The sequence below is a fragment of the Bradyrhizobium sp. CCBAU 53421 genome (assembly GCF_015291625.1).
Classification (GTDB): domain Bacteria; phylum Pseudomonadota; class Alphaproteobacteria; order Rhizobiales; family Xanthobacteraceae; genus Bradyrhizobium.
Genome location: NZ_CP030047.1, coordinates 3,517,947 through 3,574,609 on the forward strand (window position 1 = coordinate 3,517,947; position 56,663 = coordinate 3,574,609).

At 65.5% G+C, this 56,663-nt stretch carries 51 protein-coding genes (2 of these 51 cut by a window edge); 31 read left to right on the forward strand and 20 right to left on the reverse strand.

Annotated elements, in window-relative coordinates:
* The 3 genes from XH92_RS16630 to ahcY form a co-directional block, all read left to right on the forward strand.
* Positions 1-89, forward strand: partial view of a hypothetical protein gene (locus XH92_RS16630; protein WP_194460156.1) — the end only. The gene continues 1,267 nt to the left of window position 1, outside the view; 89 of the gene's 1,356 nt are visible here — the last part of the coding sequence; its start codon lies off the left edge, out of view; its stop codon occupies positions 87-89.
* Positions 90-149: 60 nt separating this feature from the next.
* Positions 150-1,346 (forward strand): methionine adenosyltransferase, encoded by a 1,197-nt coding sequence (metK, locus tag XH92_RS16635; RefSeq protein WP_194460157.1) that lies wholly within the window; start codon positions 150-152, stop codon positions 1,344-1,346.
* Between the two features lie 126 nt (positions 1,347-1,472).
* Complete coding sequence (ahcY, locus tag XH92_RS16640; protein ID WP_194460158.1) at positions 1,473-2,900, forward strand: adenosylhomocysteinase; 1,428 nt, start codon at positions 1,473-1,475, stop codon at positions 2,898-2,900.
* A 342-nt stretch (positions 2,901-3,242) separates the two neighbouring features.
* Here ahcY and XH92_RS16645 read toward each other — a convergent pair whose 3' ends face one another.
* The 4 genes from XH92_RS16645 to XH92_RS16660 are packed head-to-tail and all read right to left on the reverse strand — an operon-like array spanning position 3,243 to position 7,757.
* Positions 3,243-4,037, reverse strand: a complete 795-nt coding sequence (locus XH92_RS16645; protein WP_194460159.1) for an IclR family transcriptional regulator — start codon at positions 4,035-4,037, stop codon at positions 3,243-3,245.
* A 27-nt stretch (positions 4,038-4,064) separates the two neighbouring features.
* Positions 4,065-4,829 (reverse strand): SDR family NAD(P)-dependent oxidoreductase, encoded by a 765-nt coding sequence (locus XH92_RS16650; protein WP_194460160.1) that lies wholly within the window; start codon positions 4,827-4,829, stop codon positions 4,065-4,067.
* Positions 4,826-6,544 carry an FAD-dependent oxidoreductase gene (locus XH92_RS16655; RefSeq protein WP_194460161.1) on the reverse strand — a complete coding sequence of 573 codons (1,719 nt, stop codon included), beginning with the start codon at positions 6,542-6,544 and terminating at the stop codon, positions 4,826-4,828. Before XH92_RS16655 ends, XH92_RS16650 begins: the two co-directional genes overlap by 4 nt.
* Positions 6,545-6,554: 10 nt before the next feature.
* A complete protein-coding gene (locus XH92_RS16660; RefSeq protein WP_371818043.1) occupies positions 6,555-7,757 on the reverse strand; it encodes an ABC transporter substrate-binding protein in 1,203 nt (400 codons plus the stop codon).
* Positions 7,758-8,113: 356 nt separating this feature from the next.
* On the opposite strand from XH92_RS16660, the gene XH92_RS16665 reads away from it, so the two are divergent.
* The gene (locus XH92_RS16665; RefSeq protein ID WP_194460163.1) at positions 8,114-9,043 is read left to right on the forward strand and encodes an aspartyl/asparaginyl beta-hydroxylase domain-containing protein; all 930 of its coding nucleotides are present in this window, start codon (positions 8,114-8,116) and stop codon (positions 9,041-9,043) included.
* A gap of 88 nt (positions 9,044-9,131) precedes the next feature.
* On the opposite strand, the gene XH92_RS16670 is transcribed toward XH92_RS16665, so the two are convergent.
* On the reverse strand, positions 9,132-9,287 hold the full coding sequence (locus XH92_RS16670; RefSeq protein ID WP_167350189.1) for a hypothetical protein: 156 nt from the start codon (positions 9,285-9,287) through the stop codon (positions 9,132-9,134).
* Positions 9,288-9,555: 268 nt separating this feature from the next.
* Complete coding sequence (locus tag XH92_RS16675) at positions 9,556-10,863, reverse strand: MFS transporter (RefSeq protein WP_246788457.1); 1,308 nt, start codon at positions 10,861-10,863, stop codon at positions 9,556-9,558.
* Between the two features lie 459 nt (positions 10,864-11,322).
* On the opposite strand from XH92_RS16675, the gene XH92_RS16680 reads away from it, so the two are divergent.
* The 4 genes from XH92_RS16680 to XH92_RS16695 all read left to right on the forward strand — a co-directional run bounded on the left by XH92_RS16680 (position 11,323) and on the right by XH92_RS16695 (position 16,950).
* Positions 11,323-13,020: an NAD-dependent malic enzyme gene (locus XH92_RS16680; protein ID WP_194460165.1), complete on the forward strand. Its 1,698-nt coding sequence runs from the start codon at positions 11,323-11,325 to the stop codon at positions 13,018-13,020.
* A 318-nt stretch (positions 13,021-13,338) separates the two neighbouring features.
* Positions 13,339-15,021 carry a gamma-glutamyltransferase gene (gene ggt / locus XH92_RS16685; protein ID WP_194460166.1) on the forward strand — a complete coding sequence of 561 codons (1,683 nt, stop codon included), beginning with the start codon at positions 13,339-13,341 and terminating at the stop codon, positions 15,019-15,021.
* 185 nt (positions 15,022-15,206) lie between these two features.
* On the forward strand, positions 15,207-16,553 hold the full coding sequence (locus tag XH92_RS16690; RefSeq protein ID WP_194460167.1) for an MFS transporter: 1,347 nt from the start codon (positions 15,207-15,209) through the stop codon (positions 16,551-16,553).
* A 19-nt stretch (positions 16,554-16,572) separates the two neighbouring features.
* The gene (locus XH92_RS16695; RefSeq protein WP_246788458.1) at positions 16,573-16,950 is read left to right on the forward strand and encodes an SPW repeat protein; all 378 of its coding nucleotides are present in this window, start codon (positions 16,573-16,575) and stop codon (positions 16,948-16,950) included.
* 87 nt (positions 16,951-17,037) lie between these two features.
* Here the strand turns inward: XH92_RS16695 and XH92_RS16700 are convergent, their stop codons facing one another.
* Entirely contained in the window at positions 17,038-17,298 is a 261-nt protein-coding gene (locus tag XH92_RS16700) for a hypothetical protein (RefSeq protein ID WP_246788459.1), read from the reverse strand.
* 211 nt (positions 17,299-17,509) lie between these two features.
* Here XH92_RS16700 and XH92_RS16705 point away from each other — a divergent pair, with 211 nt between their 5' ends.
* Both XH92_RS16705 and XH92_RS16710 read left to right on the forward strand, forming a co-directional pair.
* Positions 17,510-17,743, forward strand: a complete 234-nt coding sequence (locus XH92_RS16705; protein ID WP_194460169.1) for a hypothetical protein — start codon at positions 17,510-17,512, stop codon at positions 17,741-17,743.
* Positions 17,744-17,920: 177 nt separating this feature from the next.
* Positions 17,921-18,187, forward strand: a complete 267-nt coding sequence (locus XH92_RS16710) for a hypothetical protein (protein WP_194460170.1) — start codon at positions 17,921-17,923, stop codon at positions 18,185-18,187.
* A 62-nt stretch (positions 18,188-18,249) separates the two neighbouring features.
* Here XH92_RS16710 and XH92_RS16715 read toward each other — a convergent pair whose 3' ends face one another.
* Positions 18,250-18,951, reverse strand: a complete 702-nt coding sequence (locus XH92_RS16715; RefSeq protein ID WP_194460171.1) for a fumarylacetoacetate hydrolase family protein — start codon at positions 18,949-18,951, stop codon at positions 18,250-18,252.
* Positions 18,952-19,104: 153 nt separating this feature from the next.
* On the opposite strand from XH92_RS16715, the gene XH92_RS16720 reads away from it, so the two are divergent.
* The gene (locus tag XH92_RS16720; RefSeq protein WP_194460172.1) at positions 19,105-20,292 is read left to right on the forward strand and encodes a dipeptidase; all 1,188 of its coding nucleotides are present in this window, start codon (positions 19,105-19,107) and stop codon (positions 20,290-20,292) included.
* Positions 20,293-20,394: 102 nt separating this feature from the next.
* On the opposite strand, the gene XH92_RS16725 is transcribed toward XH92_RS16720, so the two are convergent.
* Both XH92_RS16725 and galE read right to left on the reverse strand, forming a co-directional pair.
* On the reverse strand, positions 20,395-22,206 hold the full coding sequence (locus XH92_RS16725) for an ABC transporter ATP-binding protein (RefSeq protein WP_194460173.1): 1,812 nt from the start codon (positions 22,204-22,206) through the stop codon (positions 20,395-20,397).
* A gap of 108 nt (positions 22,207-22,314) precedes the next feature.
* Entirely contained in the window at positions 22,315-23,328 is a 1,014-nt protein-coding gene (galE, locus tag XH92_RS16730; RefSeq protein WP_194460174.1) for a UDP-glucose 4-epimerase GalE, read from the reverse strand.
* Positions 23,329-23,459: 131 nt separating this feature from the next.
* On the opposite strand from galE, the gene XH92_RS16735 reads away from it, so the two are divergent.
* Positions 23,460-24,506, forward strand: a complete 1,047-nt coding sequence (locus tag XH92_RS16735; RefSeq protein WP_194460175.1) for a glycosyltransferase family 4 protein — start codon at positions 23,460-23,462, stop codon at positions 24,504-24,506.
* Here the strand turns inward: XH92_RS16735 and waaF are convergent.
* Positions 24,488-25,552, reverse strand: a complete 1,065-nt coding sequence (gene waaF, locus XH92_RS16740; RefSeq protein WP_194460176.1) for a lipopolysaccharide heptosyltransferase II — start codon at positions 25,550-25,552, stop codon at positions 24,488-24,490. The genes XH92_RS16735 and waaF overlap by 19 nt on opposite strands.
* Positions 25,553-25,688: 136 nt before the next feature.
* On the opposite strand from waaF, the gene rfaD reads away from it, so the two are divergent.
* From rfaD to XH92_RS16770, 6 genes are all read left to right on the forward strand, one after another.
* Entirely contained in the window at positions 25,689-26,669 is a 981-nt protein-coding gene (gene rfaD, locus XH92_RS16745) for an ADP-glyceromanno-heptose 6-epimerase (protein ID WP_194460177.1), read from the forward strand.
* Between the two features lie 18 nt (positions 26,670-26,687).
* Positions 26,688-28,160 (forward strand): D-glycero-beta-D-manno-heptose-7-phosphate kinase, encoded by a 1,473-nt coding sequence (gene rfaE1 / locus XH92_RS16750; RefSeq protein ID WP_194460178.1) that lies wholly within the window; start codon positions 26,688-26,690, stop codon positions 28,158-28,160.
* An 8-nt stretch (positions 28,161-28,168) separates the two neighbouring features.
* Positions 28,169-29,449, forward strand: coding sequence for an O-antigen ligase (locus XH92_RS16755; protein WP_194460179.1), 1,281 nt, complete (start codon positions 28,169-28,171; stop codon positions 29,447-29,449).
* An 83-nt stretch (positions 29,450-29,532) separates the two neighbouring features.
* Positions 29,533-31,446, forward strand: a complete 1,914-nt coding sequence (locus XH92_RS16760; protein WP_194460180.1) for a nucleoside-diphosphate sugar epimerase/dehydratase — start codon at positions 29,533-29,535, stop codon at positions 31,444-31,446.
* 48 nt (positions 31,447-31,494) lie between these two features.
* Entirely contained in the window at positions 31,495-32,709 is a 1,215-nt protein-coding gene (locus tag XH92_RS16765; RefSeq protein ID WP_194460181.1) for a glycosyltransferase family 4 protein, read from the forward strand.
* Positions 32,706-33,647: an NAD-dependent epimerase/dehydratase family protein gene (locus XH92_RS16770; RefSeq protein WP_194460182.1), complete on the forward strand. Its 942-nt coding sequence runs from the start codon at positions 32,706-32,708 to the stop codon at positions 33,645-33,647. Before XH92_RS16765 ends, XH92_RS16770 begins: the two co-directional genes overlap by 4 nt.
* A gap of 64 nt (positions 33,648-33,711) precedes the next feature.
* Here the strand turns inward: XH92_RS16770 and XH92_RS16775 are convergent, their stop codons facing one another.
* Both XH92_RS16775 and XH92_RS16780 read right to left on the reverse strand, forming a co-directional pair.
* Positions 33,712-34,722, reverse strand: a complete 1,011-nt coding sequence (locus XH92_RS16775; RefSeq protein WP_194460183.1) for a glycosyl transferase — start codon at positions 34,720-34,722, stop codon at positions 33,712-33,714.
* Between the two features lie 10 nt (positions 34,723-34,732).
* Positions 34,733-35,698 carry a lysylphosphatidylglycerol synthase transmembrane domain-containing protein gene (locus XH92_RS16780; protein ID WP_194460184.1) on the reverse strand — a complete coding sequence of 322 codons (966 nt, stop codon included), beginning with the start codon at positions 35,696-35,698 and terminating at the stop codon, positions 34,733-34,735.
* A gap of 335 nt (positions 35,699-36,033) precedes the next feature.
* Here XH92_RS16780 and XH92_RS16785 point away from each other — a divergent pair, with 335 nt between their 5' ends.
* The 6 genes from XH92_RS16785 (at position 36,034) to XH92_RS16810 (ending at position 44,534) form a co-directional block, all read left to right on the forward strand.
* Positions 36,034-37,446, forward strand: coding sequence for a mannose-1-phosphate guanylyltransferase/mannose-6-phosphate isomerase (locus XH92_RS16785; protein WP_194460185.1), 1,413 nt, complete (start codon positions 36,034-36,036; stop codon positions 37,444-37,446).
* 249 nt (positions 37,447-37,695) lie between these two features.
* Positions 37,696-38,712, forward strand: coding sequence for a Gfo/Idh/MocA family protein (locus tag XH92_RS16790; RefSeq protein ID WP_194460186.1), 1,017 nt, complete (start codon positions 37,696-37,698; stop codon positions 38,710-38,712).
* A 50-nt stretch (positions 38,713-38,762) separates the two neighbouring features.
* Positions 38,763-39,914 carry a DegT/DnrJ/EryC1/StrS aminotransferase family protein gene (locus XH92_RS16795; protein ID WP_194460187.1) on the forward strand — a complete coding sequence of 384 codons (1,152 nt, stop codon included), beginning with the start codon at positions 38,763-38,765 and terminating at the stop codon, positions 39,912-39,914.
* Positions 39,915-40,017: 103 nt separating this feature from the next.
* On the forward strand, positions 40,018-41,547 hold the full coding sequence (murJ, locus tag XH92_RS16800; protein WP_194460188.1) for a murein biosynthesis integral membrane protein MurJ: 1,530 nt from the start codon (positions 40,018-40,020) through the stop codon (positions 41,545-41,547).
* 128 nt (positions 41,548-41,675) lie between these two features.
* The gene (locus XH92_RS16805; protein WP_194460189.1) at positions 41,676-43,985 is read left to right on the forward strand and encodes a xanthine dehydrogenase family protein molybdopterin-binding subunit; all 2,310 of its coding nucleotides are present in this window, start codon (positions 41,676-41,678) and stop codon (positions 43,983-43,985) included.
* Between the two features lie 102 nt (positions 43,986-44,087).
* Positions 44,088-44,534, forward strand: a complete 447-nt coding sequence (locus XH92_RS16810) for a cytochrome c (protein WP_194460190.1) — start codon at positions 44,088-44,090, stop codon at positions 44,532-44,534.
* Positions 44,535-44,625: 91 nt separating this feature from the next.
* On the opposite strand, the gene XH92_RS16815 is transcribed toward XH92_RS16810, so the two are convergent.
* Positions 44,626-45,048 (reverse strand): CHRD domain-containing protein, encoded by a 423-nt coding sequence (locus XH92_RS16815; RefSeq protein WP_194460191.1) that lies wholly within the window; start codon positions 45,046-45,048, stop codon positions 44,626-44,628.
* 165 nt (positions 45,049-45,213) lie between these two features.
* Between XH92_RS16815 and XH92_RS16820 the strand changes: the two genes are divergently transcribed.
* On the forward strand, positions 45,214-46,152 hold the full coding sequence (locus XH92_RS16820; protein ID WP_194460192.1) for a cytochrome c: 939 nt from the start codon (positions 45,214-45,216) through the stop codon (positions 46,150-46,152).
* 24 nt (positions 46,153-46,176) lie between these two features.
* Here XH92_RS16820 and XH92_RS16825 read toward each other — a convergent pair whose 3' ends face one another.
* A complete protein-coding gene (locus XH92_RS16825) occupies positions 46,177-46,530 on the reverse strand; it encodes a DoxX family protein (RefSeq protein WP_194460193.1) in 354 nt (117 codons plus the stop codon).
* A 20-nt stretch (positions 46,531-46,550) separates the two neighbouring features.
* Positions 46,551-46,940, reverse strand: coding sequence for a hypothetical protein (locus XH92_RS16830; protein ID WP_194460194.1), 390 nt, complete (start codon positions 46,938-46,940; stop codon positions 46,551-46,553).
* 226 nt (positions 46,941-47,166) lie between these two features.
* Between XH92_RS16830 and XH92_RS16835 the strand changes: the two genes are divergently transcribed.
* A complete protein-coding gene (locus XH92_RS16835) occupies positions 47,167-47,670 on the forward strand; it encodes a TetR/AcrR family transcriptional regulator (protein ID WP_246788460.1) in 504 nt (167 codons plus the stop codon).
* Positions 47,671-47,814: 144 nt separating this feature from the next.
* Here XH92_RS16835 and XH92_RS16840 read toward each other — a convergent pair whose 3' ends face one another.
* Positions 47,815-48,060: an Lrp/AsnC ligand binding domain-containing protein gene (locus XH92_RS16840; RefSeq protein ID WP_016845986.1), complete on the reverse strand. Its 246-nt coding sequence runs from the start codon at positions 48,058-48,060 to the stop codon at positions 47,815-47,817.
* Between the two features lie 181 nt (positions 48,061-48,241).
* Between XH92_RS16840 and thiD the strand changes: the two genes are divergently transcribed.
* From thiD to XH92_RS16860, 4 genes are all read left to right on the forward strand, one after another.
* Entirely contained in the window at positions 48,242-49,039 is a 798-nt protein-coding gene (gene thiD, locus XH92_RS16845; protein WP_194460196.1) for a bifunctional hydroxymethylpyrimidine kinase/phosphomethylpyrimidine kinase, read from the forward strand.
* Positions 49,040-49,352: 313 nt separating this feature from the next.
* Positions 49,353-50,165 carry a UDP-2,3-diacylglucosamine diphosphatase gene (locus tag XH92_RS16850; protein WP_021078021.1) on the forward strand — a complete coding sequence of 271 codons (813 nt, stop codon included), beginning with the start codon at positions 49,353-49,355 and terminating at the stop codon, positions 50,163-50,165.
* The gene (locus tag XH92_RS16855; RefSeq protein ID WP_194460197.1) at positions 50,162-51,253 is read left to right on the forward strand and encodes a glycosyltransferase family 1 protein; all 1,092 of its coding nucleotides are present in this window, start codon (positions 50,162-50,164) and stop codon (positions 51,251-51,253) included. Before XH92_RS16850 ends, XH92_RS16855 begins: the two co-directional genes overlap by 4 nt.
* Before the next feature lie 42 nt (positions 51,254-51,295).
* Positions 51,296-52,285 (forward strand): threonine/serine dehydratase, encoded by a 990-nt coding sequence (locus tag XH92_RS16860; protein ID WP_194460198.1) that lies wholly within the window; start codon positions 51,296-51,298, stop codon positions 52,283-52,285.
* A gap of 74 nt (positions 52,286-52,359) precedes the next feature.
* Here XH92_RS16860 and XH92_RS16865 read toward each other — a convergent pair whose 3' ends face one another.
* From XH92_RS16865 to XH92_RS16875, 3 genes are all read right to left on the reverse strand, one after another.
* The gene (locus XH92_RS16865) at positions 52,360-53,919 is read right to left on the reverse strand and encodes a caspase family protein (protein WP_246788461.1); all 1,560 of its coding nucleotides are present in this window, start codon (positions 53,917-53,919) and stop codon (positions 52,360-52,362) included.
* 119 nt (positions 53,920-54,038) lie between these two features.
* Entirely contained in the window at positions 54,039-54,392 is a 354-nt protein-coding gene (locus XH92_RS16870; protein ID WP_194460199.1) for an ADP-ribosylation/crystallin J1, read from the reverse strand.
* 12 nt (positions 54,393-54,404) lie between these two features.
* Positions 54,405-55,691: a hypothetical protein gene (locus XH92_RS16875; protein WP_194460200.1), complete on the reverse strand. Its 1,287-nt coding sequence runs from the start codon at positions 55,689-55,691 to the stop codon at positions 54,405-54,407.
* Between the two features lie 75 nt (positions 55,692-55,766).
* Here XH92_RS16875 and XH92_RS16880 point away from each other — a divergent pair, with 75 nt between their 5' ends.
* A protein-coding gene (locus tag XH92_RS16880; RefSeq protein ID WP_194460201.1) for an MFS transporter crosses the window boundary here: on the forward strand, positions 55,767-56,663 show its 5' portion. 303 nt of this gene lie beyond the right edge of the window; the window shows 897 of its 1,200 coding nt (coding positions 1-897); it begins with the start codon at positions 55,767-55,769; the stop codon falls past the right edge of the window.

Here is a 56,663-nt window from a genome sequence, read left to right on the forward strand (position 1 = left end):
CTCTCGAGGCCACACGCGAGGTTCTCCGCAAACACAACGGGCTGTGGTTCTACGACGAATCCTACGTCATCTCGCGGCGACGAGACTGACATTCCGGGGACATATTCACCAACCAACGTCGGACTTCGACGAAACAAGGGGTTTGCTTGATGCGCGCGTCTTATCTCTTCACCAGCGAGTCGGTCTCGGAAGGCCATCCGGACAAGGTCTGTGATCGCATCTCGGACGAGATCGTCGATCTGTTCTATCGCGAGGGGCCGAAGGCGGGCATCGACCCGTGGCAGATCCGCGCGGCGTGCGAAACGCTCGCGACCACCAACAAGGTGGTGATCGCCGGCGAAACCCGCGGACCGGCTTCGGTCACCAACGACCAGATCGAGAGCGTTGTCCGTGGCGCGATCAAGGACATCGGCTACGAGCAGGACGGCTTCCACTGGAACACCTGCGACATCGAGATCCTGCTGCATCCGCAGTCGGCCGATATCGCGCAGGGCGTCGACGCGCTGCAGCCGGGCGAGGTCAAGGAAGAGGGGGCCGGCGACCAGGGCATCATGTTCGGTTACGCCACCAATGAGACGCCGGACCTGATGCCGGCGCCGATCTTCTACGCCCACAAGATCCTGCGGCTGATCTCCGAAGCGCGGCACTCCGGCAAGGAGAAGGTGCTAGGTCCGGACTCCAAGAGCCAGGTCACCGTGCAATACGAGAACGGCAAGCCGGTCGGCGTCCGCGAGATCGTGGTGTCGCACCAGCACCTGGTCGAGGACCTCACGTCGAGCCAGATCCGCGACATCGTCGAGCCCTATGTGCGCGAGGCGCTGCCGAAGGAGTGGATCAACGGCAAGACGATCTGGCACATCAATCCGACCGGCAAGTTCTTCATCGGCGGTCCCGATGGCGACTCCGGCCTGACTGGCCGCAAGATCATCGTCGACACCTATGGCGGCGCGGCTCCGCATGGCGGCGGCGCATTCTCCGGCAAGGATCCGACCAAGGTCGACCGCTCGGCCGCCTACGCCGCGCGCTACGTCGCCAAGAACATCGTCGCGGCCGGTCTCGCCGACCGCTGCACGCTGCAGCTCGCCTACGCGATCGGCGTGGCGCGTCCGCTCTCGATCTACATCGATACCCACGGCACCGGTAAGGTGTCGGAGGACGAGCTCGAGAAGGCGGCAGCCAAGGCGATGGATCTGACGCCGCGAGGCATCCGCAGCCATCTCGATCTCAACCGTCCGATCTACGCGCGCACCTCGGCCTACGGCCATTTCGGCCGCACGCCGGACAACGAGGGCGGTTTCTCCTGGGAGAAGACCGATCTCGTCGAGCCGCTGAAGCGCGCGCTCTAACGCTTGCGTCATTCCGGGGCGCTCGCGCGAGCGAGCGAACCCGGAATCCCTTTCCATCAATTCGAGATTCCGGGTTCGCCTCTTCGAGGCGCCCCGGAATGACCAGTTCAACAACAGGACGCTCACATGAACGCCCCCACGAAGCCCGGCTTCACCGACTACATCGTCAAGGACATTGCGCTCGCCGATTTCGGCCGCAAGGAAATCTCGCTGGCCGAGACCGAGATGCCCGGCCTGATGGCCACCCGCGAGGAGTTTGGGCCCAAGCAGCCGCTGAAGGGCGCGCGCATTGCGGGCTCGCTGCACATGACGATCCAGACCGCCGTGCTGATCGAGACGCTGGCCGCGCTCGGCGCCGACATCCGCTGGGTCTCCTGCAACATCTACTCGACCCAGGATCACGCCGCCGCCGCGATCGCCGCCGCCGGCATTCCGGTGTTCGCCGTGAAGGGCGAAACGCTGACCGAATACTGGGACTACACCGCAAAGCTGTTCGACTGGCATGGCGGCGGCACGCCGAACATGATCCTCGATGACGGCGGCGACGCCACCATGCTGGTGCATGCCGGCTATCGCGCCGAGCAGGGCGACACTGCGTTCCTCGACAAGCCGGGCTCGGAGGAAGAGGAGATCTTCTACGCGCTGGTCAAGCGCCTGTTGAAGGAAAAGCCGAAGGGCTGGTTCGGCGAGATCGCCAAGAACATCAAGGGCGTCTCGGAAGAGACCACCACGGGCGTGCATCGTCTGTACGAGATGGCCAACAAGGGCACGCTGCTGTTCCCGGCGATCAACGTCAACGACAGCGTCACCAAGTCGAAGTTCGACAACCTCTATGGCTGCCGCGAGTCGCTGGTCGACGGCATCCGCCGCGGCACCGACGTGATGCTGTCGGGCAAGGTCGCGATGGTCGCGGGGTTCGGCGACGTCGGCAAGGGCTCGGCGGCTTCGCTGCGCCAGGCCGGCTGCCGCGTCATGGTCTCCGAGGTCGATCCGATCTGCGCGCTGCAGGCGGCGATGGAAGGTTACGAGGTCGTGACCATGGAAGACGCGGCGCCCCGCGCCGACATCTTCGTCACCGCCACCGGCAACAAGGACATCATTACCATCGAGCACATGCGCGCGATGAAGGATCGCGCCATCGTCTGCAACATCGGTCACTTCGACAACGAGATTCAGATCGCTTCGCTGCGCAATCTGAAGTGGACCAACATCAAGCCGCAGGTCGACGAGATCGAATTCCCCGACAAGCACCGCATCATCATGCTGTCGGAAGGCCGCCTCGTGAACCTCGGCAATGCGATGGGCCACCCGTCCTTCGTGATGTCGGCGTCCTTCACCAACCAGACGCTGGCGCAGATCGAGCTGTTCGCCAACAACAAGGACGGCAAGTACGCCAAGAAGGTCTACGTGCTGCCGAAGACGCTCGACGAGAAGGTCGCGCGCCTGCACCTCGCCAAGATCGGCGTCAAGCTCACCGAGCTGCGCAAGGACCAGGCCGACTACATCGGCGTCAAGCAGGAAGGTCCGTACAAGTCGGACCACTATCGCTACTGATCCGCGCTGATCGCGATCGATGAAGTGAAGAGCCCCGGCATCGTCCGGGGCTTTTGCTGGGCTGACTTGCAGGCGGGCCTCTCCAAATCGTCGTTCCTGCGAAAGCAGGGACCCATAACCACAGGGGCGTGTTGTTAGAGAGGACTGTGGCCCCAGCGTCGCGCAACAATCACTTTCGGTGGTTATGGGTCCCGGCCTTCGCCGGGACGACGATGAGGATCGTTCTCGCGCGATACGTACTTCATCTCGAAGTCATCACCGGCGCATCGAGGCGATGACAGATGTGGGCTGGGACGCAGCTTCGCATTCGCATCGGGGAATGACGGCGGAAAAGCTGGAGCATCACCCCGGCGCTCGCACCGTGCCGTGCCCCAACTGCCGCGAGATCTCGCTCGCGCAGCTGCGCAGCGCGGCTGCGATCGCACTGTCCCAGCTGGCGTCGAAGGTGCCTTCCGGGCCCATCGCGGTGATGACCAGCGCGACGTGGCCGGCGTGATCGAACACCGGCGCGGCGAAGGCGTTGACGCCGGGCAGGGGATCGCCGATCGCGCGCGCGAGGCCGCGGCTCTGCACCTCGGTCAGCATCTCCGTGGTCTTTGCGTTGATGGTTTCGCGTTTCGGATTGTAGCCGACGCCGAGGCGGTCGAGGCCGCTCTCGAGTGCGGTCTTGACGGCGTTCGGCGGCATGAAGGCGGCGAAAGCGCGCCCGGTCGCGGTCTCGAGCAGCGCCACCACCGACCCGACGCGCATCGCGATATGCACGGGATGGCTCGGCTCCTCGAGCCGCACTACGGTCGCGCCGTGGGTGCCCCAGACCGACAGCGACACCGCGTGATTGATGCTGTCGGCGAGCGCGGCGATCCGCGGCGTCGCGATCCGCACCGCTGACTGCCGGCGCAGGCTGATCAGCCCGAGTTCGAGCGCGAGCGCCCCGATCTCGTAACGGCCGGTGGTCTCGTCCTGCTCGATCAGGCCGATGCGGGAAAAACTCACCAGATAGGGATGCGCCTTGGCCGGCGGCATCCCGGCCTCGCGGGCGAGATCGCGCAGCATCATCGGTTCGCCGCTGCGGGCGAGCGCGCGGAGCAATTCTCCGCCGACCTCGATCGACTGTATGCCGCGGCTCTCTCTCGTCATGTGGCTCTGCCAGCTCCCGCAATGTGCTTATACGGCGAGAAACCCTCCGTCGACCGGCATGGTCACGCCGTTCACATAAGATGCCAGCTCGGAGGCGAGGAACACCACCGGGCCGACCAGCTCCTCCGGCTGGCCGACGCGGCCGAGCGGCGTGCGCCCGAGAAATCCGGCGAGCCGAGCAGGGTCGTTGAGGGTCGTTTCGGTCATCGCGGTTTCGATCACGCCGGGCGCGATCGCGTTGACCCTGATGCCGTCGGCGGCGAGTTCGCGGGCGAGCGCCTGGGTGAGCAGCTTCACGCCGCCCTTGGACGGCGCGTAGCCGAGCGTATCGGCCACGCCGAGGAAGGAGGCGATCGAGCCGAGATTGATGATCGTGCCGCGCTTCTCGCGCAGCGCCGGCAGGAATGCGTGGGTGACGTTGAAGGTGCCGGTCAGGTTGACGTCGAGCACCCGTCGCCAGTTCTCCTGCGCGCGCGGCGAGTCAATGCCCTCACGGATGATGATGCCGGCATTGTTGACCAGGATCGCGATCGGCCCGGCCTCGCGCGCCACGCGCAGTGCCAGCGCGGCGCAGGCCTCGGCATCGGTTACGTCGAGATCGAACGGCCAGGCCACGCGACCGCGCTGGCGGATGTCGGCCGCGGTTTGCTCGGCGCCGGCGCGATCGATGTCGGTCACAACGACGTCGGCGCCATGTGCCGCGAGGCCGAGCGCGATGGCGCGTCCGTTGCCGTGCGCGGCGCCGGTCACCAGCGCGCGCTTGCCTGCGAGCAGGGTCGCCATCATGCTCATGCCGCGCTTCTCTCTGCCGCCGCGCCGGCGATGTGCTTGCCCGCGATGTAGCCGAAGGTCAGCGCGGGCCCCAGCGTGATGCCGGCTCCGGGATAGTTGCCGCCCATGATGCTCGCCATGTCGTTGCCGGCGGCATAGAGGCCGGCGATCGGCTGGCCGTCGGCGTCGAGCGCGCGGGCATTGGCGTCGGTCCGGATCCCGGCATAGGTGCCGAGATCGCCGATCACCATCTTGATGGCGTAGAACGGCCCATGCTGGATCGGCGCGATGCACGGATTGGGGCCGTGCAGCGCATCGCCCTGGTAGCGGTTATAGGCGCGCGAGCCCTTGCCGAAGGCGGGATCGCGGCCGTCGGCGGCGGCTGCGTTGAACGCCGCGACGGTCGCCTCGAGCGCATTCGCGTCGATGCCGGTTTGCGCGGCGAGCTCGGACAGGGTCGCGCCGCGCTTGAGATAGCCGGTCTTCAGATGATGGCCGAGCGGCATCGGGCGCGGCGGCACGCAGCCGAGACCGTATTTGCGCAGCGTCTCGTGATCGCAAAGCAGGAAGGCCGCGATCTCCTCGCCGGGCTTCGCGGCCTTGATCATCTCCTGCACGAAGTCGTGGTAGGAATTGCCTTCATTGGCAAAGCGCTTGCCGTCGCGCATGACAGCGATCACGCCGGGCTTGGCGCGATCGATGAAATGCGGCATCACGCCCTTCGAGCCGTCCTTGCGTGTGGTGACCGAGACCGGGACCCAGGCCGCCGCATTCGGCAGCGAGTCCTCGACACGGCCGCCGGCCGATTCCGCAAGCCGCAAGCCGTCGCCGGTGTTACCCGTCGGGCCTGGCGAGTAATGCTCTTTTCCGGTCGGCGCGTGCGGAAACATCTTCTGCCGCCGCGCGACGTCATGCGGGAAGCCGCCGCAGGCGAGCACGACGCCACGCTTTGCGTTGACGCGGATGGTGCGGCCCTCGCGCACGACCACCGCGCCGCGCACCACGCCGTTCTCGACGATCAATTCGCGCACCGGCGAATTCAGCCAGAGCGGGATCTTCAGGTCGAAGGCGGATTTCGCCAGCCGGCCGGCCAGCGCATTGCCGTTGGTCAGCGTCATGCCGCGGCCGTTGCGCATCACGTCGATCGCATGCTTCGACAGCCGCCTGGCGACGTAGGCCGCCGAGGTCAGCGACCGCGTCGCGCGCATGAAATGCACGATCTCCTTGCCGGAGCCGAGCATCATGCCGAACACGGTGAGCTCGGGCAGGGGACTGCCGAGATCCTTGATGGCATCGCCGAGTTCGTGGCCGTCGAACGGCCGCGTCACCATCGAGCGGCCGCCCTGTGCACCGCCGGGCGCCTCCGCGTGATAATCCGGGAAGGTCAGCGGCATGTCGAAGCGCACGGCGGTCTTGGTCGTGAAGAAGTCGACCGCCTTTGGCCCTTCGGTCAGGAACGCATCGACCCGCGCGGCGTCAAAACTGTTCCCGGCCTCATGGCGCAGATAGGTTTTCGCCTGGTCGGGGCTTTCCTCGATGCCCCAGGCCTTCGCCAGCGAGGTGCCGGGAATCCACAGCCAGCCGCCGGAGCGCGCGGTGGTGCCGCCGAAGCGCGGCTCCTTCTCGACGACGAGGACCTTGAGGCCGTGATGGCCGGCGGTGACCGCCGCCGACAGCCCGGCGCAGCCGGAGCCGACGACGAGCGCGTCGCATTGATAGGTTTCTTCGTTGGCCACGCGATCGATCCTATTTCTTGAGCAGCGGGCACTTGGACTCGGAGGCCGGACGGAAAGCGTCCTCACCCTTCACGGTCTTGATGATGTCGAGATAGTCCCATGGCTCCTTGGATTCCGAGGGCTTCTTCACCTTCGCCAGATACATGTCGCGGATGACGCGGCCGTCCTCGCGCAGTCTGCCGCCATGCACGAAGGTGTCCTCGATCGGCAGCTCGCGCATCTTGGCCATCACCGCTTTCGGATCATCGGTGCCGGCTGCCTGGATCGCCTTGAGATAATGCAGTACCGAGCCGTAGACGCCGGTCTGGATCATGGTCGGCATCACGTTGGCGCGGGCGAAGAACTTCTTCGACCAGGCGCGCGTCTTCTCATCCATGTTCCAGTAGGATGCCGTCGTCATGTAGGTGCCCTGCGCGGCATTGAGCCCGATCGCATGCACGTCGGTGTCGAACATCAAAAGGCCGACGAGCTTCTGGCCACCCTGCACGAGGCCGAACTCGCCGGACTGCTTGATCGAATTGTCGGTGTCCTGGCCGGCATTGGCGAATGCCACGACGTCCGCCTTCGAGTTCTGTGCCTGCAGCGCAAAGGAGGAGAAATCGGCGGTGTTGGTCGGGTGCCGCACGCCGCCGAGCACCTTGCCGCCCATCTCGTTGATGAAGCGGGTCGCGTCCTTCTCGAGCTGCTGGCCGAACGCATAGTCCGCGGTGATGAAGTACCAGGACTTGCCGCCCTCAGCGATCACCGCCGAGGCCGTGACCTTCGACAGCGCGTAGGTGTCGTAGGTGAAGTGCACGGTGTTGGGGCTGCACAGCTCGTCGGTCAGCGAGCTCGCGCCGGGACCGGACAACAGCGCGATCTTGTTGCGCTCGCGCACCATGTTGTGCACGGCGATCGCGATGCCGGAATTCGGGATGTCGACGACCGCGTCGACCTTGCCGTTGTCGAACCAGCCGCGCACGATTTGCACGCCGACATCGGTCTTCATCTGGTGGTCGGCGGAGACGATCTCGATCGGCTTGCCGAGCACGGTGGGGCCGAACTCCTCAACCGCCATCTTGGCCGCCTCGACCGAGCCCGGGCCGGAATTGTCGCGCCCCCAGCTCGACAGGTCGGTCAGCACGCCAATGCGTACGACATCATCGGACACCTGGGCGTGAGCTGCCGTCGTCATCGCCGCGAGAATGGCTGCCGCCAAAAATTGTCTCATCATTCCTCCCTTTTGGATGGCCGCGTTCTTTGGCGGACCTTCCAACGATTAGTAATTATCTAATCAGTTTGTCAATGGCGAATGATGGGTGTGTGATTGCGGCCACACAGCGGCCGCCTCGAATGAGGCGGCGCTTCACATTTGGTGAGCAGACGCTTACATGGCTCAACCGGGATGGCACGGCAGCACGGCTTCGGCCCACGCCAGAGCTTGCGGCAGTGCCAAGTCACGTTGAAACAGGGGAATTTTCGCGGACGGCGTTGCGCTTCGCCGCCCGGGGCTAAGCCGCCCATCGAGGGTTCAGGCTGCTACGGGGCGGTGCATGGAGAGCATCGGCGGGCCGCGATCATAGACGGATCATGTTGAGACAGCTCTTCGCGCCGCAGCTCGTTATTCTCTACGTGCTGGTGGCCTCTACGCTCTACGTACACTTCCGCGGCAAGCAGCGGTTGCGCTTCGCCCGCCAGCTCGGCGATCACTCGACCTACCTCGCGCCCTACAACGTGCTGATGTATGCGGGCTCCGCGGTGCCCAACACGCCGGTGATCCCGGTCGAGCAGTTTCCCGAGCTCAAGAAGCTCTCCGATAATTGGGAGACGATCCGCGACGAGGCCACGCGCCTGTTCGACGAGGGCTTCATCCGCGCCGCGGCCAAGAACAACGACTGGGGCTTCTATTCGTTCTTCAAGAGCGGCTGGAAGCGGTTCTATCTGAAATGGTACGACGACTTCCTGCCGTCGGCGCGCACGCTGTGCCCGAAGACGGTGGAGCTGTTGAATTCGATCCCGAACGTGCACGGCGCGATGTTCGCGATGCTGCCGCCCGGCGGCAAGCTGGGCGCGCATCGCGATCCTTTCGCCGGCTCGCTGCGCTATCACCTGGGCCTCGTCACGCCGAACTCGAATGAGTGCCGCATCCTGGTCGACGGCGTCGAATGCGTCTGGCGCGACGGCGAGGCCTTCATGTTCGACGAGACCTTCATCCACAGCGCCGAGAACAAGACCGACGTCAACCGCATCATCCTGTTCTGCGACGTCGAGCGCCCGATGAAGTACGGCTTCATGACCAGGATGAATCGCTGGGTCAGCCACAACATCGTCAAGGCATCGGCCACCCAGAACGTCGACGGCGAGCATGTCGGCGCGCTGAACAAGGTGTTCGGCAAGCTCTACGAGATCCATCTCGCCAGCCGCAAGGTCAAGGAGTGGAATCGGAACGTGTACTACACGCTGAAGTATTCCGTGACCGCGCTGATCCTCGGCCTGATCGTGGTGTCGGCGCTGCGCTGAAGGCAGCGGCATTGCCGCGTAGAAAGCAAAAGCCCCGGAGCGATCCGGGGCTTTTTGTCTGGGGCGTGAGCTGCGTGGTGCAACCGTATCAGTCGCGTTCGAAAACCTTGGCGCCGGGGTAGACTCGCCTGGCGTAGGCCACGACCCACTCCCGGTCCTGGGTCTCCAGGAACGGAGTTCGGATCTTGCACGATCCGACGATGAGGTGCCACAGGCCATCCAGCTTCTGAATGTTGACGATCATCTGAGTGTTCCTCGCAGAACCCGCGTTCCAGTTGGCATTGCGTCTCGCGATCGTCTCACGACTCACGCTTTGGAGCAGTGATCCCGATCACGGAACTCCAATGCATTCGTTGGAGCAGCTGCGAGTTTAAGAATCGCTCGCCACCGCTCAACTGTACGCGCGTCAGCACGGGGCATGACAAGGAATGAGAGCGGTATACCAAGGTATGCTGTGGACGCGCTGATCCTCAGCCCGACCGTGATGTCTCCCCTGCCTTGCTTGGAACTAACTACGGCTCCCGATTGGCGCCAACGCCAAGTGAACCGATGGCGTCCGAAGCGGCATCCATGTCGGCGGCCGTGATCGGCTGGTCGACGATGAACAGATAGCATCCCGCCGAGACCACGCCAATCAAGGCCCCGCCGACGAGCGCCGGCACGAACGAGCCGGTCTTCTGCACGATCAGGCCGGTCACGGTCGGCGCCAGCGCGCCGCCGAGATACCCGCCGAAATTCTGCACCGAGCCGATCGAGGCGGTGCAATTGGTCGGGACCGCCACCGAGCTCAAGGCCCAGGCGCAGGTGCTGGTCACATAGACCAGGAATAGCGAGATCGAGATGAAGGCGATCGCCAGTGCGTTGCTCTCGACATAGGCGGCAGCCACCGTGCAGGCGGCCGTTCCAAGCAGCGAGATTGCGGCCGGGTAGCGCCGGCTCTTGAGCGGCTCGACGCCGCGGCGCACCAGCATGTCGGCGATGTATCCGCCGATGACGCCGCCGACGACACCGCAGGCGAACGGCACCGCGGCAGCCCATCCGGTGTATTTCACGCTCATATGGCGTTCGATCTCGAGATAACCCGGCAGCCAGGCGGTGTAGATCCAGGTCAGGTAGATGCAGCCGAAATAGCCGAAGATCATGCCCCAGGTGGTGCGGAAGCGGAACAACAGCGACCAGTCGCGGAACGTGACCTTGGTGCGCTGACCGGGCGGATCGCCTTGCGTCCGGTAGGCGTTCTCGTGCGCCGTGAGCGCGACCTGCTCGGGGTTGCGATAGAGCGCATACCAGCAGGCGGCGACGACGAGGCCGGCGATGCCCATGATCACGAACATTGCGCGCCAGCCGAACGTCAGCATCAGGTAGGTCAGCAGCGGCACGGCAATCGCCGTGCCGAGCGATGACGCGCAATTGAACACGCCGGTCGCAAGCCCCCGGTCGCGCTGATTGAACCAGTCGCGGACCACGCGCGCGCCGGTCGGAAATTGCGGGGCCTCGCCAACTCCGAGCAGGACGCGGGCCCCGAAGAACTGGCCGAAATTCTGCACCAGCCCGCCGATGAGCTGCGCGAACGACCACAGGCTGAGGCCCATAGCGAGAAGCAGGCGCGGACCCAGCCGGTCGACCATCGCACCGGTGGGGAGCTGCGAGAACGCGTAAGCCCAGAGGAAAGCCGACAGCAGGTAGCCCATATCCGCAATCGACAACCCGAGTTCCTCGCGGATCAGCGGATTCGCAACTGCGAGGGTCGCGCGATCGATGTAGTTGACGACCCCTGCAACGACCAGCAGAGCCAGCGCGACGCGCTGAATCGATTTCATACGTGGCGTCGCAAGCTCGATTCCCGACATGATTCGTTTTTCCTCACCGTGATTTTTGCCGGACAGTATCGACGTGTGTGGCGTCGAACCACAACGGAAGTTGCGCAGCCTGCGTTGCGATTTTGACATGGAGCGGGCCGCGGTTCCTGAACGCCGCTGCGCGACTGATATGAGCAAGAGGCGTGAACCGCGCGTCTGCCGAGCGTCGTCGTGTCGTCGATCGATCACGCTCTCGCGATGTGATCGGCCCTGATCTGACGATGCATGACGGTTGCGTGGCGGATGCATGTAATCCGGGCATCGGCACCGGCGTCATCGCGCTGTCACCAATGGCTGCGAGGCAATCGATCCGGCCTCACGGCCCGATAAGAACTTGGCGAGAAGGGCAGGTTCGGGTTCCGGTCGCTCGCATCGAAGTGCTACAGTCCCGATCCGGATTCCGTATCGAAAGGCCTTCTCATGTCGGAGACTACTGGAGCTTTTGCGACGACTGCACTGAGCGGTTACGAGCTGTTGGCCGATCCGCAGTTGAACAAGGGCACCGCGTTCTCCGAGGCCGAGCGCGAGGCGTTCGACCTGCATGGCCTGCTGCCGCCAAATATCCTGACGCTGGACGAGCAGGTCTCGCGCCGTCTCGAGGCGCTGCGCGGCTACGAGACCGACATCGAGCGCTATGCCTTCCTGCGCGAACTGCAGGACACCAACGAGACGCTGTTCTACGCGCTCCTGGTCGGCAACCTGGAAGAGCTGTTGCCGATCGTCTACACGCCGACGGTCGGCGAGGGTTGCCAGAAATTCAGCCGGTTGTTTCGCAAGCCGCGCGGGCTGTTCCTCAGCATTCCGCACCAGCACCGGATCGACCGCATCTTCGCCCATCCGCGCTTCGATCACGTCGAGGCGATCGTCGTCACCGACGGCGAGCGCATCCTCGGCCTCGGCGACCAGGGCGCTGGCGGCATGGGCATCCCGATCGGCAAGCTCGCGCTCTACACCGGCTGCGGCGGCCTGCACCCGGCGACCACGCTGCCGATCATGCTCGATGTCGGCACCGACAATCCGGACTGCCTGGCCGATCCGCTCTATATCGGCTGGCGCAACGAGCGCGTCCGCGGTCAGCAATATGACGACTTCATCGAGGCGTTCGTCTCCGCGGTGGTGAAGCGCTGGCCGCGCGTCCTGCTGCAATGGGAGGACTTCGCCAAGAACAACGCGACGCGGATGCTCGAGCGCTATCGCGACCGGCTCCTGACCTTCAACGACGACATTCAGGGTACCGCGGCGGTCGCGACCGGCGCCTTGCTCTCGGCCATTAACGTCACCGGCGTGCCGCTGACCGAGCAGCGTGTCGCGGTGTTCGGCGCTGGCTCGGCCGGCTGCGGCATCGCCAGCCTGATCCGCGCGGCGATGATCGATGCCGGCCTGTCCGAAAGCGAGGCCGCGAAACGCTTCTTCATGGTCGACCGCGACGGGCTGCTGCTCGAAGGCATGAGCGGGCTCGCCCCGTTCCAGCTGCCGTTCGTGCAGAGCAAGCAGGCGATCGCGGGCTGGCAGCTCAGCCATCCCGACAAGATCGCGCTGCTCGACGTCGTGCGCAACGCCAGGCCGACCGTTCTGATCGGCGTTTCCGGCCAGGCCGGCGCGTTCTCCGAGCCGATCGTCCGCGCGATGGCCGAGTGCAACCAGCGGCCGGTGATCTTCCCGCTGTCGAATCCGACCTCGCGCGAGGAGGCGACGCCCTCCGACATCGAAGCCTGGACCGAGGGGCGGGCGCTGATCGGCGTCGGCAGCCCGTTCCCGCCGATCACGCGCGACGGCGCGCGTTTCAAGGTCGATCAGACCAACAACTCCTACATCTTCCCGGGTGTCGGCGTCGGCGCGCTCGCGGTCGGCGCGAGCCGGGTCAGCGACGGGATGTTCATGGCCGCCGCCAAGGCGCTGGCGAGCGTCTCGCCAGCCCGCAACAACCCAAAGCACAATCTGCTGCCGCCGGTCAGCGCGCTGCGTGATGTGTCGCTGACGGTTGCATTGGCGGTCGCGCTGCAGGCGCACAAGGAAGGGCTCGCCAAGGATATTCCGATCGATCAGGTCGAGGCACGCATCCAGGCCAAGGTCTGGACGCCCCGCTACGTGCGGTATCGGCGCAGCGATCGGGCCTAGAGCCGCACATCGCATGGCCTCGAGCGGCAGCTTCCGCTCGGTGTGCTTCGTCAACGATCTCATCCGGCCCGCCGCAAGCGGCAAGGCGGCTTCGCCGACCTGCATCGACCGACCGGTGCCAGACAAGCCCCTTCGATGACAGGGCCGGGAGGGCCGCTACTTCCCCCATGCCGCGGCTTGACCGAAGTAAGAGTTTCCTTCAGTATTGGTATACCAAATGCCAGCGTCGATCCTTGGGGATTTGGATGTCGTGCGGTGTCCGCAGCGCGCGACGGCAGAACGAGGTCGACGCAACAAGGAAAAACGAGGGGGAGGACAATGGCCAATCTTGGCTTGTCGCGCAGGGAGTTGCTGGTCGGGTCCATGCTCACGGCGGTTGCCGCGGCGACGCCGAGACCGCTCCGGGCTCTCGACACTACGGGCGCGCTGGCGCGATCGAAGACGGGCATGGTGACGAGCCCGCACGAGCTTGCAACGCAGGCAGGGCTCGAGGTGCTGCGCAAAGGCGGCAATGCGATCGAGGCCGTCATCGCCATCGGCGCCACGCTGTGCGTGACCTATCCGCATTTCAGCGGCCTCGGCGGCGACAGCTTCATGGTGATCAGTGACCGCAAGGGCAATGTGCGGACGCTGTCCGGCGTAGGTCAGGCCGCGCTGAACCTGCCGAACTACAGCGGCTCGGTGCCGGTCCGTGGGCCAGGGTCGGCGCTGACCGCGGCGACGACCGTCGACGTCTGGGACCAGGCGTTCGATTTCAGCCGCAAGTCCTGGGCAGGAAAGCACAGCTGGGCGTCGCTGTTCGCGCGCCCGATCGAATACGCCAGCAAGGGATTCCCGGTCACGCCGTCGCAACGCTTCTGGCAGGACATGGAAGCGAACAACCTGAAGGATTGGCCCGACATCCGGCGCATCTTCATGCCTGGCGGGCGGATGCCTGAAATCGGCGAGCCGCTGCTCCAGCCTGAGCTTGCGAAATCGCTGGAGATGCTGGCGGCAAACGGCGGGCGCGATTTCTATGAAGGAAAGCTCGCCGCACGCGTCGCGGCCGGACTGAAGCAGATCGGCTCGCCGCTGACCGCCGATGACCTCGCGCGTTGCCGCGCCCGCGACGAGACGCCGTTGCGGGTCGGCTATCGCGGCGGAGAACTGCTCGGGCTGCGCCCGCCGACGCAAGGTCTCACGACGCTCGAAATCATGGGCATCCTCGACCGCTTCGAGCTTGCGAAATATCCGGAAGGGAGCGCGGACTACTATCACCTGCTGGTCGAAGCGGTGAAGCAGGCCTTCATCGACCGCAACCGCTATATCGGCGATCCGGAATTCGTCGACGTTCCGGTCAATCAGCTGCTATCGGCGAGCTACCTCGACGCCCGCGCCAAGGCGATCAGCCTGGAGAAGGCGATGCCGTGGCCACATGTGTTCAAGAAGGGCGACACGGTCTATCTCGCGGCGACCGATCGGGACGGCAATTGCGTCAGCATGCTGCAGACCGTCTATTACGATTGGGGAAGCGGCATGGTGGCCGGCAACACCGGCATCATCTGGCACAATCGCGGCGCTTCGTTCAATCTCGACCCGGCCAGCCCCAACTGCCTCAAGCCGGGCAAGCGGCCGTTCCACACGCTCAATCCCGGAATGTACCTCAAGGGCGGACGGCCGCATCTGCTGTACGGCACCCAAGGGGCCGATGGCCAGCCGCAGACGCTCGCGGCGGTGCTGACCAGGTTGATCGACTACAACATGGATCCGCTCACCGCGCTGTCGCGGCCGCGCTTCCTGCTCGGCAAGACGTTCTCCGATTCACGCGACAGCCTGAAGCTGGAGAAGGACGCCGGTGAAGAGGTCTTCAGGGCACTCGCCGAGCGAGGCCACGAGATGGGTCTGATTCCGGCCCAGAGCCCGCTCGCGGGGCATCCGGGCGCGATCCGGATCGACGCCGACGGAAGCATCACCGGGGCGCATGATCCGCGCAGCGACGGGCGCGCCCTCGGGCTGTCATGAGACGAAGCGCGACACGTGACGGACCTGCGCGGCGGCCGACGGGCGCATCCAGGCGCCCGGGCCGACTAAAGTTCTAGGCCCCGCGTTCCATTACGATGGAACCTTCGGCGCCGCGATGTCGTTCGTACTCAAACGACCCGAACGGTCGAAATCCATCCGGGGGCTTGTCCGAGGGAGACGCTCCCATGGTAACGCTCGGCCCGACACTCGACGCCAACCAACTCTCGCCATCCGAACATCAGCTCCAGCTGCGCCGCGCGGTCATCGCCTCCACGGTCGGGACCGCGATCGAATGGTATGACTTCTTCCTCTACAGCACCGTCACTGGCCTGGTGTTCGCAAAGCTGTTCTTTCCGCATTCCGATCCCTGGGTCGGCACGCTGGAAGCCTTCGCGATCTATGCGGTCGGCTTCATCGCGCGGCCGATCGGCGCTGCGATCTTCGGCCACTATGGCGACCGCATCGGCCGCAAGTCGACGCTGATCGCGACGCTGCTGTTGATGGGCCTCGCGACCGCGGCGGTGGCATTGGTGCCGACCTATTCCAGCATCGGGATCTGGGGCGCGGTGATCCTCACCGTGCTGCGCTTCATCCAGGGCGTCGGCGTCGGTGGCGAATGGGGCGGCTCGGTGCTGATGTCGATGGAATGGGCGCGCAATGATCGCTCGCGCGGCCTGATCGCGTCATGGCCGCAATTCGGCGTGCCCTGCGGGCTGTTCCTCGCCAATCTCGCCGTGCTGGCGTTCAGCCAGATGTCGGGCGACCAGTTCCTGGCCTGGGGCTGGCGCGTTCCGTTTGCCCTCAGCATCGTCCTGGTCGGCGTCGGCCTCTACATCCGGCTCGGCATCCTGGAAACGCCCGTGTTCAGCAGGCTGCTGGCCGAGCGTCAGCTCGACCGCACGCCGATGCTGACGGTGATCCGCGATCATCCGAAGGAGATCCTGTTGTCCGCCTTCGCGCGGATGTCCGAGCAGGCGCCGTTCTACATCTTCACCGCCTTCGTGTTCTCCTACGGCGTCGGAACGCTGCACGTGTCGCGCGACTTCCTGCTGACCGCGGTGCTCGCGGCCTCGGTGCTGTCGTTCGTCTCGATCCCGCTGTGCGGGCACATCTCCGATCAGATCGGCCGCAAGAACATGTACATGATCGGCGCTGCCGTGACCGGCGTGTTCGGCTTCATCTACTTCGCGATGCTTAACACCGGATCGGAAACGATCATCTTCCTCGCGATCTTCCTGTCGCTGATTCCGCACGACATGCAGTACGGCCCGCAGGCGGCCCTGATCGCAGAGAGCTTTACCGGTCGCCTGCGCTACAGCGGCGCCTCGCTCGGCTACCAGCTCGCGTCCGTGATCGCCGGCGGTCCGGCGCCGCTGATCGCGGCGTGGCTGTTCGGCACCTATCATTCGTGGATCGCGATCGCGATCTACATCGCGCTCTGCGCCGTCATCACGCTGGTTGCGACCGCGCTGATGACCGACTTCACCGGCAAGGACATCAATGCGGCCGGCGCGCATGAACGTCGGGCTTGAGACAGCAATGGAGCAGCAGATGATGAAATGGCGAAAGGAATCGGCGCTCGATCTCTATAACCTCGCCGCAGCGATCTTCCTGCTCGCTGCGCCGTGGCTGTTCGTGCAGGCCAATCCGACCGCGGCGATCGATCTCAGGATCAGCGGCGCGGCAATCGCGGTCATGTCGCTGGCGGCGATCGTCGCGTTCTCGATCTGGGAGGAATGGATCAATCTGTTCGTCGGATGCTGGCTGATTGCCTCGCCCTGGCTGCTTGGCTTCACGCATACCCGCGCGATGCATTTTGCCATCGCGGCGGGTGCGGTGGTCGCGTTCATGGCGCTGCTCGAGCTGTGGCTCGAATACGAGAAGACGCATCTCGGTCCGGCGGCGCCGCAGGCCGTCGAACGGCACTAGCACTTGCCCCGCGCGAGCGGGGCTCGGCTCTCTTCCTTTGAGCATGATCTTTTCGGAAAACCGCTTCGCACTTTTCCGGATCATGCTCTAGCAACCGCGGCAAATGCCTCTGATCTTGCGATCGACGATGGCATCTTCCTGGTCGATGATCTGCTGCGATGACGCCGCCGCTGCCGGAATGTCGGCGGCGCGCGGCTGGCGATGACCGACCGGCGCCAACCATGGCCGCGTCGTGGTCTCGTTTGATGCGTAGACGCCGGGCTCCTGGACCACCGACTGTGCAAGGCAAGAACTCGCCATGGCCGCGGTCAGGATTGCAGCCAAGCCGAGTCGCGGAAGATCGCTCATGAAAATCTCCATACAGTCATCGCCGCGTGCGCGGCCTTGATGAAATGGAGTGCCCCTATCGTTCCGGTATTCCCCGGTCCATCGAACGTGATCAGTGATCAGGCGCTCGCGGTTCGGTGATCACGCGTGATGAAATAATTATTCGGCGCCCACAGTCATTGGTCACAGGAGCCGAGCTTGGTCGGCTTCATCCACGTGCGGAGAAACCCCAATGACCAAATTGACCTTCGTGACGCTTGCCCTGGTTGCGGCAGCAGCGTTCTCGGCTCAGGCGTCCGCCGCCAGCAACAATGCTGCGGCGCGGCGCGCCCATGCTTCGATGACGACAACGACGACGACACCGGTCAGCAGCAAGACGACTGACTGCGTGCGCGCGCCGAACGTCGGATCGTTCGCGACCGCGCCCTTCACCGAGCCGCCCTGCATGCCCGGCACGATGCGCTGACCACGCGCAGCGGAAAGCCCCGGACCTCCGGTCCGGGGCTTCCCGGGCATGCGGGGTCGTCGGGATGCGGCCGGGATCGAGCGTGACCCACCTCACAGGCGGGCTGCTGCGATCGTGCGAAGAGTGCGGCGTCGGAGCTGGCGCATGGTGCCCGGCCCGAGTTCAAGGAGGCGTCGCATGACACGCAATTCGCTGATTGCTTTCGCTGCCGTTGTCGCGTTCGGCGTTGCCGCGCTGGGCTCAGCACAAGCGGGCAGGCTTCCCATGGCGCCGCCGAAGATGGTGGGCGCGAAACTGCCCCCGGGCGGTTCAGGCGGCCCGCATCGCCAGCCGGTCGATCCGCCGCCCTATCTCGGAACTGATTACAGCGGTGACAGTGCCGGCGGCAGCGGCGGCGGCGGGTATTTGGGCGATCCCAACCATCCCGGCCACGAGCAATTCTGAAAAAGCAAACGGCCCCGAACAAGGTTCGGGGCCACGGTGTGCTGGCGGATCGGATCCGGAGACTACTCCGGCTTGCCGATCGAAACCTTCAGCGTGCCGACGCCGTCGACGCCGCATTCGAGCTTGTCGCCCACTTGCAGCTGCGAGACGCCGGCGGGCGTGCCGGTCATGATGATGTCGCCGGCGGCGAGCTTCACCTGCTGCGAGAGCTGCCAGATGATCTCAGGCACGTTCCAGATCAATTCGGTGAGGTCGCCCTTCTGCGCTTCCTTGCCGTTGACGGTGAGCCAGATCTTGCCGCTCGCGGGGTGGCCGATCTTCGAGGCCGGCTGGATCGCGGAGCAGGGCGCGGAATAGTCGAACGACTTGCCGATCTCCCAGGGCCGCTCCTTCTTGCGCGAGGCGATCTGCAGGTCGCGGCGGGTCAGGTCGATGCCGACGGCATAGCCGTAGACATGCTCGAGCGCCTTGTCGGCGGGAATGTTGAGCCCGCCGCTCTTCATCGCCACCACCAGCTCGACCTCATGATGCAGGTCCTTGGTCAGTGGCGGGTAGGGGATCGTCGCACCATCAGGCACCAGCATGTCGGCATGCTTGCCGAAGAAGAATGGCGGCGCCCGCTCGTCATTGCCCATCTCCCTGATATGCTCGAGATAGTTGCGGCCGACGCACCAGATGCGGCGGACCGGATAGCTGCCGGATTCGCCGACGACGGGGAGCGAGGGCTGCGGGGGAAGCGGAATGACGGTGGAGGCAGCGTTCATGAACGGGTCCCGGAGGGTTGAGGGAGGGAGCGCGGGCCGTATTTACGCGGTTACGGCGCTGGCGGCTAGGGGCTGCGGCTGCTTCAGACGCAGACGTGAGGTCAGCTTTCCGCCGAGCGCGGCCGCCCTTGGCCAGCGAGAGCGGTGATGCCGATGCGGAGGTGGCTTTCGATCGGCCTTGCCTTGGTTGTCGCGGTCGTGTTCGCCGCCGCCGTTCGGTTCTTTGTGGTGGCCCCGGAACGGATCGACCGTGGGCAGAACAAGGTCCAGCACGTTGCCGTGGGCATCACGCCGGCCGCGCAGGCCTTGCAGGCGACGCTCGACGTCGCCGACATGCATGCGGACAGCCTGTTGTGGAAGCGCAACCTGATCGCGCGATCGGATCGCGGTCATATCGATCTGCCGCGTCTGATCGAGGGCCACTACGCGCTGCAGGTGTTCTCGTCGGTCACCAAATCGCCCAAGGGCCAGAACTACGATGCCAACGCCGGCGACACCGACACGATCACGAACCTCGCCATCATCGATCTGCAGCCGATGCGGACGTGGTTCTCGTTGCTGCAGCGCTCGCTATGGCATGCCGAGAAACTGCACAGCTTCGCCGACAAGTCCGCCGGACGGCTTCGCGTGATCACGACACCGGCCGACATCGACCGCCTGCTCGCGGACCGCAAGAGCGGCATGACGGTGGTTGGCGGAATGCTCTCGATCGAGGGCCTGCAGGATCTCGAGGGCAACATCGATAATCTCGACGTGCTCTACGCCGCCGGATTCAGGATGGCGGGCCTTGCGCACTTCTTCGACAATGATGTCGCGGGCTCGATGCACGGCGTGGCCAAGGGCGGATTGACGCCGCTCGGCCGGCAGGTGGTGCAGCGGATGGAGGCGAAGGGCATGATCGTCGATCTCGCCCATGCGAGCCATGCTGCGGTCGCCGACGTGCTGGCGATGGCGACGCGCCCGGTGGTCTCGAGCCATGGCGGGGTTCAGGCGACCTGCAAGGTCAACCGCAATCTCACCGACGACGAGGTCAGGGGTGTCGCGCGGACCGGCGGCGTGGTCGGCATCGGCTTCTGGCAAGGTGCGGTCTGTTCGCTCGACCCGAACAATGTCGCACGCGCGATTGCCCATGTCCGCGACCTGGTCGGGATCGACCATGTCGGCCTCGGCTCGGATTTCGACGGCTCGACCACCACGGGATTCGATGCGGGCGGGATTGCCGCCGTGACCCAGGCGCTGCTGTCGAGCGGGTTCTCCGAGGACGAAATCCGCAAGGTCATGGGCGGCAACGTCCTGCGCGTGCTGCGCGCAGGCATTGTCGCAAAGGACGCGAAGGGATGAGCCTTAGAGCTGCGTTCCGATAGAGCCGAAACGCAGCTCTAAATTCTTTTCTTGACGCGTTTTCTTCACGCGAACCGAAATTCCACTTCGCTCAAAAACGCTCTAGCCGGCGGCGCTGATCGGCGCCAGCGCCAGCGGCGACGGGTCGTGGTGGTGCTGCAGGCGGAAGAACGAGGCGTAGCGGCCGCCGCGGCGCAGCAGCTCCTCGTGACGCCCGCGCTCGACGATCTCGCCGCCCTCGACCACCAGGATCGCATCGGCATGCATGATGGTGTGCAGGCGGTGCGCGATCACGATCGTGGTGCGGCCCTGGCAGAGATGCTCGATCGCCTCCTGCACCTGCTTCTCGGACTCCGAATCGAGCGCGGCGGTGGCCTCGTCGAGCAGGATGATCGGCGCGTTCTTGATCAGCGCGCGGGCGACCGCGATGCGCTGGCGCTGGCCGCCGGACAGTTGGGTGCCGTGCTCGCCGACCGGGGTATCGTAGCCGAGCGGGAAGCTCATGATGAAGTCGTGCGCGCAGGCCGCCTTGGCGGCGTCGATGATCTCGGCCTCGGTGGCGCCCAGCTTGCCGAAGGCGATGTTGGCGCGGATGGTGTCGCGGAACAGATAGACGTCCTGGCCGACATAGGCGGTCTGCTGGCGCAGCGACTTGCGCGACACCTGCGAGATCGACTGTCCGTCGATCAGGATCTCGCCCTCGCGCGTCTCGTAGAAGCGCAGCAGCAAAGCGAGCACCGTCGACTTGCCGCCGCCGGAGGGGCCGACCAGCGCGGTGACCTTGCCGGGCTCAGCTGTGAAGCTCATCCGGTTCAGCACCGGCTCGCCGGGCCGATAGGCGAAGCTGACGTCGCGCAGTTCGATCCGCGCGTCGGAGAGCTTGAGCGCCGGCTTGTCGTCGTCGGCCTGCTCGCTCGCCGGGCTGTCGACGACCTCGAGCAGCATCCGCGCGCCGACCAGCTGGCTGTTGAGGTCGATGTTGAGCCGCGCCAGCCGCTTGGCCGGCTCGGTCGCCATCAGAAAGGCGGTCAGGAAGGTGAAGAACTGGCCCGGCGTGGAGCCGAGCGCCACCACGCTGTAGCCGCCGTACATCAGGCAGCCGGCGACCGCGAAGCCGCCGAGCATCTCCATCAGCGGATTGGAGCGGTTGGCGACGCGTGCCATCTTGTTGGCGTTGCGCTCGACGATCGCGATGTTCTCGTCGATCCGCTGCTGCATGGTGTCTTCCAGCGTGAACGCCTTCACGGTGCGGATGCCCTGCAGCGATTCCTGCATCGTCTCCATGATGTCGGCGGTGCCGGTGAACTGGTTGTAGGCGAGCCCCTTGATCCGCTTCACCAGCCTGCGCAGCATCAGCATCGCCGGCGGCACCGCCACGAGCCCGATGAACGACATCAGCGGGTCCTGCCAGACCATGACCGCGAGCATACTGATCAGCATCAGAAAGTCGCGGCCGATCGCATTGACCAGCATGTTGAGCACGTCGGTGATCGACTTGGCGCCGGCGGTGAGCCGCGCCAGGAACTCCGACGAGTGCCGCTGCGAGAAGAAGCCGATGCTCTCGCTCATCAGCTTGGCGAACAATTGCCGCTGGTTCCGTGCCAGGATGGCGTTGCTGATCTTCGACAGGATCACCATGTGGCCGTAGGTCGCCACGCCCTTGATGAACAGCAGCACCACGGTGATGCCGGCGAACATGGCGATGCCGGGGATGTTCTTGTCGACATAGGCCTGGTTGATCACCTGGCCGAGCACGTAGGTAGCGCCGGCCGTCGAGCCGGCGGCAACGGCCATCAGGGCGAACGCCGTCAGATAGCGCCGCCAGTAGGTGATCCCCTGTTCCGTGACCAGACGGCGAATCAGGATCGCCGCGCCATAGGGATCGTCGGTAATTTTCTTTGGAAACTGAGCCATCCGCGTTCCATTGACGGCGGGCCGTGCCGGCCGTCAGGGTTGCGGACCTCCTTGCCCGCTTGGCGGGGCTTTTTCAAGTATAATAACGGCGTGATAACGGCTTGATTTTTAGGCCGATTCTGCCTGTCGCGCGGAGCCTCCGCGGTCCCGGAACAGTTTCTCCTCCCAGGCCAGCGCGTGGCTCGCAATGGTCTCGAGATCGTCGTAGCGCGGGGTCCAGTCGAGAGCTGAGCGGATCCGCGTGGTATCGGCCACCATGGTCATGATGTCGCCGGGCCGGCGCGGCGCATAGGCGACCGCGAAATTGCGCATCGAGACCCGGCGCACCGCCTCGATGGTCTCGAGCACGGAATAGCCGCGGCCGTAGCCGCAATTCATCGTCACCGATTGTCCGCCGCCGCGCAGATAGGACAGCGCCGAGCGATGCGCCTCGACGAGGTCGCTGACATGGATGAAGTCGCGTATGCAGCTGCCGTCCTGGGTCGGATAATCGGTGCCGAACACGTCGATCTTGGCGCGCTGGCCGGTCGCGGCCTCGACCGCGATCTTGAGCAGATGGGTGGCGCCGATGGTGGCAAGACCGACGCGGCCCTTCGGGTCGGCGCCGGCGACGTTGAAGTAGCGCAGCACGACGTAGCTCATGTCGTGGGCGGAGGCGACGTCGTGCAGCATGATCTCGGTCATCAGCTTCGACGAGCCGTAGGGCGACAGCGGACGCGTCGGCGCGATCTCCGGCACCGGCACGTGGTCCGGATTGCCGTAGACGGCCGCGGTCGAGGAGAAGATGAAGCGGTTGACGCCGCCCTTCACCGCGGCGTTGAGCAGACTGCGCGTCGTCATGGTGTTGTTGCGGTAATAGCCGAGCGGATCGCGCATCGAGTCCGGCACCACGACCGAGCCTGCGAAATGGATGATGCTGTCGATGCCGTGCTGTGCGATCACGCCCTCGACGAGGTTCTCGTCGCCGGCGTCACCGATGAACAGCGGAACACCTTCGGGCAGGAACGCGGAGAAGCCGGTCGAGAGATTGTCGACGACGACGACGCTCTCGCCGGCATCGACCAGCGCATGAACCATGTGACTTCCGATATAGCCGGCACCGCCGGTCACGAGCACGGTCATGGATAGAGCTCTCCCGATATCTTTAACGGATGATGCTAGCGGGAGTGCGGTGAAGAGGGGGTTTCGCCGCGGCCGAACTGGCCACTATGCTTAATGTTGCGTATAGGAACTGGCACGAAACGGAGACTTGCGTGCCGATCGAGAACACAGCTGCCGGCGAGCTTGAGCTCATCGTGCCCAATCTGCACCGACGCTATTCGGGTGTCACCGCGACCAACCGCATGGTCGCGCCGAAGCTTGCCAGGATGTTTCGCGCGGCCTGGCTCGGCTCGCATCGGCCCGACGGCATCGACGCGATGGGATTTGCCGATCTGATGCGGCTGTGGCGGCGCGCGCGGCCAGTGATCTGGCACGCGCGGCGCAATGACGAGATGATTGCGGGGCTGTTGCTGCGCGCGCTCGGCTGGCCGCTGAAGCTGCTGTTCACGTCGGCCGCGCAGCGGCATCACACCTGGCTGACGCGCTGGCTGATCAGCAACATGGATGCGATCATCGCCACCAGTCCGCTGTCGGCCTCATATCTCAAGCGCGACGCCACCGTGGTGATGCATGGCGTCGACACCGACCGTTATGCGCCGCCGGCCGATCGTGCTGCTGCCTTCGCCGAAAGCGGATTGCCGGGGCGCTATGCGATCGGCTGCTTCGGGCGGGTGCGCGCGCAGAAGGGCAGCGACGTGTTCGTCGAGGCGATGTGCCGGCTGCTGCCGCGCCATCCCGATTTCAGCGCTGTCATTGTCGGCGCCGTGGTGCCGGAGCAGCTGGCGTTTGCCAATGAGCTGAAGCGCAAGATCGAGGCTGCCGGGCTGCAATCGCGCATCGTCATTACGGGCGAATTGCCGATCGAGGATGTCGTGCGCTGGTACCAGCGGCTGACGATCTACGCCTTCACCTCGCGCAATGAAGGTTTTGGCCTGACCCTGATCGAGGCGATGTCGGCAGGTGCGGCGCTGGTGGCAGCGCGCGCGGGCGCTGCCGAGTTCGTGGTCGAGGATGGCCTCACCGGCGTGCTGACGCCGCCCGGCGATGCCGACGCGCTGGCGGCCGCGCTCGAGCCGTTGATGCGCGATCCGGCCGCGGCCGCGGCGATGGGGGCGCGGGCGCGCCAACGAGTTGTGGATAAGTTCAGCCTCGATGCCGAGGCGGGCGCGATCGCGGAGGTCTATCGTTCGTTGATCTGAGCCAGCACGCGCTCGGCGATCCCGACGACCTCTTCGGCGGCGATGTCGCGCATGCAGCGATGGTCGTTCATGGTGCAGACCGTGCGCTGGCACGGCTGGCACGGCAGCTTGTTTTTGGTCTGACGCACCGTTGCGGCGAGGCCGTTGAGGGGCGCCCAGAGATCGGGATCGGTCGGGCCGAAGATGCCCATCGTGGGGGTGCCGATCGCGGCCGCGATATGCATCAGCCCGGAGTCGTTGGTAATGGCGACGCTGGCGGCGGCCATCGCCAGCGCCCCGTTGCGCAAATCGGTGCCGGTGAGATCGCGGACCCGCGGGCCGCCGACAGCCGCGATCTCCTGCGCCAGCGCCTTCTCGCCGGGGCCGCCGACCACCCAGACGTCGAAGCCGTGCCCGGCGAACAGCCGCGCGGCTTCGGGATAATAGGTCCAGCGTTTCGAGACCCCGACCGAGCCGGGTCCGAGCGCGATGGCAGGACCGCTGCCGAGGCCATTGGCCTGCCGCCATCGGCTGACCTCGTCCGCGGGAACCCGAAGCTGCGGCACCGGCCATTCCGGTGGGCGGGAGGCGCCGTCGGGCAGCGCCAGGATGGCGTTCTTGTCGATGAAGCGTGGCTGCTGCTTTTCGCGCCAACGCATGGCGTTGATCAGGCCGAACCGCGCCTCGCCAAAGAAGCCGACCCGCTCCGGGATGCCCGCCAGGGCCGGTGCGATGGCCGACTTCCAGGTGCGCGGCAGCACCAGCGCGGTGGCGTAGTTCCGCTTCCGAAGCTCGGCCGCGAGCGTCCGCTGCTGGGTCAGGGCCAGCCGGCTGCGTGGCAGATCAAACACGATGCCGGCGCGGACGCCGGGCATATAGTCAACCAAAGGGGCGCAAAGCCTGGATGTCAGGAGGTCGACCGGCCGGTTGGGCCAGCGCTTGCGGAGCACCCTGACCACGGTGTGTCCGCGCACGAAATCGCCGATCCAAACATAGGGCACGACGAGGATCGGTCTGGTATCCTCGGTATCCTGTGTTTCGATATTAGATATTGAATCAATATTCATTTCTAAACTGGCCAAAGCCGGATCGGCGCGGCCACGTCGGTAACCGGTTCGCGATGTGAGGTAAAGCCGTCGTTGCCTGTGGCGCGGGAGTGGGGCAAAGCTGGCGGCTGCAAAGGAATCTGGCGGGATTTCATCAATGTTTCTGGTAACCGGGGGCGCCGGTTTTATCGGATCGAACGTCGTGGCCGCGTTGAATGACGCCGGGCGCAGCGACGTGGCGGTCTGTGACATTCTTGGGGACGACGGCAAGTGGCGGAACCTGGCGAAGCGCCAGATCGCTGATTTTGTGCCGCCGGCCGAGCTCGGCGACTGGCTGAAGGGCCGCCGGCTGGACGGCATCCTCCATCTCGGCGCCATCTCGGAGACCACTGCGACTGACGGCGATCTGGTGATCGAGACCAATTTCCGTCTCTCGATGCGGCTGCTCGACTGGTGCACCGCGAATGCTACCCCGTTCATCTATGCCTCCTCGGCCGCGACCTATGGCGACGGCGACCAGGGCTTCGACGACGATGGTTCGGTAGAGGCGTTGAAGCGGCTGCGGCCGATGAACCTGTACGGCTGGAGCAAGAACCTGTTCGACCTCGCCGTCGCCGAGCGCGCGGCGAAGGGCGAGCCTCTGCCGCCGCAATGGGCGGGGCTGAAATTCTTCAACGTGTTCGGCCCGAATGAATATCACAAGGGTCCGATGATGAGCGTGCTGGCGCGCCGCTTCGACGACATCAGGGCGGGCCGCGTCGTGCAGCTGTTCAAGTCGCACCGCGAGGGCATCGCCGATGGCGATCAGCGCCGCGACTTCATCTACGTCGACGACGTCGTGCGCGTGATGATGTGGCTGGTCGCGACGCCGCGGGTGTCCGGCATCTTCAATGTCGGCACCGGCAAGGCGCGCAGCTTCAAGGACCTGATCGTCTCGGCCTATGGCGCGCTCGGCCTGCAGCCGAACATCCAATATGTCGACATGCCCGAGCAGATTCGCGGCAGTTACCAATATTTCACCCAGAGCGTTGTCGATCGTCTCGGGCGCGCCGGATACAATGGCGGTTTTACGCAGTTGGAAGACGCGGTCGGGGCCTATGTGAACGGCTTTCTCGATTGCGCGGATCGCTATCGCTAGAGCGGATGACGGTGACTGATGTTCGATTTTGAAGCGATTTCGCGTGCAATGGCCGGCCAGACCGTGCTCTGCGTTGGCGACCTCATGCTCGACGAGTTCGTGTATGGCGAGGTATCGCGAATCTCGCCGGAGGCGCCGGCGCCGGTGATCGCGGTCAGGCGCAGCGAGAGCAATATCGGCGGCGCCGGCAACGTCGCGCGCAATATCGCCTCGCTTGGCGGCCGCTGCATCTTCGTCGGCCTGATCGGCGAGGATGCCGCCGGCACTATGCTATCAGAGGCGCTGGCGAAGGAGGCCGGCATCGAAACCGTGCTGGTGCGCGACGCCGCGCGTCCGACCACGCGCAAGGTGCGCTTCGTCTCCGAACAATTCTCGACCCATATGCTGCGTTCCGATTGGGAGCTGGCGGCGCCGGCCGCGCCCGCCGTCGAGCAGCAGCTGATCGACGCGATCCTGCCGCGGCTTGCGCACGCCGACATCGTGTTGCTGTCCGACTATGCCAAGGGCGTGCTCACCGCGCGCGTGATCCACAACGTGATCGACGCCGCGCGCCAGGCGGGCAAGCGCGTGATCGTCGATCCCAAGAGCGCCAATCTCGCGATCTATCGCGGCGCAACCGTGTTGACGCCGAACCGCAAGGAATTCGCCGAGGCAACCCGCAGCCGTGCCGACAGCCAGGACAACATCGCGCAGGCCGCGCCCGATGCGATGTATCTTGCGGATTGCGAGGCGATGCTGGTGACGCAGGGCGAGCGCGGCATGACGCTGGTGACGCGGGAGGGCGGCTCGATCCATGTGCCGGCGCTGCCGGTCAAGGTGCGCGATGTCTCCGGCGCCGGCGATACCGTGGCCGCGGCGCTGGCGCTGGCGCTGGCCGGCGGTGCCGATTGGGAAGGCGCGCTGCGGATCGCGAGCGCGGCGGCCGCGGTTGCGGTCGCCAAGACCGGCACCGCGATCGTCAGAGCCGCCGAGTTGCGGCGAAAGATCCTGCCGCACGCCTCGCTGGCCGCCGAGGAGAAGATCGTCCCGGCCGGCGGCGATATCGACGCCTATCTCGAGGAATGGCGCCGGCAGGATCTGCGGATCGGCTTCACCAATGGCTGCTTCGACATCCTGCATCCCGGCCACGTCAAGGTGCTGACCGCCGCGCGCGGCGCCTGTGACCGCCTGATCGTCGGATTGAACAGCGACGCCTCGGTGAAGCGCCTGAAAGGCGAGGGGCGTCCGGTGCAGAACGAGCGCGCCCGCGCCGAGGTGCTGGCGGCGCTGGAAGCCGTCGACCTCGTCGCGATCTTCGAGGAGGACACGCCGATCAATCTGATCACGAAGGTGCGGCCGAGCGTGCTGGTCAAGGGTGGCGACTATACCCGCGAGCAGGTGGTCGGCCACGAGATCGTCGAGGCCGCCGGCGGCGAGGTGGTGCTGGTCGAGATCCTGCAGGGCCACAGCACGACCTCGCTGGTTGCCCGGGCCCGCGAGGGCAAGGCGTGAGCGCGAGCATGGCATCCCCGGCAGGCGCCGCGGCGTGTCCGGCCTGGCGCGATCCGGCGCGCTGGCAGACCACGACCGACGTCGTCGCGGTCCTGATTGCGCTGTCGCTGCCGTGGTCGACCTCGCTGGTCGGCATCTTCGGTGTGGTGCTGCTGATCTCGATTGCGCCGACCGTCGACCTGCCGGCGTTCTGGACGCTGCTGAAGCGGCCGATCTGCGTGGCGCCGGTCGCGCTGTTCTGCCTCGCGCTCGCCGGCACGCTCTGGTCGGACGCCGCCTGGGGCGCGAGATTGTACGCGGTCGGGCCGACCGCAAAGCTCTTGGTGCTCCCGGTCTTGCTCTATCACTTCCAGCGCTCGACGCGCGGGACGTGGGTGTTCGTGGCTTTTCTCGTCTCCTGCACGCTCCTGATGCTGATGTCGTGGCTGGTGCTGGCCTATCCCCACCTCGCGCTGCGGGCGCCTGGCCCCGGCGAGCAGGGCGTCTTCGTCAAGAACTACATCGACCAGAGCCAGGAATTCACGCTGTGCGCGGTCGCGCTATCCTATCCGATCGTGATGCTGTTGCGGGCCAATCGCATCCTGATGGCCGTGCTGCTGACCGCGATTGCGCTCAGCCTGCTTGCCAACATGGCGCTCGTGGTGGTGTCGCGCACCGCGTTGGTGACGATTCCGATCATGTTCGCGGCGTTTGCGCTGCTGCATTTGCGCTGGCGAAGCATCGTGCTGATCCTGTGCGCAGCCGCAGCGTTGTCCGTGGTGGCGTGGTATGGATCGTCACCACTGCGACGGACGGCCGAGTCATTCCAGCGCGACTACAAGCTCTATATGGAGCGCAACGAGGCGACGTCGCTTGGTCTGCGGCTCGAATTCTGGCGCAAGTCGCTCGGCTTCTTTGCCGAGGCCCCGGTCATCGGCCACGGCACCGGCGCGACGCGGGGCCTGTTCGAGCGCGTCGCGACAGGCGGCCTGAACCAGGCTTCCGCGGAAGTGATCGGAAACCCCCACAATCAAACGTTGAACGTCGCGGTGCAGTGGGGCATTGTGGGTGTAGCGATACTGTACGCGATGTGGCTGCTGCACCTGTTGCTGTTCCGCGGCGACGGTCTCGTCAACTGGATCGGGCTTCTCGTCGTGGTACAGAATATTTCAAGTTCGTTGTTTAATTCACACATCTTCGACTTTCATGAAGGCTGGATGTACGTGCTGGGCGTCGGAGTTGCGGGCGGTATGGCATTGAAGGGGCGATTGGGGACGGATATGGAACCCGAGCCGCCGATCCGTCCATGATCGCTGGCAAGGGCTCCGCAGATACGCTACAGCCTGCCAATGTCCCGTCACCAACTCCCAGTTGCCAGCAACCCGTCTGCTAGATGACGCGCCTTTCACAATTCACCCTGCGCAACTTCCTGATTCTGGCACATGACGCGCTCGCGACGACGTTTGCGTTGCTGGCGAGCTTCTATCTGCGCTTCGAAGGCAGCCTGCTGACCGACCGGCTGCCGCATTTGCTGCGCATCCTGCCCTGGTTCGTGCTGTTCAGCATCGTGGTCAGCTATTTCTCCAACCTGACCACGGCGAAATGGCGCTTCACCTCGCTGCCGGATGCGGTGAACATCCTGCGGGTCGCAGCGGTGCTGACGCTGGCGCTGGTCGTGGTGGACTACGTCTACTTCTTCACCGGGGCAAATTCGCCAAGTCCGGTGTTCCTCGGACGGGTCACGATCATCCTGTTCTTCTTCCTTGAGGTGTTCGCGCTGAGCGCGCTGCGCCTCGGCTATCGCTACTTCCGCTATTCGCGCACGCGTCTTCACGCGCGGTCCGACAATGCCGCGTCGGCGCTGCTGGTCGGACGCACGGCCGACGCGGAAGTCGTGCTGCGCGGCATCGAGAACGGCGCCATCAAGCGGCTTTGGCCGGTCGGCGTGCTCTCGCCGTCGGCCGCGGACCGCGGCCAGATGATCCGCAACATTCCCGTGGTCGGCGGCGTCGATGACATCGAAGCGGTGATTCGGGATTTCGAGACCCGCCAGCGGCCGATCAAGCGCGTGGTCATGACACCGTCGGCGTTCGAGCCGGACGCGCATCCGGAAAGCGTGCTGATGCGCGCCAAGCGGCTTGGCCTGATGGTGAGCCGCCTGCCATCGCTGGAGGGCGGCGACGCACCGCGGCTCACCAATGTCGCGGTCGAAGACCTCTTGCTGCGCCCGAGCCAGAAGATCGACTACGCGCGGCTCGAGGCGCTGGTGAAGGGCAAGTCCGTCATCGTGACCGGCGGCGGCGGTTCGATCGGTGCCGAGATCTGCGACCGGGTCGCGACCTTCGGCGCGGCGCGCCTCCTGGTCGTTGAGAACTCGGAGCCGGCGCTCTATGCGGTCACCGAGGCGCTGTCCGAGCGCGACAGCGGGCCCGAGATCGAGGGCCGGATCGCCGACATCAGGGACCGCGAGCGCATCACGCGCCTGATGAGCGAGTTCAAGCCCGACATCGTGTTCCATGCCGCGGCGCTCAAGCATGTGCCGATCCTCGAACGCGACTGGAGCGAGGGGGTCAAGACCAACATCTTCGGGTCGGTAAACGTCGCCGATGCGGCGCGTGCCGCCGGCGCGAGCGCGATGGTGATGATCTCGACCGACAAGGCGATCGAGCCGGTGTCGATGCTCGGTCTGACCAAGCGGTTCGCCGAGATGTACTGCCAGGCGATGGATCACGACCTGATGACCGAGGCCAAGGGCAAGGCGCACATGCGGCTGATCTCGGTGCGGTTCGGCAACGTGCTGGCGTCGAACGGGTCCGTGGTGCCGAAGTTCAAGGCCCAGATCGAGGCCGGCGGACCGATCACGGTCACCCATCCGGACATGGTCCGCTATTTCATGACGATTCGCGAAGCCTGCGATCTCGTGATCACCGCGGCGACGCACGCAATGACGCCGGCGCGGCCCGACGTCTCGGTCTATGTGCTGAACATGGGGCAGCCGGTGAAGATCGTCGATCTCGCCGAGCGGATGATCCGCCTGTCGGGCCTGCAACCGGGCGTCGACGTCGAGATCGTGTTCAGCGGTATCCGTCCCGGCGAGCGGCTGAACGAGATCTTGTTCGCAAGCCAGGAGCCGACGCTCGAAATCGGCGTCGCCGGCGTCATGGCCGCCAAGCCGAACCAGCCTCCGATGTCGACGCTGCGCAAGTGGCTCGCGGCGCTGGAAGATGCGATCGAGAGAGATGACCGCGTGACCATCCGTGCCGTCCTTCAGGACGCCGTGCCCGAGTTCGGGTCGAATGCCGCCTGACCGCGCCGTCCTGCGGGCGATCGGGCAGGACCGTTTCGAAAGCCATTGATGCCCAGTTCTCGAAAAGTCGTGGTCGCCAGCCAGCACTATCCGCCGGACCACAGCACGACCGCCGCGATCATGTCCGCGATCGCCGAACGGATCGCGCAGGAGGCGGACGTGGTGGTGGTGTCGGGGATGCCGGGCTCGGCGAGGGCGCCGATGCCGGGGCGGCCCGTCGTGGTCGAGATCAGGAATCGGCTGCCGGGAAAGGCGGCGCTGATCAAGCGTGCGCTGGCCGAGGCGCTGTTCACGGTGCGGATGTTCTTTGCGCTGTTGTCGCGGCTCAAGCGGGGCGACGTGGCGCTGACGGTGACCGCTCCCTTCGCGCTGCCCTATGCGGTTGCCGCCGCCGCGAGGTTGAAGGGCGCCAAGTCGGCTTTGATCATGCACGACCTGTTTCCGGATGTGCTCGTGATGGCCGGGCTGCTGCGGCCGTCCTCGCTGGTTGCGCGGGCGATGCGCGCGATCAACGCGCTGATGTTCCGGGCCTTGAACGCCGTCATCGTGATCGGCCGCGACGCCGAGACGTTGCTGCTGCGCTATCGCGGCATGACACCGGACAAGATCAGGTTCATCCCGAACTGGGCGACGCTCGCCCCCGGCAATCGTCCCGTCAGCCCCGATAATCCGTTCCGCAAGGCGATCGCCGCCCGCTTCGTCGTCGGCCTGTCCGGCAATCTCGGCTTCACCCACGATCCGGATATCGTCTTTGAGGCCGCGCGGTTGTTGCGCGACGAGCGCGAAATCCATTTCCTGCTGTCGGGATGGGGCATGGGCTTTGCGCGCTTGAAGCAGATGCAGGCCGAGGCGCAGCTCGCCAACGTCACGCTGGTCGAGCGCGTCGCGGATAGTGAGCTCGATGCGCTGCTCTCCAGCGCCGACGTCTGGCTGATCCCCTATCGCAAGGACGTTGCCGGCGTCTCGGTACCGAGCCGGTTCTACAATCTGCTCGCCGCCGGCCGGCCCGTCATCCTGGTGTCCGAGCCCGAGGCCGAGGCCGCGCTCACCGTCAGCGAGAACCGGCTGGGCTGGGTCGTCACGCCGGGAAGGCCCGATCAACTCGCCGATGCCGTCAGGCTGGCGTCGCAATCGCAGGACGCCGAGATGGCCGGGCGCGCCGTCGCGACCGCGCGGACCTTCAGTCCCGAGCGGGCGCTGTCGAGCTATGCCGCGCTTGTTGCGGAGCTGTTATCCAATCGCGATGTGGAGCGGACGGCATGAATGATCGTCGCCCGACGGTACTGGTCACGGGTGCGAGCGGCTTCGTCGGTCGCCATGTGGTGCCCGAGCTGGAGCAGAACGGCTGGATGGTGCGACGCGCGGTGCGCACCTCGCCGCAGGATGCAAACGACGTGGTGATCGGCTCGCTCAGTCCGGCCACGGACTGGCGCGCCGCGCTCGAGGGCGTGGACGCCGTCGTTCATCTCGCCGCTCGCGTTCACCAGCAGTCCGACGAACAGGCGATCGAGCTCTATCGCAACGTCAATATCGAAGGCACGCTGCATCTGGCGCGTTCGGCGGTCGCGGCGGGCGTTCGGGACTTCATTTTTGTCAGCACGATCCTGGTGCATGGCCGCAGCAATTACGGGCGCCCGCCGTTTCGCGAGGACGACGTCCTGACGCCCCGCGGCCTCTACGGAAACTCGAAGGCGGCCGCCGAAGTCGGTCTGAAGGAGATCGTGCCGGGCAGCGGCATGAGGGTGACCGTGATCAGGCCGCCGCTGATCTACGGCGCCGGGGCGAAGGGAAACTTCGCCCTGCTCAAGCGCGCGGTGCTCAACCGCATGCCGCTTCCGCTCGCCTTCGTGAAGAATCGCCGCGCGTTCCTGTCGGCGGAAAACCTGGCGTCGTTCATCCTGTATCGGTTGTCACGGCCGGGAAATGATTTCGACGTGTTTCTGGTCGCCGACCGCGAGCAGGTCTCGACCCGGGAGTTCGTCGAGCGGCTGGCCCGCGCGGCGGAAACCTCACCGCGCCTGTTCTGGTTGCCGTTGCCGCTCCTGAAGCTGTCGCTCACGGTAGGCGGCCGCAAGGAAGCCTATGACAGCCTGTTCGCCTCGCTTGAACTTGATCTGTCCAAGGTCGCGAGCACCGGATGGCAGCAGCCGATCAGCCTCGATGAGGGGCTGAGGCGCGCGCTGAGCCGAACGGATATCTAGATTTTATTTTGACGCGCTTCTTCATGCGAACCGGTATCCGCTTCGCTGGAAAACGCTGAGGCGATCAGAACGGCCGCGAGAACCGGCGCAGTTGCCAGGCGACGGCGATCGCGCCGGCCAGCAGCAGGACGGTGTCCGCAGTGAGCGAGTTGAGAGCGACCGAAGCGAATGCCAGCAGCGCCAACACCACGTTGAGGGCAAAGACCTCGCCGACGACGCGCCACACCGTAAATCCGTTGTCGGTCGCGCGCTGATAGAAGTGCGAGCGGTGCGCGGACCAGAACGGCTCGCGCCGCGCGATGCGGCGAACCAGCGTGACCGTCGCATCGGCCAGATAATACAGCGGCAGCAGCAGCGCGGCGGCGAATTGCTGATGCAAAGCGAGCTCGAGCAGGCACCAGCCGAGCAGCAAGCCGATCGGCAGGCTGCCGACGTCACCGAGGAATATCTTTGCCACCGGCCGGTTGAACGGCGCGAAGCCGAGCAGCGCGCCGCACAGTGCCGCCGCGACCAGCGCTGGAGCCGCGGGGACGTGGCCGAAGCTGCCGAGCAGGGCGACGGCCACCGTGATCGGCACCGCCTCGGCCGCCGTCATCAGGTCGAGCCCGTCCATGAAGTTGACGAGGTTCACGAACCAGAGGCCGGCGATCAGCAATAGGCCGCGTTCGAGCCAGACCGGGCAGACCGGTACGAGCCTGAGATCGGCCGGCGCCGAAAACACCACGGCTGCCACGGCGGCGGCCTGCAGCAGCAGCCGCGGGGCGACGGGCAGCGAGCGGATATCGTCGGCAAAGCCCACCACCGCGATGAACAGGCAGGCCGCGAACACCATGAATGGCACCGTCAGGTCCGGCGATCCGGCCATGACGATGACGATCCCGCCCGCGAGCAGCGTGGCTGCGATGACAGCGATGCCGGCGCCCTGCGGCGTTGGGATGCGGTGCGACGAGCGGGCGTTCGGCTTCGCCAGCGCGACGCGCAGCAGCAGAGGCCGCGTCGCCCGGATCAGGACGGCCGAGATCGAGGCGGCCAGCACCGCAGCGATCAAAGACAGGAGAGTTTCGAAACTGCTCATTCTGGTCCGGCTACTGCGACCCCGGGACTTCGATCGGCTCGGCGCCCTTGGCGGCCTTTTCCGGGCTGAGGATCCACACCAGGCCGCCGAACACGCCGACCACGAACGACACCGCGCCGAACAGCAGCGAGATGTTGACGCCCTCATTGGCGACCAATCCGGCGTAGCCGAAGGCGAGCGCCATGGTGGCCTCGCGCACTCCCCAGCCCGCGATCGAGATCGGCATCATCGTGATCAGCATGACCGGGGGCAACAGCTGGAAGATCTCGCCGAAGGTGACGGGGGCCGTGATCGACTTCACCACGCACCAGGCGATCACGACAGTCACCACGTGAATGGCGATCGAAAGGGTCGCGACCCGCAATCCGTGCTCGCGGCTGAACAGCACCCGGTTCGCGATGACCGCGCAGGCGTGGATGTGGTGCGTTGCCCACCACTGCTTCAGCCAGGGCCACGGCAACAGCCCGATCACCAGGAAGCCAAAACCGGCCGCAAGCGCGGCGAGATCGAGCAGCAGCAACGCCAGCCAGCCGTTTGTATCGGAGATCAGCCGGTAGCTCCAGGGCAGGGTGGCCGCGATGACGACGGCAAGCGCGATCAATCCGACCGCGCGATCGACGAAGATCGAATAGGTGGCCGCGCGCCAGCCCGCACCGGCGCGCGCGACCAGCCAGAGCCGCACGGCGTCGCCGCCGATCGAGGACGGCAGTGTCTGGTTGAAGAAGGTGCCGATCACGTTGAAGCGCATCGCCTGCGCGGTTTGCAGCGGCGCGCCGCACTCCACGCTGATCTCGCGCCAGCGCAAAACCCCGAGGAAGATTTGCAGGAACGTGACCGCGATCGCGAGGCCGAGCCAGCCCAGGCTCTCGACCTGGATGCGGGCGGCGAGGTCATACAGGTTGACCTTGCGCAGCGAGAAATAGAGCAGCGCAGCCGAGATCAGGATCTTGACGGTCGAGAGCAGGATTCGGCGCATTTCCGTTCGCGCTGCCAGGTTTTCAGAATGTGTCAAAAACTGCGCAAAACGCTTTCGCGCGCCCAAATTCGCCGCCTTGGTATGGTTTCCGCACCGATCTGGCAATACCCGTGCCGACTCTATTGCGGCCCGCTCGACCGGGCGGCTAAAGAGGCCGGACCGGCAAGGGCAGCACTCACCCGGGGTTTACAATACCGGTAAAATCCGACCAGACGTGCGGGGGCACGCGTGATACTGCTCGGATCGTGCTTTTGAGGTAACCCGACCGCCCGCTGCGGCTGTCCGGGAGAAATCTTAGTGTGTCGTCCGCGGACACGACAGGACTTGAGGCATCGATGGAACGACGAATTATTCCCCTGATCATGTGTGGCGGCGCAGGCACGCGGCTCTGGCCGGCCTCACGCGAGGTGCATCCGAAGCAGTTCCTGTCGCTGTTCGGGGCGCGCTCGACCTTCCAGGAGACGCTGCTGCGGGTCGCCGACGCCGGCCTGTTCGAGCGGCCGATCGTGATCACCAACGAGGCCTATCGCTTCATGGTGCTGGAGCAGCTGGCCGAGATCGGCCGCGAGGCGGACGTGCTGCTGGAGCCGATGCGCCGCGACTCCGGGCCCGCGATCGCGGCCGGTGCGGCATTCGCCCATAGCCGAGACAGCGAAGCGATCGTGCTGGCGCTCGCCGCCGACCATCTGGTGCGGGACACGGCGGCCTTCGTCGCCGCGTGCCGCGGCGGATTGGTGGCTGCCGAAGCCGGCCGCATCGTGACATTCGGCGTCAAGCCGGAGCGGCCCGCCACCGAATACGGCTACATCAGCCCGGGCGAGGTGGTCGCCGGCGAGGTGCGGGCGGTGGCAAAATTCGTCGAGAAGCCGGATGCCGCGACGGCGGCGGGCTATATCGATGCGGGCTATCTCTGGAACAGCGGCAACTTCATGTTCCGTGCCAGCGTGCTGCTCGACGAGTATCGCAATGTCGATGCCGACAGCATCGCCGCGGTGGAGCAGTCGGTTGCGTCAGCAGCGCGCGACCTCGGCTTCGTCAAGCTCGATGCGTCGGCGTTCGGCGCGGCCAACGCGATCTCGATCGATTACGCCGTGATGGAGAAGACCGCGCATGCCGCGGTGGTGCCGGTGGCGTGTGGCTGGTCCGACATCGGCTCGTGGCGCCAGGTCTGGGAGCTCTCCGACAAGGACAGCCTGGGCAACGCGGCGCGCGGCGCGGCGGTGTTCGAAGACTCCCGCAACTGCAACGTCTCGACCGACCGGGCGCTGGTCGCGCTCGAAGGCGTCGACGACCTCGTCGTGGTCGCGACCCAGGACGCCGTGCTGGTCTCGCGCCAGAAGGACGCCAACGGGCTGAAGCGGCTGGTCGCGAAATTGAAGGTGGCGGCGCCCGAGGTGACCGAGAACCACATCAAGGTGCATCGGCCCTGGGGCTCCTATCAGTCGGTCGACAATGGCGATCGCCACCAGGTCAAGCGCATCATCGTCAAGCCGGGCGGGCGGCTATCCTTGCAGAAGCACCATCACCGCTCCGAGCACTGGATCGTGGTGCGTGGCACCGCGCAGGTCACCGTCAACGAGCTGGTCAAGACGGTGCACGAGAACGAGTCGATCTATATCCCGATCGGCGCGGTGCACCGGCTGGAGAATCCCGGCAAGATCCAGCTCGAGCTGATCGAGGTGCAGACCGGCAGCTATCTCGGCGAGGACGACATCATCCGCATCGAGGACGACTACCGGCGCAGCTGAGGCGAGCCGGTTCCCGGGCGAAACCAGGCGCGCGGGGCGATGTAACTCTTTGAATCAAAACGTGTCCGGATTTCGTCCTTGGCAATCGCCACATTTGTGACGCCGTGCTATAGCGGCTGCCAACGAAGCGGGGTGATTTGCGCCAAGGCGCAGATCGGGATGAGGGCACTTGGTGCTGATTCCCTCGGAGCCGGGATGGCTCCCTGAGGAGCCGGGACAACCGCCAGAACGTTACTTGGGGTCTACGATATGAATGCAAAAGTGTCCGCAGCCGGCGCGAAGGCCGATATCGGCCGCGCATTGCGCGTCGGCGTGATCGGCGCAGGCGTGATGGGCAGCAACCATGCCCGCGTGCTGGCCGGCCTGCCCGGCGTCCTGCTGATCGGCATCGTCGATCCGCTGCCTGAACACCGCACACGCGCCATCGACCTGGTCGGTTGCCGCGCCTTCGAAAGTCTCGATCAGCTGCTTGCCGAGGGCATCGATGCGGTGACGATCGCAGCCCCCACCCACCTGCATCACGAGATCGCGCTCGCCTGCATCGCGCGCAACATCCACATCCTGGTCGAGAAGCCGGTCGCATCCACGGTCGAAGAGGGCCGCGAGATCGTCGCCGCCGCCGAGCGGGCCGGCGTCACGCTGATGGTCGGCCATGTCGAGCGGTTCAATCCGGCGGTCGCCGCCATCAAGCAGGCGATCTCGGGTGAGGACATCCTGTCGATCGGCATCACCCGGGTCGGCCCGTTCCCGCCGCGGATGTCCAATGTCGGCGTCGTGATCGATCTTGCCGTGCACGACATCGACCTGATCCGCTGGTTCACCGAGTCCGACATCGTCGAGGTGCAGCCGCAGCTCTCGAGCGCGGTCGCCGAGCGCGAGGACATCGCGCTGCTGCAATTCCGCACGGCGTCCGGCGTGCTCGCGCACATCAACACCAACTGGCTGACGCCGTTCAAGGCGCGCAACGTCACGGTCGCCACCCGCGGCAAATATGTGATGGGCGATCTGCTGACGCGCCAGGTCACCGAATGCTTCGGCTTCAAGCCGGACGGCAGCTACTCGATGCGTCATCTGCCGGTCGGTCACGACGAGCCGCTCCGCGCCGAACTGATTGCCTTCCTCGATGCCGTGCGCGGCGGCAAGCTGCCGGCGGTGTCCGGCGACGAAGGCGTGGCGAGCCTGGAGATCGCGATCCGCTGCCTGGAATCGCCGGCCAGGCCCGCCGCCTCGACGATCCGCAAGGGACCGCGCCGCATCGCCGGCTGATTGCCTTCACTGGCTGATTGTCATCCATTCAACACGTGCAAAGAGCTTCCATGAACCAGCATATGCAGCTTGAGCCCATTCCCTTCATCGATATCGCCGCGCAGCGCCGGCGGCTCGGCAAGTCGATCGATGACGCGGTTGCGCGCGTGCTCGACCATTGCCAGTTCATCAACGGTCCGGAAGTCACCGCGCTGGAGAAGGCACTGGCGGACTATACAGGCGCCAAGCATGTGGTGAGCTGCGCTAGCGGCACCGATGCGCTGCTGATGGTCCTGATGGCGAAGAATGTCGGGCCGGGCGATGCGGTGCTGTGCCCGACCTTCACCTTCTGCGCGACCGGCGAAGTCGTGACGCTGACCGGTGCGACGCCGGTTTTCGTCGATGTCGATGAGGAGACCTTCAACATCGACGTCAATTCGCTCAAGCGCGGCATTGCGACGGCGCGCGCCCGCGGGCTGAAGCCGGTTGCCGTGATCCCGGTCGATCTGTTCGGCCAGAGCGCCGATCACGACGCGATTGCCGCGGTCGCCGAGGTCGAGGGCCTGTTCGTGCTCGACGATGCCGCGCAGGGCTTTGGCGCAACCTATAAGAACCGCAGGCTCGGCACCTTCGGGCTCGCCACCGGAACCAGCTTCTTCCCGGCCAAGCCGCTCGGCTGTTTCGGCGACGGCGGCGCGATCTTCACCGACGACGAGGAACTCGCGCGCACGCTGCGCAGCATCCGCGTCCACGGCCAGGGCTCGGACAAGTACGATAACGTCCGGCTCGGCCTCACGGCGCGGCTCGACACCATGCAGGCGGCGATCCTGCTCGAGAAGCTGAAGATCTTCGACGACGAGATCGCGGCGCGCAACAGGGTGGCGGAACGCTATTCGCGCGCGCTCGGCAACCTCGTCGCCGTGCCGCGCGTTGCTCCCGGCTACACCTCGGTGTGGGCGCAGTACACCATCCGTCTGACCAACGGCATCGATCGTGACGCTTTCGCGGCGGCCTTGAAGGCGCAGGGCGTCCCGACCATGATCTACTATCCGAAGTCGGTCCACCAGCAGACGGCCTACAGCCACTATCCGGTTGCCGACGGTGGCCTGCCGGTCAGCGAGCGGCTGTCGAAGGACGTCATCGCCCTGCCGATGCACCCCTATCTCGACGAGGCGGCGCAGGACCGGGTCATCGCGGCTGTGCGCAGCGCGCTACAGGCATGATCCCGAAAAGTGGTTTCCGGTTTTCGGGCTGGTTCATGCCTGGATCATTAAGGCCCTGAAGACGTCATTTTGACGTACGGTGATGATGCGCTAGAAGCAGCGCATGCTTGGGCGCATCTTCACCGTCGGCGGCTATACCCTGCTATCGCGGGTCACCGGGTTCGCGCGCGACATCATGCTCGCGGCGATCCTCGGTGCCGGGCCGGTCGCCGACGCCTTCTTCGTGGCGCTGCGGCTGCCGAATCATTTCCGCGCGATCTTTGCCGAAGGCGCCTTCAACGCCGCCTTCGTGCCGGCCTATGCCCACGTCCATGGCGAGCGCGGCGAGGCGTCGGCACGGCTGTTCGCCGACCGCATCTTCACGCTGCTGTTCGCCTCGCAGGTGGTCCTGCTTGTCGTGGCGATGGCGTTCATGCCGCAGGCGATGAGCATCCTCGCGCCGGGCTTCACCGAGGACGCCGCGCAGCGCAAGCTCGCGATCGAGCTGACCCGGATCACCTTTCCCTATCTCTTGCTGATCACGCTGGTGACGCTCTATGGCGGCATGCTCAACGTGATGCATCGCTTCGCCAGCGCCGCCGCGGCGCCGATCTTCCTCAACCTCGCCATGATGATGACGCTGGCGCTGGCGGCGTTCTTTCCGAGCGCCGGGCATGCCGCGGCCTGGGGCGTCCTGATCTCGGGCTTCCTGCAGTTCTTTCTGCTCGCCGGCGACCTCGCGCGCCACGGCGGCCTGCCGCGATTCGCGCCGCTCAAGCTCGACGAGGACGTCCGCGCCTTCTTCCGTGCGCTGGGGCCGGCGACGCTGGGCTCGATGGGCACGCAGGTCGCGCTGTTCGCCGACACCATCATCGCGACCTTCCTTCCCGCCGGCGCGCTGTCGGCGCTGTATTATGCCGACCGTCTCAATCAATTGCCGATCGGCGTGATCGGGATCGCGATCGGCACCGTGCTGTTGCCGGAGATGTCGCGGCGCCTGACCGCCGACGATCACACCGGCGCCATGGCCGCGCAGCGCCGTGCCTTCGATTTCACGCTGCTGTTCTCGGTGCCGTTCGTGGCCGCGTTCCTGACGGTTGCCGATCCGATCATGCGCGCGATGTTCGCCCGCGGCGCGTTCTCGAAGGCCGATGCCGCAACCGCAGGCGCCACGCTTGCGGCCTATGCGGTGGGACTGATTCCCTTTGTGATGATCCGCAGCGCGGTCGCGACCTTCTATGCCCGCAAGGATACCGCCACCCCGGTGAAGGCGGCGCTGACCGGGGTCGCGGTCAACGTCGCGCTGAAGATCGCATTGGTCGGCACGCTGGCGCAGGTCGGGCTCGCGCTCGCCACTGCGATCGGGGCCTGGGTCAATCTGCTGCTGGTGCTGATGTTCGCCGTGCGCCGCGGCTATCTGGCGCTCGATCGCGCGCTGATCCGCTCGTTCGGCACATTTGCGATTTGCGGCGTGCTGCTCGCGCTCGCGCTGTGGCTGACCTCGCATTTCGCCTATGTGTGGTTCGCGCCGATGCAGATCTTTCGCGATGAGATGATCCTGCTGTTGCTGATCACGGTCGGCGCCTTCGTCTACGCCCTGCTGATCCTCACGCTGTTTGGCCGCGGCTGGCTGTTCGCGCTGCGCCGCGTATAGTTTTACCTGTCAAATCAAATGCATAGGAGAGGACCGCGGGATAGCGCCGCGTGCGGCGGAAAGCGGTTTGCGCTTCGCGGACAACCAAGCCAATATGCACGCAAACAACCAAGGCAATTGGAGAGACGATGGCAGCTCCCATCAAATTCGGCGTCGGACAAAGTGTGCGGCGCAAGGAGGACGACGCTCTGATTCGCGGCAAGGGCCGCTATACCGACGACGTCGCCCCGTCTCCCGCATTGCACGCGCTGATGCTGCGTTCGCCGCACGCGCACGCGACCTACACGATCGATGCCGGCAAGGCCCGCGGCATGCCCGGCGTGGCGCTGATCCTGACCGCGGCCGATGTCGCCGAACTCGGCGGCCTGCCGTGCCTGTTCAATCTGGAAACCGATCCGTTCACCGCGCCGCCTTATCCGATCCTCGCCAAGGATGAAGTGCGCCATGTCGGCGACGCCATCGCCTTTGTGGTCGCCGATACCGTTGATCATGCCCGCGACGCGATCGAGGCCATCGACGTCAAGTGGACGCCGCTGCCGGCGGTGGCCGGCCTGATCAATGCGGTGAAGAAGGACGCGCCGCAGGTGTGGCCCGACAAGCCCGGCAATCTGCTGTTCGACGTCTCGATCGGCGACAAGGGCGCCGCAGAAGCCGCCTTCGCCAAGGCGCATGCGGTGGCCGAGATCACTATCGTCAATCCGCGCGTCATCACCAATTTCATGGAGACGCGCGCTGCGGTCGCCGAATACGACGCCAAGAAGGATCATCTGACGCTGACGATCGGCAGCCAGGGCAGCCACCGCCTGCGCGAGATCCTCTGCGACATGATCCTGAAGATGCCGAAGGAGAACATGCGGGTGATCTGCCCGGATGTCGGCGGCGGCTTCGGCACCAAACTGTTTCCCTATCGCGAGTATGCGCTGATCTCGGTCGCGGCGCGCAAGCTCAAGAAGACCATCAAGTGGACCGCCGAGCGCTCCGACCATTTCATGGGCGATGCGCAGGGCCGCGACAACCTCACCACCGCGAAGATGGCGCTCGCCGAGGACGGCAAATTCCTCGGCATGGATGTCGACCTGATGGGCGACATGGGCGCCTATCTCTCGACCTTCGCGCCCTACATCCCGCATGGCGGCGCCGGCATGCTGCCGGGCCTCTATGACATCCAGGCCTTCCACTGCCGCGTCCGCACCGTGTTCACCAACACGGTGCCGGTCGATGCCTATCGCGGCGCCGGCCGCCCGGAGGCCGCCTATGTGATCGAGCGCCTCGTGGATGCAGCCGCGCGAAAACTCGGCATGACGCCGGATGCGATCCGGCGGAAGAACTTCATCCCGCCGAAGTCGTTGCCCTATACGACCGCGACCGGCAAGGTCTACGACTCCGGCGACTTCGTCGCGCATATGAAGCGCGCGATGGAGATCGCCAACTGGAAGGAGTTTCCGAAGCGCGCCAAGGCCGCCAAGAAGGACGGCCTGGTGCGGGGCATCGGCATGGCGAGCTATGTCGAGGTCTGCGGCACCATGGGCGAGGAGACCGCCAATGTGGCGCTCGATCCCAACGGCGACATCTCGATCCTGATCGGCACGCAGTCGAGCGGGCAGGGCCACCAGACCGCCTATGCGCAGATCGTCGCCGAGCAGTTCGGCGTGCCGCCCGAGCGTGTCCATGTGCTGCAGGGCGACACCGACAAGATCGCGACCGGCCTCGGCACCGGCGGTTCGGCCTCGATCCCGTCCGGCGGCGTCAGCGTGCAACGTGCGACGCACGAGCTCGGCAACAAGCTGAAGGAGCTTGCGGCGCAGGCGCTGGAAGCCGGCACCGGCGACCTCGAGATATCAGACGGCCGCATCCGGATCGCCGGCACCGATCGCTCGGTCAGCTTTGCCGATCTCGCCAAGCGTCCCGGCGGCGATACGTCGAAGATGAATGCGAGCGCGACCTTCGCCAGCGCCGACGGCACCTATCCGAACGGCACGCATCTCGCCGAGGTCGAGATTGATCCCGCCACTGGCATCATCAAGATCGTCAGCTACGTCATCGTCGACGATTTCGGCGTCACGCTCAATCCGCTGATGCTCGCGGGCCAGGTTCATGGCGGGGCGATGCAGGGCATCGGGCAGGCGCTGATGGAGCAGGCGGTCTATAGCCAGGCCGACGGTCAGCTCGTCACCGGCACCTTCATGGACTATGCGATGCCGCGCGCTTCCGACGGGCCGTCCTTCGTGTTCGAGACCCACAACGTGCCGTGCACGACCAACCCGCTCGGCGTGAAGGGCGCCGGCGAGGCCGGCGCGATCGGCTCGTGTCCGGCAGTCGTCAACGCGATCGTCGAGGGGCTGCATCGCGAGTTCGGAATCGACCATGTCGACATGCCGGCCACGCCGGAGCGGATCTGGATCGCGATCCGCGAGGCGCAGCGCCGCCATAACCTCTGATAAATTGTCGCAGGCGGAATGAAGATTCCGCCTGCGGTGTTTGCTAACCAGGCCGGCCGCGTACCTGCGGACCGGGACAGAGCAGGATTGAGGGTTTTGCCGATGAAGCGGATTGTCGTCGTTGCAGCGATGCTTGCGTTGAGTGCGGGTGCTGTCGTGGCCGACCAGAATCAGGTCAAGCAGACGCAGGCCCAGATGAAGGAAACCGGCAAGAACGCCGGTGCGCTCGGCGCCATGATCAAGGGCGAGAAGCCCTACGACCAGGCAACGGTCGACGCCGCGCTGGCGAAATTCGAGGACACCGCCAAGAAGCTGCCGACGCTGTTCCCGGAAAGCAGCAAGGGGCTCAAGACGGATGGCGACTACTCCGCCGGGCCGAAGATCTGGGAAGACAAGGCGGGCTTCGAGCAGCACATCGCGAGCTTTGCCAAGTCGGTCACCGACGCCAAGGGCAAGATCAAGGATGTCGACACGCTGAAGGCCGAGCTGACCGTGATCGGCAAGCAATGCGGCGGCTGCCACGAGACCTATCGCCTCAAGAAGGGCTGAGGGCCGCTCGGTCAACGAGAAGGGCGGACGCTGCAAGGCGTCCGCCCTTCCTTGTGTCGGCCGTTTCTTGTTAACGCTTACTTGGTCAGATCTACTTCGTGACTTGGCCGCGGATCTCTCCGCCCGGGTTGGCCGCGGTGTGGACGTTGACATAATACTTGCCGGCGAGGAGATCGGCGGCCTGCGCGTCGGTCAACGTTGCGCTACCCTCGACCGGGCTCGACGTCGCGTTCGGGATCGCAACCGCGACGCCGGAATTCTTGCCGGCCTCGGCGGGACCGTGGAAATGCGCAGCCGTCGCCGGACCCGACAGGCCGGAATAGGTCAGCTTCCAGCTCAGCTTCTTGGTGGCGGCATCGTAGTCGATGTCGGCGGTGCCGGTGCCGGCGCTGGTGGTCGCAGGCACTTCGGACTTGCCGTCCAGTTTGGCCTGCAGCTTCTCGGCAAGGGCCGGACCGGCAAGGGCGATTGCGGCGCCCAGTGTCAGCGTGGCAAGCAAGGTCTTGTTTGGCATGGTTCTCTCCCCTTTGACGTCACACGATGGTTGCAATCTTCAAACCGCGGCGCTTCGGATTTATTCCCAAAATCATCGTGAGTGCGGCAAATTTGATGCGAGCTTGTGCGACCGGTTGCCATCATACTGGTTGATGAACTGACGCGACCAATGACGGATCGGTGAATGTTGCGACGAATTCTCCTCCTGGCCGGCCTCGCCGGCTTGATCGGCCTTGGCGTGTTCTGGTGGCTGACGATCCCCGCGACCGTTGCCGCGAGCGCGCTGCCCGCCTACCAGCCCAATCTGGCCAACGGGCTCACAACGTTCAATGCGGGAGGATGTTCCTCCTGCCACGCGGTGCCGAAGCAGGACGACCGCACGCGGCTCGGCGGCGGGCTCGCGATACCGTCGCCGTTCGGCACCTTCTATGCCCCGAACATCTCGCCCGACCCGAACGACGGCATCGGCCGCTGGAGCGAGGCCGATTTCGTCACCGCGGTCATGAAGGGCACCTCGCCGTCGGGGACGCACTATTTTCCGGCGTTTCCCTACACGTCCTATCAGCACGCCAGGGTCAATGACGTGCGCGACCTGTTCGCCTATCTCAAGACCTTGCCGCCGGTCGCGGGCAAGGTGCGCGAGCACGATTTGCCGTTTCCCTTCAACATCAGGCGCGATGTCGGCGTCTGGAAATTCCTGTTCATGGACGGCAAGCCGTTCATCGCTGATGCGAGCCGCTCGGCGCATTGGTACCGCGGCGCCTATCTCGTCAACAGTTTCGGCCATTGCGCCGAGTGTCACAGCCCGCGCAATTTCCTCGGCGGCATCATCACTTCGCAGCGCTTCGCCGGTGGCCCGAATCCGGAGGGCGAGGGCTGGGTGCCCAACATCACGCCGCGGGGGATCGCGGACTGGAGCGCAAAGGACATCGCCTATTTCCTCGAGAGCGGCCAGACGCCGGACGGCGACAGCGCCGGCGGATCGATGGTGCGCGTGATCCGCAACACCTCGCAGCTCTCGTCAAGCGATCGCGACGCGATCGCCGAGTACATCAAGTCGCTGCCGCCGGTCGACGGGCCGCCGAAGCCGACGCGCAAGGCGGACAAGAGTGATCCTTCATGATGGCGCCTGATGATGCTTGGCCTTTCATCCGCGCCATGCGCTGGCGGCAATGACCATCAAGCCACCGGCAATCGCAAGATCCTTGAAGAATAGCGTTCGTTCCACCTTGTCGGCGAGGTCGAGGTGGAATCCGAACGCGGTCGCGAGGCAGAACAGCGCCAGCGCGCCGGCGGCGAATGACAGCTGCCAGCCGATCATCAACGCCAGGCCCGCGCCAAGCTCCAGCGCGATCACCAGCGGCAGCAGCACGCCGGGAATATGGTGTGCCGCCATGTGGTCGAGGAACGGCTTCGGGCCAGCGATCTTGGCTGCGCCGGCAAGGATGAACAGCAATGCGAGCAGGCTTCGTCCGGCAATCGTGACCATCGTGATCGGCATCAGGGGACCCTCCGGGCTTGTCATTGGCTGTACCGACCGTCGCTCTTGGCCTGTGAAGCGAACAGGACGGCGGACAGGATGAAGGCAAAGACGAAGAAGATTGTCCGTGCGAGGACCAGCGCCTTCGCCTGCTCCACCGGCGTGACCGAAATCAGGATCCCGAACGGGATGTAGCACCACAGCACCACCGCGATCGTCCTGCCGAGCCTGCCGAACTGCAGGAAGCCGAACGAGAACAGCAAGGCTGCGAGATAGCTGGCGTGAAACTTGACCTGGGAGACGGAGCGGGCGGTCTGGAAGTAGTCCTGCGAACCCCTGGTGGTGAGGATACCGATCACCATGGTGGCGACGCTCAACGCCGCGAGCGTCGCCAGAATCGCGAGCGTCCGGTCCAATGGCCTGATCTGCATGATATAGCTACTCCGTGCGCGTGTAGCCGACTCGTCGCGTTACAAATATCAACTGCTATCTGAAAATAGATATCAGATGATATCTGAAAATCAATTGGTATTTTAAATCCGGGAGCCTTGTCCGTTGCCCAGGCTAAATCGCGAGGAAAGTCAGGCCCGTACGAAGAGTCTCCTGATCGAGGCGGCGCGCGAGGAGATCATCAAGAAGGGGTTTGCGCAGGCCTCCGTGCGCGACATCGCCGACGCAGCCGGATTTTCGCAGGGCGCGTTCTATTCGAATTTTCCCGACAAGGAGGCGATCCTGCTGGAACTGGTGCAGCAGCACCAATCCGAGGAGCGTGCAAAAATCGAAAGCGTATTGGGGCAGACGCCGGGCGAGCCTGCGAAGGTGATGGCGGGCCTTGAAAAATGGGCCGCCACCGCCAATTCGGATCCGGGGTTTGCCGTGCTGGCGATCGAGCTGCAATTGCAGGCGCTGCGCAGCCCGACTTTCGCGCAAGGCTATAACGAACTCAACCGCAAGCACCGCCGTGCCCTGGGCGTGTTGGTGACGCGGCTGTTCGAGTTGCTTGGCAAGCAGGCGCCCGCTGATCCCGTGGAGATCGCGACCGGCTTCATCGCATTGGGCCGCGGCATGGCGCTGTTGTCGAGGGGCGGCGAAGTGAGTCGCAGCGGCCGTATCGTTGTCACGTTCCTGAAGGCGCTGATCGACGCGGCGCCGGCCGCCTAGAGCATGATCCGGAAAAGTGTGAAGCGGTTTTCCGAAACGATCATGCTCAAACAAGGAGCTAAAGCGCGACGACGATTCAACCCAATCTCATCGCGCATTGGCCGCGCGCACCTCGCCAATCGGGCATTTGGGAAGATCGATGCGTTACTTCGCGCCGAACGCCTTGAAGGTGATGATGGTGAGGGTGTCCTGGATGCCCGGGATCACCTGAACCTTCTCGTTGATGAAATGGCCGATGTCGGTGTCGTGGTCGACGTAGAACTTGACCAGGAGGTCGTAGTTGCCCGCGGTGGAATAGATCTCGGACGCAATCTCGGCTTCCGCCAGCGCGTTGGCGACGGTGTAGGACTGGCCGAGCTTGCATTTGATCTGGACGAAGAAAGGAACCATCAAAGTCGTCTCCGGGGATTTCCGTGACTATAGGCCCAAAACGGGCCGCCAAAGCAAGGGTCAAGGCGGCGCCAACCTGCGGTAAAGTCAGGCGAACTTGCTGCCGATGGGCGGGCGGGCTAGGACAGGCCATGATCTTGTTCGTGATGGTCTCATTCGTTTCAACCGCCGGTGCCGCAGCATGACGCCGGTCGCGCTCACCATCGCCGGCTCGGATTCCTCGGGCGGGGCGGGCATCCAGGCCGACCTCAAGAGCTTTGCCGCGCTCGGGGTCTATGGCGCCTCGGCGATCACGGCGCTGACCGCGCAGAACACCACGGGGGTCAGCGGAATCCATCCGGTGCCGGCTTCGTTCGTCACCGCGCAGATCGATGCGGTGTTCTCCGATCTCGACGTCGGCGCGGTCAAGATCGGCATGGTGGCGCAGGCCGACACAATCGCAGCGATCGCCGATGGGCTGAAGCGCTGGGCGCCGCGCCACGTCGTGCTCGATCCGGTGATGGTCGCAACCTCGGGCGATCGGCTGCTGGCGGCCGAGGCCGTCGATGCGCTGAAGACCATGCTGTTTCCACTGGCCTCGCTGATCACGCCGAACCTGCCGGAAGCGGCGGCGCTCTTGAACGAGCCGGTCGCCTCGAACGAGGCCGACGTCGAGCGACAAGGCAAGCGATTGCTCGCGATGGGATGTCGCGCGGTGCTGGTGAAGGGCGGCCACGGCTCCGGCGTTGACAGCATCGACTATCTGATCGACGCCGCGCGCAGCATCGCACTCGCGGCACCACGCATTGCCACCGCGAACACGCACGGCACCGGCTGCTCGCTGTCGTCGGCAATCGCGGCAGGACTCGCGAAGGGCGAGGGCATGGAGACCGCCGTGCGCAACGCCAAGGCCTGGATCACGGGTGCGATCGCAGAAGCCGATCGCTTCGCCGTCGGCCACGGCCACGGACCGGTGCATCACTTCCACAAATACTACTGAAGCTCTTGTAGCCCGGATGGAGCGCAGCGAAATCCGGGGCCGCGACATCCGCGGATACAGGACCCCGGATTGCGCTTCGCTTCATCCGGGCTACGCGATCATCGCCGCTTCGGATGTGTGTTGTTCCGCCGCGATATGCGCACAACACAACGCCTGTTCCACACAGCTGCGATCGCCCATGTCGCCAGATTGTCGCACGCCCCTGTTATCCGCAGGGGAGGGGCGTGCTGCTGATTCTCGTTAACTGTTTGTGGGGCCTTGGGTCGCGGGGATCGTCATCGCCTTGTCACAGGAATCTGTTAGGTGCACAGGCATGGGAAGTGACTCCTTGAGTGAAGAGAGCCCCGAGCGGCGCTTTCGCACTTTGTTTATCTCCGATGTCCATCTCGGAGCCCGCGGTTCGCAAGCCGACCGCCTGCTGGACTTCCTCCGCTCTCACGATGCCGACACGATCTACCTCGTTGGTGATATCGTCGATGGCTGGGCGCTGAAGTCGAACTGGTACTGGCCGCAGACCCATAACGATTTCGTGCAAAAGATGCTGCGCAAGGCGCGCAAGGGTGCCAAGGTGATTTACGTCCCGGGCAACCACGACGAGTTCCTGCGCAAATATTACGGTACGCATTTCGGCGGCATCGACGTGGTGGAGAACACCGTCCACACCGGCGCCGACGGCAAGCGCTACCTCGTGATCCACGGCGACATCTTCGATCTCGTGGTGCAGAACGCGCGCTGGCTCGCCCATCTCGGCGACAAGGCCTACGACTTCGCGATCCAGATGAATCGCTTCGTCAACTTCTTCCGCAAGATGTTCGGCGTTCCCTACTGGTCGCTGTCGCAATGGGCCAAGCTGAAGGTCAAGAAGGCGGTGAACTATATCGGCGCGTTCGAGGCGACGCTTGCCGGTGAGGCGCGGCGCCACGGCTGCGACGGCGTGATCTGCGGCCACATCCACTACGCGACGATTCATGACGAGCACGGCATCCGCTACATGAATTGCGGCGACTGGGTCGAGAGCTGCACCGCGCTCGCCGAGCATGAGGACGGCAGCTTCGAAATCATCACCTGGACCGACCCGGTGCGCCGGATCGCGCCGGTTCCGCGAGTGACGGCACGCGCTGCATGACGCATATCCTGGTCGCGACCGATGCGTGGCATCCCCAGGTCAACGGGGTTGTCCGCACGCTGACCATGATGGCACAGGCGGCGCAATCGCTCGGCGTCGAGGTGAGCTTCCTGACGCCGGACGAGTTCCGCACCTTCGCGATGCCGAGCTATCGCGATCTCCGGCTGGCGCTGCCGTACCGGTCCAAGGTCGCGAGCCTGATCGAGGCGGCCAAGCCCGACAGCATCCATATCGCGACCGAAGGCCCGATCGGGCTGTCGGTTCGCCGCTATTGCCGCAAGTGCGGCCTGCCGTTCACGACGAGCTTCCACACCCGCTTTCCCGAATACGTCTCGGCACGGACACCGGTTCCGGAAGCCTGGGTGTGGCGTGCGCTGCGCTGGTTCCACAAGCCGAGCCGGGCGGTGATGGCGGCGACCCCGGCGCTGGCCGCCGAGCTGCGCCAGCGCGGCTTCCGCAACGTGGTGCTGTGGTCGCGCGGCGTCGATACCGCGCTGTTCCATCCGCGCGACGTCGATCTCTGCCTGCCGCAGCCGGTCTATCTCAGCGTCGGCCGGGTGGCGGTGGAGAAGAATCTCGAGGCGTTCCTCGATCTCGATCTGCCCGGCACCAAGGTCGTGGTCGGCGACGGGCCGGCGCGGGCGGCGCTGGAGCGGAAATATCCGGAAGCCGTCTTCCTCGGCGCTCGTCATGGGGAAGAATTGGCCGAAATCTATGCTGCGGCCGACGTGTTCGTTTTCCCCAGCCGCACCGATACGTTCGGTTTGGTGCTGCTGGAGGCGCTGGCGAGCGGCCTGCCGGTTGCCGCTTTTCCGGTCACCGGCCCTCGTGACGTGATCGGCGCGGCGCCGGTCGGCGTGCTCGACGAGGATTTGCGGCACGCTTGCCTGGAGGCGCTCAGCATTCCGCGGCAGGCCTGCGTCGATTTCGCCGCGCTCCACACCTGGCAGGCATCGGCCCGGGTGTTCATCGACCGCTGCATGAACGTCCGCCCCGCAGCGCCCGACGGCGAGGGGGAGGCGTTCGAATTCGGCGCCGAAGAGCACCATTTCGCGGCCTTGCCCGCCCCGCATCCCACCTCACGCTAAAGCGTCTTGCCGGGCTGCCCGGCGCCGCGATAGAAATTGCGGATGACGGACACCCCTCTCAATCCACCCGTCGCTGCCGCGGACATCGATGCCGCCGCAAGGGTGGTCGCGCCGTTCGCGGTGCGCACGCCGCTCCTGACCTTCCCCGTTCTCAACGAACGTGTCGGCAGCCGGGTCTTCCTCAAGCCCGAGATGCTGCAGCGGACCGGATCGTTCAAGTTCCGCGGCGCCTTCAACAAGCTCGCCTCGATCCCGCAGGACAAGCGGAGCGGCGGCGTCGTTGCGTTCTCCTCGGGCAACCACGCCCAGGGCGTTGCCGCGGCGGCAAAGATCCTCAACATGCAGGCGACCATCGTGATGCCTGCGGACTCCCCGCTCACCAAGCGCGAGCGGACCAAGTCCTATGGCGCCGAGGTCGTGCTGTACGATCGCGATCGCGACGACCGTGCGGCGATCGCGAGCGGCATCGCCAGCAAGCGTGGCGCGACGTTGGTGCCTCCCTATGACGATCCCCTGGTGATCGCGGGCCAGGGCACCGCCGGCCGCGAGATCGCCGAGGACATGGCGGCGCTCGGGCTGACGCCCGATATCGTGGTCGCGCCGGCATCAGGCGGCGGTTTGATCGCGGGTGTCGCCACCGCGGTGAAAGCAAAATATCCGCAGGCCCAGGTGATCGTCGCCGAGCCCGCGGGCTATGACGATCACGCCCTGTCGCTCAAGGTCGGCCATCGCGAGGCGCATCCGGTCGCCGCGCGCACCATCTGCGATGCGCTGATGGCGATGATGCCGGGCGAATTGACCTTCGCCATCAACAGCAAGCTGCTCGCGAATGGCGTCAGCGCCACCGATGACGAAGTCGGCGCGGCCGTCGCCTTTGCCTATCGCGAGCTGAAGCTCGTGGTCGAGCCGGGCGGCGCGATCGGGCTTGCTGCGCTGCTGGCGGGGCGGATCGACGCCAAGGGCAAGAACGTCGTCATCGTGCTCTCGGGCGGCAATGTCGATGCCGACCTGTTCGCGAAGCTTGTCGCCTGAGATCAGTATCTTGAAAAGAAACGGGGGCAGGGCGGTACGCGCTCTGCCCCCGTTTCGTTGTGGCGTGCGGCCGATCAGTGCCTGAAGCCGCCACGGTGGCCGCCGCTCATTCCGCCGGGGTGTGAGCCGGTCGGGCTTGGGTGGAACGCGGTATGGCCACCACCCGATCCCATCCGGCTGACACGCGTGTTCTGCCGCTCGGCGCGGACGTGCTGCCCGCCGTTGTCCTTCATGATCCGGTTCGACGAGGTGTTGCCGGCATTGGCTCCAGGAAGGTTCGCAACCTTGCCCTTGCCGATTGAGCCCGGCGCGTCGACCGGCTTCGCGCCTGATGCGGGCATGGTCACGATCTTGCCGACGGTGCTCTGGGCGCCGGCATTGAGCGGCTGGAAGGTCTGACGGTTTGACAGCCGCGTGAACTGCATCAGCGGGATTGCCTTCGGCTGCGCCTGCAGCTTCAACGCCGCCTGCGCGTAAGGGCTGCCAGCGAAATTGTCGTGGAAGGTCTTGTAGGCGAACGGCGTGTTGGCAAGCACAGCCTTGTGCCAGGCCGCGACCTGCAACCAGTTCGTCAGCAGGAAGCGAATGCGCTCGCACAGCGGATCGCGCGGATACAGCCGGATGAACTCCTCGTAGTATTCCGGCCGGCCCTCGGACAGCACGAAGTCATAGGCCTGACGCACCGAGCGGTTCGGCAGGTTCGATGCCATCTGCACGATTGGGCCGTTCGCCGGCGCACGCGCCGACGCGCCCGCGGTGTCGCCGAAGAAATAGAAATCGGAGGTCAGCGACGAGCTTTCCCAGGGCGTCTGGCGGCCGTCGGTCGTCGAGTTGACGTCGAGGCGGATGCGCTTGAACAGCTGCTCGATCGGCAGATTGGGTTCGCGCGCCAGGCGCAGGAAGGCGTTGGTGTAGGGACTGTGGCCGTTGCTGCCGTCCTGCGCCTCCATGCCGGGCGCGGTCGAATAGCCGACGATCGAGCCGCTGGGTGCGTCGACCACGGCAAGGCCGCGGCCGGCGTCGTTGACGTTCGGAAACGGGTTGTTGCGGCAGGCGTCGAGCACCACGATGCGCATCCGGCTCGGGATGTTCTCGAGCGTGCCCATCACGTCGACGAGGCGCACCGCATTGCCGTCGAGGTCGGACGGCGTTGCGATCCTGGCATCGACCGGAATCAGATAGTTCTCACCGGCAAGCTGCACGCCGTGGCCGGCGTAGTAGATCATCGCGACCGTGCCGGGGCCGCGCGCCGCGACCTTGTCGGAGAAATCCCGCAACACTTTCACCATGTCGCTTTGCCTGAGGTCGGTCGCGGAGATCACCTCGAAGCCGGCCGCGTTCAACAGCTCGGCCATCGACTGCGCGTCATTGCCGGGATTGGCGAGTCTTGGCGCATTCTCATAGTTCGCATTGCCGATCACCAACGCGACGCGCTGCTCGGGGCCGCGCAGCGCGCCCGGCACCGCCGCCGCTGATGTCGCGGGCGAAGCCGCCTGGTCGACGGAGTGTGCCGGCGCCTGCGCTGCATTGCCGACGGTGATGCCGCCGGTCTCGGCAGTCGCTGTGCCCGATACACCGAGGCTGAACAGGCCGAGCAATGCGGCCGATATCATGATGGATGTCAGGCGGACCATGGCGCGCTCCCAAAGCTGGTCCCGGTGCGGGACCGGTCGCGGCAAGGCTAGGCGCGGACGCGCCCGCCGTACGTGAATTGGGTCACGCTGCGCGGGTGGTCAAACGGGAACAAACCGCCTCAAGGGAAGCTGCGGATGACTTCGATCGGCCCGACGATTGCAGCATTGAATGCCGGCAGGTCCTCCGCCGGAATCCAGTATTCGAGATGTGCGCGGCCGCCTGCCTCCTGCACATCGTAGCGATCGATGAAGCTTCGCTCGACCTGAAACCTTGTGACGAATCCAGCGCCACTTGCGGGTACGTTCCAGTCGCGCGCGATCTTTGCGGCATATTCTTCCGTCAGGACCGGATAGAAGATCGGTTGATCGGGAAGCCGTGGCGGAAAGGCTCGCATGCCACTCTGCTCGATCAGTGCGAGCTCCTGGGGGCCTACTGGTCGCCAAAGAGTGATCGTGGCGGCTTTTTCCGACATCGGATCGAGCGCCTACGAGAAGAACGCGATCTTCTCGGCCTGGCTCATGCGGCGGATCGGCGCGAGCGGATCGTTGGCCGCGACGCTCGGCTTCTTCAGCAGGCCGCTGGCGATGATGGTCGAGCCGAGCGAGACCTCCGCGGCGGGAGCGGGAGCCTCAACGATGGTCGGCAGAGGCGGCGGTGCGGCCGCCGGCGCCGCGGCAACTGTCGCTGCGGCCATCAAGGGCGGCTCGACCCTGACCTCGACCTTCGGCTCGGGCGGCGGTGCAGGCTCAGGCTGAATGGCCGGCGCATCCATCTCGGGCTCGGCGGCCATCGCCTCGGCGACGCGCATCTCCTCGGCTGCGCGCATTTCCTCGGCGATCGCGTCTTCGTCGATCGGATCGGGCGCGCCCATCTCCATCGCGATGAGGTCGAGCACCGCTTCGTCCTCGGCATCGGCGGCGGCCTCGTCGGTGACGCGGGCGAGCTCTGCGGCTTCGGCTTCGGCCAGCGCAGCTTCCGCCTTGAGCCATGCTTCGCTCGGCTCTCGCATGGCGGCCGCGGTAGCCTCAGGGACCGGCGTTGCAACGGGTGCCGCGGCGAGCGGCGTTGTGACAGCCTCTTGAGACGGCGCCGGCGGCGTCGCGGTGGCAGTCGCGTCGGGCGCAGCGCTTTCGGCCACTGGTTGCGCCGAGGGGGCAGCCGCGGACGTTTCCGCAACCGGTGCTTCGGCGGCGGCCGGTTCGGCCGCGGGCGTCGCCCCTTGGTCCGGATCGAATTCGCTGAGCCGGCGGGCCAGCGCCGCGAAGGCGGCGTCGAGCACGGCCTTGGCGTCGTTCATCGAGACCTCGGCGGCGCCGGCCTCGATCGCGCTGGCCTGCGAATCGATGATGTCGCAGATCCGGCCGTCATTGCCGATTTCGCGCAGCCGCCAGGAGATCTCCCGAATCACCCGCACGCCCTTGCGCACCGGCCCGAGGTTCTGATCGAAGCTGATGCCGTCGAGCGCCGCGATGGCGGAGGCCTGGGCGACCTCGATCGCGCTGCGCATGGCGGCCAGCGTCTCTGCCAGCTGCTCGTCCCTGACGGCCGCTGCGGCGGCCTGCCGCTGCGCGCTGAGGCTTTCCTCGATCCGAGCCACGGCATCGAGCACCATGCGGGTGTCGGCATTGCGGTTGCGCTTGGCGTATTCGCCGAGGAACCAGCGGCCCCGCGAGGTCTCCATGAAGGCCGCGCTGATCGCGGCATAGTCCTCCTCGCTCGGCAGGGCCGCGCGGGCGGATATCGGCGACAGGGCGAATGCTTCTTCGGCCATCACAATCTCTCCGCGCAAATCACTGCGCGTTACGCTAACGATCACCACGATATCGCGCGAATCGCAATTGAATTGATGTCTTCCGAATCACAAATCCCCATCGCAGCCAAAGTTGCGTCGCGGCGATTCGCGCGCAGCCTCGCGGCATTCTATGCCACGACGTTCGGGATGACCGGTGTCCACCTGCCTTTCTTCACGGTGTGGCTGAAGGCGATCGGGATCGATGCCACCTGGATCGGCATCATCACCGCGGTCCCGCCGGTGACGCGCTTCACCGTGCTGCCGCTGATTACCGCGGCGGCGGAGCGCCGCCAGATGCTGCGCGGCGCGCTGATCGCCACCGGATTCGCCACGGCGCTCGGCTTTGCTGTGATCGGCACCCAGCACCAGCCCTTCGTGCTGCTCGCGGTCTATGCGCTGACCTGCTGCGTGTGGACGCCGCTGGTGCCGCTCACCGACGCCTATGCGCTACGCGGCGTCAGGCAATTCGGCCTCAGCTACGGGCCGCTGCGGCTGTGGGGTTCGGCGGCCTTCGCGGTCTGCGCACTCGTGAGCGGGTTCCTGCTGCGCTATGTCGCGGAGGTCGATCTGATCTGGATCATCACGGCCGTGACCGTGCTCGGCGCGCTCGTCGGGCTGACATTACGTCCGCTGGGCCGCCCGGCGGCCACCGTCGCGCATGCGGGTGGCGTGCCGAGGCTGCTGCGCAATCCGACCTTCCTCGCCATCATCGTGTCCTCGGCGCTGATCCAGGGCAGCCACGGCGCCTATTACATCTTCGCATCGATTGCCTGGCAGCAGGCCGGTTTCAGCGGCCTGACCATCGCGGTCCTCTGGGTGCTCGGCGTGATCGCAGAGATCGTGCTGTTTGCGGCCTCGCCGCGCTTCACGCTGCCGTCGGCGGTGCTGGTGATGATCGCGGCCGCCAGCGCCGTCGCGCGCTGGGCGATCACCGCGCAGGATCCGCCGCTT

Bases quoted from the DNA above. Each gene is read 5' to 3' on its own strand.
- metK (WP_194460157.1), top strand. From the start codon at position 150: ATGCGCGCGTCTTATCTCTTCACCAGCGAGTCGGTCTCGGAAGGCCAT.
- ahcY (WP_194460158.1), top strand. From the start codon at position 1,473: ATGAACGCCCCCACGAAGCCCGGCTTCACCGACTACATCGTCAAGGAC.
- XH92_RS16645 (WP_194460159.1), bottom strand. From the start codon at position 4,037: ATGACGAGAGAGAGCCGCGGCATACAGTCGATCGAGGTCGGCGGAGAA.
- XH92_RS16650 (WP_194460160.1), bottom strand. From the start codon at position 4,829: ATGAGCATGATGGCGACCCTGCTCGCAGGCAAGCGCGCGCTGGTGACC.
- XH92_RS16660 (WP_371818043.1), bottom strand. From the start codon at position 7,757: ATGATGAGACAATTTTTGGCGGCAGCCATTCTCGCGGCGATGACGACG.
- XH92_RS16665 (WP_194460163.1), top strand. From the start codon at position 8,114: ATGTTGAGACAGCTCTTCGCGCCGCAGCTCGTTATTCTCTACGTGCTG.
- XH92_RS16670 (WP_167350189.1), bottom strand. From the start codon at position 9,287: ATGATCGTCAACATTCAGAAGCTGGATGGCCTGTGGCACCTCATCGTC.
- XH92_RS16675 (WP_246788457.1), bottom strand. From the start codon at position 10,863: ATGAAATCGATTCAGCGCGTCGCGCTGGCTCTGCTGGTCGTTGCAGGG.
- XH92_RS16680 (WP_194460165.1), top strand. From the start codon at position 11,323: ATGTCGGAGACTACTGGAGCTTTTGCGACGACTGCACTGAGCGGTTAC.
- ggt (WP_194460166.1), top strand. From the start codon at position 13,339: ATGGCCAATCTTGGCTTGTCGCGCAGGGAGTTGCTGGTCGGGTCCATG.
- XH92_RS16690 (WP_194460167.1), top strand. From the start codon at position 15,207: ATGGTAACGCTCGGCCCGACACTCGACGCCAACCAACTCTCGCCATCC.
- XH92_RS16695 (WP_246788458.1), top strand. From the start codon at position 16,573: ATGATGAAATGGCGAAAGGAATCGGCGCTCGATCTCTATAACCTCGCC.
- XH92_RS16700 (WP_246788459.1), bottom strand. From the start codon at position 17,298: ATGAGCGATCTTCCGCGACTCGGCTTGGCTGCAATCCTGACCGCGGCC.
- XH92_RS16705 (WP_194460169.1), top strand. From the start codon at position 17,510: ATGACCAAATTGACCTTCGTGACGCTTGCCCTGGTTGCGGCAGCAGCG.
- XH92_RS16710 (WP_194460170.1), top strand. From the start codon at position 17,921: ATGACACGCAATTCGCTGATTGCTTTCGCTGCCGTTGTCGCGTTCGGC.
- XH92_RS16715 (WP_194460171.1), bottom strand. From the start codon at position 18,951: ATGAACGCTGCCTCCACCGTCATTCCGCTTCCCCCGCAGCCCTCGCTC.
- XH92_RS16720 (WP_194460172.1), top strand. From the start codon at position 19,105: ATGCGGAGGTGGCTTTCGATCGGCCTTGCCTTGGTTGTCGCGGTCGTG.
- XH92_RS16725 (WP_194460173.1), bottom strand. From the start codon at position 22,206: ATGGCTCAGTTTCCAAAGAAAATTACCGACGATCCCTATGGCGCGGCG.
- galE (WP_194460174.1), bottom strand. From the start codon at position 23,328: ATGACCGTGCTCGTGACCGGCGGTGCCGGCTATATCGGAAGTCACATG.
- waaF (WP_194460176.1), bottom strand. From the start codon at position 25,552: ATGAATATTGATTCAATATCTAATATCGAAACACAGGATACCGAGGAT.
- rfaD (WP_194460177.1), top strand. From the start codon at position 25,689: ATGTTTCTGGTAACCGGGGGCGCCGGTTTTATCGGATCGAACGTCGTG.
- rfaE1 (WP_194460178.1), top strand. From the start codon at position 26,688: ATGTTCGATTTTGAAGCGATTTCGCGTGCAATGGCCGGCCAGACCGTG.
- XH92_RS16755 (WP_194460179.1), top strand. From the start codon at position 28,169: ATGGCATCCCCGGCAGGCGCCGCGGCGTGTCCGGCCTGGCGCGATCCG.
- XH92_RS16760 (WP_194460180.1), top strand. From the start codon at position 29,533: ATGACGCGCCTTTCACAATTCACCCTGCGCAACTTCCTGATTCTGGCA.
- XH92_RS16765 (WP_194460181.1), top strand. From the start codon at position 31,495: ATGCCCAGTTCTCGAAAAGTCGTGGTCGCCAGCCAGCACTATCCGCCG.
- XH92_RS16770 (WP_194460182.1), top strand. From the start codon at position 32,706: ATGAATGATCGTCGCCCGACGGTACTGGTCACGGGTGCGAGCGGCTTC.
- XH92_RS16775 (WP_194460183.1), bottom strand. From the start codon at position 34,722: ATGAGCAGTTTCGAAACTCTCCTGTCTTTGATCGCTGCGGTGCTGGCC.
- XH92_RS16780 (WP_194460184.1), bottom strand. From the start codon at position 35,698: ATGCGCCGAATCCTGCTCTCGACCGTCAAGATCCTGATCTCGGCTGCG.
- XH92_RS16785 (WP_194460185.1), top strand. From the start codon at position 36,034: ATGGAACGACGAATTATTCCCCTGATCATGTGTGGCGGCGCAGGCACG.
- XH92_RS16790 (WP_194460186.1), top strand. From the start codon at position 37,696: ATGAATGCAAAAGTGTCCGCAGCCGGCGCGAAGGCCGATATCGGCCGC.
- XH92_RS16795 (WP_194460187.1), top strand. From the start codon at position 38,763: ATGAACCAGCATATGCAGCTTGAGCCCATTCCCTTCATCGATATCGCC.
- murJ (WP_194460188.1), top strand. From the start codon at position 40,018: ATGCTTGGGCGCATCTTCACCGTCGGCGGCTATACCCTGCTATCGCGG.
- XH92_RS16805 (WP_194460189.1), top strand. From the start codon at position 41,676: ATGGCAGCTCCCATCAAATTCGGCGTCGGACAAAGTGTGCGGCGCAAG.
- XH92_RS16810 (WP_194460190.1), top strand. From the start codon at position 44,088: ATGAAGCGGATTGTCGTCGTTGCAGCGATGCTTGCGTTGAGTGCGGGT.
- XH92_RS16815 (WP_194460191.1), bottom strand. From the start codon at position 45,048: ATGCCAAACAAGACCTTGCTTGCCACGCTGACACTGGGCGCCGCAATC.
- XH92_RS16820 (WP_194460192.1), top strand. From the start codon at position 45,214: ATGTTGCGACGAATTCTCCTCCTGGCCGGCCTCGCCGGCTTGATCGGC.
- XH92_RS16825 (WP_194460193.1), bottom strand. From the start codon at position 46,530: ATGCCGATCACGATGGTCACGATTGCCGGACGAAGCCTGCTCGCATTG.
- XH92_RS16830 (WP_194460194.1), bottom strand. From the start codon at position 46,940: ATGCAGATCAGGCCATTGGACCGGACGCTCGCGATTCTGGCGACGCTC.
- XH92_RS16840 (WP_016845986.1), bottom strand. From the start codon at position 48,060: ATGGTTCCTTTCTTCGTCCAGATCAAATGCAAGCTCGGCCAGTCCTAC.
- thiD (WP_194460196.1), top strand. From the start codon at position 48,242: ATGACGCCGGTCGCGCTCACCATCGCCGGCTCGGATTCCTCGGGCGGG.
- XH92_RS16850 (WP_021078021.1), top strand. From the start codon at position 49,353: ATGGGAAGTGACTCCTTGAGTGAAGAGAGCCCCGAGCGGCGCTTTCGC.
- XH92_RS16855 (WP_194460197.1), top strand. From the start codon at position 50,162: ATGACGCATATCCTGGTCGCGACCGATGCGTGGCATCCCCAGGTCAAC.
- XH92_RS16860 (WP_194460198.1), top strand. From the start codon at position 51,296: ATGACGGACACCCCTCTCAATCCACCCGTCGCTGCCGCGGACATCGAT.
- XH92_RS16865 (WP_246788461.1), bottom strand. From the start codon at position 53,919: ATGGTCCGCCTGACATCCATCATGATATCGGCCGCATTGCTCGGCCTG.
- XH92_RS16870 (WP_194460199.1), bottom strand. From the start codon at position 54,392: ATGTCGGAAAAAGCCGCCACGATCACTCTTTGGCGACCAGTAGGCCCC.
- XH92_RS16875 (WP_194460200.1), bottom strand. From the start codon at position 55,691: ATGGCCGAAGAAGCATTCGCCCTGTCGCCGATATCCGCCCGCGCGGCC.